Annotated in this window: 52 protein-coding genes (2 of these 52 cut by a window edge); 17 read left to right on the forward strand and 35 right to left on the reverse strand. The window is 70.2% G+C overall.

Going from position 1 to position 56,080, the window contains the following annotated elements; genetic code table 11:
• A protein-coding gene (locus tag AC1MLT_RS08095; RefSeq protein ID WP_481034844.1) for a K+/H+ antiporter subunit F crosses the window boundary here: on the forward strand, positions 1–190 show its 3' portion. The gene continues 89 nt to the left of window position 1, outside the view; 190 of the gene's 279 nt are visible here — the last part of the coding sequence; its start codon lies off the left edge, out of view; its stop codon occupies positions 188–190.
• A complete protein-coding gene (gene mnhG, locus AC1MLT_RS08100; protein WP_481034845.1) occupies positions 190–618 on the forward strand; it encodes a monovalent cation/H(+) antiporter subunit G in 429 nt (142 codons plus the stop codon). Before AC1MLT_RS08095 ends, mnhG begins: the two co-directional genes overlap by 1 nt.
• Before the next feature lie 52 nt (positions 619–670).
• Here the strand turns inward: mnhG and AC1MLT_RS08105 are convergent, their stop codons facing one another.
• A complete protein-coding gene (locus AC1MLT_RS08105; RefSeq protein WP_481034846.1) occupies positions 671–1,690 on the reverse strand; it encodes an XdhC family protein in 1,020 nt (339 codons plus the stop codon).
• Between the two features lie 60 nt (positions 1,691–1,750).
• Positions 1,751–2,617, reverse strand: a complete 867-nt coding sequence (locus AC1MLT_RS08110; RefSeq protein WP_481034847.1) for a TOBE domain-containing protein — start codon at positions 2,615–2,617, stop codon at positions 1,751–1,753.
• A gap of 136 nt (positions 2,618–2,753) precedes the next feature.
• On the opposite strand from AC1MLT_RS08110, the gene modA reads away from it, so the two are divergent.
• Genes modA through AC1MLT_RS08125 form a run of 3 tightly spaced genes read left to right on the forward strand, consistent with a single transcriptional unit; the run spans position 2,754 to position 4,947 of the window.
• A complete protein-coding gene (modA, locus tag AC1MLT_RS08115) occupies positions 2,754–3,518 on the forward strand; it encodes a molybdate ABC transporter substrate-binding protein (protein WP_481034848.1) in 765 nt (254 codons plus the stop codon).
• An 8-nt stretch (positions 3,519–3,526) separates the two neighbouring features.
• The gene (gene modB, locus AC1MLT_RS08120; protein WP_481034850.1) at positions 3,527–4,180 is read left to right on the forward strand and encodes a molybdate ABC transporter permease subunit; all 654 of its coding nucleotides are present in this window, start codon (positions 3,527–3,529) and stop codon (positions 4,178–4,180) included.
• Between the two features lie 2 nt (positions 4,181–4,182).
• Positions 4,183–4,947, forward strand: coding sequence for an ATP-binding cassette domain-containing protein (locus AC1MLT_RS08125; protein ID WP_481034851.1), 765 nt, complete (start codon positions 4,183–4,185; stop codon positions 4,945–4,947).
• Here the strand turns inward: AC1MLT_RS08125 and AC1MLT_RS08130 are convergent.
• The 4 genes from AC1MLT_RS08130 to AC1MLT_RS08145 form a co-directional block, all read right to left on the reverse strand.
• Positions 4,916–5,872: an alpha-E domain-containing protein gene (locus tag AC1MLT_RS08130; RefSeq protein ID WP_481034853.1), complete on the reverse strand. Its 957-nt coding sequence runs from the start codon at positions 5,870–5,872 to the stop codon at positions 4,916–4,918. The two genes, AC1MLT_RS08125 and AC1MLT_RS08130, sit on opposite strands and share 32 nt — an antisense overlap.
• Positions 5,873–5,893: 21 nt before the next feature.
• The gene (locus tag AC1MLT_RS08135; RefSeq protein WP_481034854.1) at positions 5,894–7,414 is read right to left on the reverse strand and encodes a circularly permuted type 2 ATP-grasp protein; all 1,521 of its coding nucleotides are present in this window, start codon (positions 7,412–7,414) and stop codon (positions 5,894–5,896) included.
• 141 nt (positions 7,415–7,555) lie between these two features.
• Positions 7,556–10,135 (reverse strand): DNA internalization-related competence protein ComEC/Rec2, encoded by a 2,580-nt coding sequence (locus tag AC1MLT_RS08140; RefSeq protein WP_481034855.1) that lies wholly within the window; start codon positions 10,133–10,135, stop codon positions 7,556–7,558.
• An 8-nt stretch (positions 10,136–10,143) separates the two neighbouring features.
• Positions 10,144–10,692, reverse strand: a complete 549-nt coding sequence (locus AC1MLT_RS08145) for a hypothetical protein (protein ID WP_481034856.1) — start codon at positions 10,690–10,692, stop codon at positions 10,144–10,146.
• A 376-nt stretch (positions 10,693–11,068) separates the two neighbouring features.
• Between AC1MLT_RS08145 and AC1MLT_RS08150 the strand changes: the two genes are divergently transcribed.
• The 4 genes from AC1MLT_RS08150 to AC1MLT_RS08165 all read left to right on the forward strand — a co-directional run bounded on the left by AC1MLT_RS08150 (position 11,069) and on the right by AC1MLT_RS08165 (position 18,886).
• Complete coding sequence (locus AC1MLT_RS08150) at positions 11,069–14,620, forward strand: transglutaminase family protein (protein WP_481034857.1); 3,552 nt, start codon at positions 11,069–11,071, stop codon at positions 14,618–14,620.
• Between the two features lie 62 nt (positions 14,621–14,682).
• On the forward strand, positions 14,683–17,418 hold the full coding sequence (locus tag AC1MLT_RS08155) for a circularly permuted type 2 ATP-grasp protein (RefSeq protein WP_481034858.1): 2,736 nt from the start codon (positions 14,683–14,685) through the stop codon (positions 17,416–17,418).
• A gap of 4 nt (positions 17,419–17,422) precedes the next feature.
• The gene (locus tag AC1MLT_RS08160) at positions 17,423–18,394 is read left to right on the forward strand and encodes a transglutaminase family protein (RefSeq protein ID WP_481034859.1); all 972 of its coding nucleotides are present in this window, start codon (positions 17,423–17,425) and stop codon (positions 18,392–18,394) included.
• A gap of 33 nt (positions 18,395–18,427) precedes the next feature.
• Positions 18,428–18,886, forward strand: a complete 459-nt coding sequence (locus tag AC1MLT_RS08165) for a RidA family protein (protein WP_481034860.1) — start codon at positions 18,428–18,430, stop codon at positions 18,884–18,886.
• Between the two features lie 82 nt (positions 18,887–18,968).
• Here AC1MLT_RS08165 and AC1MLT_RS08170 read toward each other — a convergent pair whose 3' ends face one another.
• Both AC1MLT_RS08170 and AC1MLT_RS08175 read right to left on the reverse strand, forming a co-directional pair.
• Entirely contained in the window at positions 18,969–19,961 is a 993-nt protein-coding gene (locus AC1MLT_RS08170; RefSeq protein WP_481034861.1) for a 2-hydroxyacid dehydrogenase, read from the reverse strand.
• A complete protein-coding gene (locus AC1MLT_RS08175; RefSeq protein WP_481034862.1) occupies positions 19,958–20,929 on the reverse strand; it encodes a sugar kinase in 972 nt (323 codons plus the stop codon). The genes AC1MLT_RS08170 and AC1MLT_RS08175 overlap by 4 nt, the downstream gene beginning before the upstream one ends.
• A gap of 304 nt (positions 20,930–21,233) precedes the next feature.
• Between AC1MLT_RS08175 and AC1MLT_RS08180 the strand changes: the two genes are divergently transcribed.
• Positions 21,234–22,370, forward strand: coding sequence for an MBL fold metallo-hydrolase (locus AC1MLT_RS08180; RefSeq protein WP_481034864.1), 1,137 nt, complete (start codon positions 21,234–21,236; stop codon positions 22,368–22,370).
• Positions 22,371–22,467: 97 nt separating this feature from the next.
• Here the strand turns inward: AC1MLT_RS08180 and AC1MLT_RS08185 are convergent, their stop codons facing one another.
• The 5 genes from AC1MLT_RS08185 to AC1MLT_RS08205 all read right to left on the reverse strand — a co-directional run bounded on the left by AC1MLT_RS08185 (position 22,468) and on the right by AC1MLT_RS08205 (position 29,061).
• Positions 22,468–23,469 (reverse strand): phosphotransferase enzyme family protein, encoded by a 1,002-nt coding sequence (locus AC1MLT_RS08185; RefSeq protein WP_481034865.1) that lies wholly within the window; start codon positions 23,467–23,469, stop codon positions 22,468–22,470.
• 85 nt (positions 23,470–23,554) lie between these two features.
• Entirely contained in the window at positions 23,555–23,752 is a 198-nt protein-coding gene (locus AC1MLT_RS08190) for a hypothetical protein (RefSeq protein ID WP_481034866.1), read from the reverse strand.
• A gap of 2 nt (positions 23,753–23,754) precedes the next feature.
• The gene (gene parC, locus AC1MLT_RS08195; protein ID WP_481034868.1) at positions 23,755–26,148 is read right to left on the reverse strand and encodes a DNA topoisomerase IV subunit A; all 2,394 of its coding nucleotides are present in this window, start codon (positions 26,146–26,148) and stop codon (positions 23,755–23,757) included.
• 11 nt (positions 26,149–26,159) lie between these two features.
• A complete protein-coding gene (locus AC1MLT_RS08200) occupies positions 26,160–27,020 on the reverse strand; it encodes a lytic transglycosylase domain-containing protein (RefSeq protein ID WP_481034870.1) in 861 nt (286 codons plus the stop codon).
• 55 nt (positions 27,021–27,075) lie between these two features.
• Positions 27,076–29,061, reverse strand: a complete 1,986-nt coding sequence (locus AC1MLT_RS08205; RefSeq protein ID WP_481034871.1) for a DNA topoisomerase IV subunit B — start codon at positions 29,059–29,061, stop codon at positions 27,076–27,078.
• Between the two features lie 168 nt (positions 29,062–29,229).
• Between AC1MLT_RS08205 and AC1MLT_RS08210 the strand changes: the two genes are divergently transcribed.
• The 6 genes from AC1MLT_RS08210 (at position 29,230) to AC1MLT_RS08235 (ending at position 34,311) form a co-directional block, all read left to right on the forward strand.
• Positions 29,230–30,453: an MFS transporter gene (locus AC1MLT_RS08210; protein WP_481031751.1), complete on the forward strand. Its 1,224-nt coding sequence runs from the start codon at positions 29,230–29,232 to the stop codon at positions 30,451–30,453.
• A gap of 7 nt (positions 30,454–30,460) precedes the next feature.
• A complete protein-coding gene (locus tag AC1MLT_RS08215) occupies positions 30,461–30,655 on the forward strand; it encodes a hypothetical protein (RefSeq protein WP_481031753.1) in 195 nt (64 codons plus the stop codon).
• Between the two features lie 2 nt (positions 30,656–30,657).
• Entirely contained in the window at positions 30,658–31,314 is a 657-nt protein-coding gene (locus tag AC1MLT_RS08220) for a class I SAM-dependent methyltransferase (protein ID WP_481031755.1), read from the forward strand.
• Between the two features lies 1 nt (position 31,315).
• Complete coding sequence (gene dapA / locus AC1MLT_RS08225; RefSeq protein ID WP_481031757.1) at positions 31,316–32,242, forward strand: 4-hydroxy-tetrahydrodipicolinate synthase; 927 nt, start codon at positions 31,316–31,318, stop codon at positions 32,240–32,242.
• Between the two features lie 118 nt (positions 32,243–32,360).
• Positions 32,361–33,446: an outer membrane protein assembly factor BamC gene (gene bamC, locus AC1MLT_RS08230; RefSeq protein ID WP_481031759.1), complete on the forward strand. Its 1,086-nt coding sequence runs from the start codon at positions 32,361–32,363 to the stop codon at positions 33,444–33,446.
• A gap of 88 nt (positions 33,447–33,534) precedes the next feature.
• Positions 33,535–34,311, forward strand: coding sequence for an MBL fold metallo-hydrolase (locus AC1MLT_RS08235; protein ID WP_481031761.1), 777 nt, complete (start codon positions 33,535–33,537; stop codon positions 34,309–34,311).
• 22 nt (positions 34,312–34,333) lie between these two features.
• Here the strand turns inward: AC1MLT_RS08235 and rlmB are convergent, their stop codons facing one another.
• Both rlmB and AC1MLT_RS08245 read right to left on the reverse strand, forming a co-directional pair.
• Positions 34,334–35,086: a 23S rRNA (guanosine(2251)-2'-O)-methyltransferase RlmB gene (rlmB, locus tag AC1MLT_RS08240; RefSeq protein ID WP_481031763.1), complete on the reverse strand. Its 753-nt coding sequence runs from the start codon at positions 35,084–35,086 to the stop codon at positions 34,334–34,336.
• 52 nt (positions 35,087–35,138) lie between these two features.
• Entirely contained in the window at positions 35,139–35,837 is a 699-nt protein-coding gene (locus AC1MLT_RS08245) for an ABC transporter ATP-binding protein (RefSeq protein ID WP_481031765.1), read from the reverse strand.
• On the opposite strand from AC1MLT_RS08245, the gene AC1MLT_RS08250 reads away from it, so the two are divergent.
• Positions 35,836–36,498 carry an arylesterase gene (locus AC1MLT_RS08250; RefSeq protein WP_481031767.1) on the forward strand — a complete coding sequence of 221 codons (663 nt, stop codon included), beginning with the start codon at positions 35,836–35,838 and terminating at the stop codon, positions 36,496–36,498. The two genes, AC1MLT_RS08245 and AC1MLT_RS08250, sit on opposite strands and share 2 nt — an antisense overlap.
• A 116-nt stretch (positions 36,499–36,614) precedes the next feature.
• Here the strand turns inward: AC1MLT_RS08250 and AC1MLT_RS08255 are convergent, their stop codons facing one another.
• From AC1MLT_RS08255 to AC1MLT_RS08350, 20 genes are all read right to left on the reverse strand, one after another.
• Positions 36,615–36,818, reverse strand: coding sequence for a hypothetical protein (locus AC1MLT_RS08255; protein WP_481031769.1), 204 nt, complete (start codon positions 36,816–36,818; stop codon positions 36,615–36,617).
• Positions 36,819–36,890: 72 nt separating this feature from the next.
• Positions 36,891–38,111 (reverse strand): PLP-dependent transferase, encoded by a 1,221-nt coding sequence (locus AC1MLT_RS08260; protein WP_481031771.1) that lies wholly within the window; start codon positions 38,109–38,111, stop codon positions 36,891–36,893.
• A gap of 14 nt (positions 38,112–38,125) precedes the next feature.
• A complete protein-coding gene (locus tag AC1MLT_RS08265; RefSeq protein ID WP_481031773.1) occupies positions 38,126–38,650 on the reverse strand; it encodes a phosphoribosyltransferase in 525 nt (174 codons plus the stop codon).
• Between the two features lie 14 nt (positions 38,651–38,664).
• Positions 38,665–39,996 (reverse strand): adenylosuccinate synthase, encoded by a 1,332-nt coding sequence (locus tag AC1MLT_RS08270; RefSeq protein ID WP_481031775.1) that lies wholly within the window; start codon positions 39,994–39,996, stop codon positions 38,665–38,667.
• A 23-nt stretch (positions 39,997–40,019) separates the two neighbouring features.
• On the reverse strand, positions 40,020–41,189 hold the full coding sequence (locus AC1MLT_RS08275) for an ATP phosphoribosyltransferase regulatory subunit (protein WP_481031777.1): 1,170 nt from the start codon (positions 41,187–41,189) through the stop codon (positions 40,020–40,022).
• 79 nt (positions 41,190–41,268) lie between these two features.
• Positions 41,269–41,457 carry a DUF2065 domain-containing protein gene (locus AC1MLT_RS08280; protein WP_481031779.1) on the reverse strand — a complete coding sequence of 63 codons (189 nt, stop codon included), beginning with the start codon at positions 41,455–41,457 and terminating at the stop codon, positions 41,269–41,271.
• 7 nt (positions 41,458–41,464) lie between these two features.
• On the reverse strand, positions 41,465–42,355 hold the full coding sequence (gene hflC, locus AC1MLT_RS08285) for a protease modulator HflC (protein WP_481031780.1): 891 nt from the start codon (positions 42,353–42,355) through the stop codon (positions 41,465–41,467).
• A 23-nt stretch (positions 42,356–42,378) separates the two neighbouring features.
• Entirely contained in the window at positions 42,379–43,749 is a 1,371-nt protein-coding gene (hflK, locus tag AC1MLT_RS08290) for an FtsH protease activity modulator HflK (protein ID WP_481031782.1), read from the reverse strand.
• A gap of 75 nt (positions 43,750–43,824) precedes the next feature.
• Positions 43,825–44,994 (reverse strand): GTPase HflX, encoded by a 1,170-nt coding sequence (gene hflX, locus AC1MLT_RS08295; protein ID WP_481031784.1) that lies wholly within the window; start codon positions 44,992–44,994, stop codon positions 43,825–43,827.
• A 67-nt stretch (positions 44,995–45,061) separates the two neighbouring features.
• Positions 45,062–45,307 (reverse strand): RNA chaperone Hfq, encoded by a 246-nt coding sequence (hfq, locus tag AC1MLT_RS08300; RefSeq protein ID WP_481031786.1) that lies wholly within the window; start codon positions 45,305–45,307, stop codon positions 45,062–45,064.
• 216 nt (positions 45,308–45,523) lie between these two features.
• Positions 45,524–46,867 (reverse strand): ribosome biogenesis GTPase Der, encoded by a 1,344-nt coding sequence (gene der, locus AC1MLT_RS08305; protein WP_481031788.1) that lies wholly within the window; start codon positions 46,865–46,867, stop codon positions 45,524–45,526.
• Between the two features lie 21 nt (positions 46,868–46,888).
• Positions 46,889–48,037, reverse strand: coding sequence for an outer membrane protein assembly factor BamB (gene bamB, locus AC1MLT_RS08310; RefSeq protein WP_481031790.1), 1,149 nt, complete (start codon positions 48,035–48,037; stop codon positions 46,889–46,891).
• Positions 48,038–48,045: 8 nt separating this feature from the next.
• Positions 48,046–48,741, reverse strand: a complete 696-nt coding sequence (locus AC1MLT_RS08315; RefSeq protein WP_481031792.1) for a YfgM family protein — start codon at positions 48,739–48,741, stop codon at positions 48,046–48,048.
• A 6-nt stretch (positions 48,742–48,747) separates the two neighbouring features.
• Positions 48,748–50,046 (reverse strand): histidine--tRNA ligase, encoded by a 1,299-nt coding sequence (gene hisS, locus AC1MLT_RS08320; protein ID WP_481031794.1) that lies wholly within the window; start codon positions 50,044–50,046, stop codon positions 48,748–48,750.
• Between the two features lie 66 nt (positions 50,047–50,112).
• A complete protein-coding gene (ispG, locus tag AC1MLT_RS08325; RefSeq protein WP_481031796.1) occupies positions 50,113–51,405 on the reverse strand; it encodes a flavodoxin-dependent (E)-4-hydroxy-3-methylbut-2-enyl-diphosphate synthase in 1,293 nt (430 codons plus the stop codon).
• On the reverse strand, positions 51,402–52,346 hold the full coding sequence (locus AC1MLT_RS08330) for a helix-turn-helix domain-containing protein (protein ID WP_481031798.1): 945 nt from the start codon (positions 52,344–52,346) through the stop codon (positions 51,402–51,404). Before AC1MLT_RS08330 ends, ispG begins: the two co-directional genes overlap by 4 nt.
• Positions 52,339–53,187 carry a type IV pilus biogenesis/stability protein PilW gene (gene pilW, locus AC1MLT_RS08335; RefSeq protein WP_481031800.1) on the reverse strand — a complete coding sequence of 283 codons (849 nt, stop codon included), beginning with the start codon at positions 53,185–53,187 and terminating at the stop codon, positions 52,339–52,341. The genes AC1MLT_RS08330 and pilW overlap by 8 nt, the downstream gene beginning before the upstream one ends.
• Positions 53,188–53,191: 4 nt before the next feature.
• Positions 53,192–54,346: a dual-specificity RNA methyltransferase RlmN gene (gene rlmN / locus AC1MLT_RS08340; protein WP_481031802.1), complete on the reverse strand. Its 1,155-nt coding sequence runs from the start codon at positions 54,344–54,346 to the stop codon at positions 53,192–53,194.
• 23 nt (positions 54,347–54,369) lie between these two features.
• On the reverse strand, positions 54,370–54,795 hold the full coding sequence (gene ndk, locus AC1MLT_RS08345; protein ID WP_481031804.1) for a nucleoside-diphosphate kinase: 426 nt from the start codon (positions 54,793–54,795) through the stop codon (positions 54,370–54,372).
• A gap of 122 nt (positions 54,796–54,917) precedes the next feature.
• Positions 54,918–56,080, reverse strand: the 3' portion of a protein-coding gene (locus AC1MLT_RS08350) for a pseudouridine synthase (protein WP_481031806.1). Its footprint extends 550 nt past the window's final position; the window shows 1,163 of its 1,713 coding nt (coding positions 551–1,713); its start codon lies beyond the right edge, outside the window; it ends in the stop codon at positions 54,918–54,920.

A 56,080-nucleotide genomic window follows, 5' to 3' on the forward strand; every position in this document is an offset into this window, starting at 1 on the left:
TCCCTCGGCGCAGGACCGCGTGATGGCGCTCGACTGCCTCTACATCAACGGCATGCTGATGATGCTGGTGCTGGGCATCGTCTATGCCAGCAATGTCTACTTCGAGGCGGCGATGCTGGTGGCATTGTTCGGCTTCGTCAGCTCGACGGCGATCGCCAAGTTCCTGCTGCGTGGCGAGGTGATCGAGTGATGCCCGAATTCGTCGCCGTGCCGCTGCCGCTGTGGGCGGAGATCGTGACGGCGGTCTTCGCCGTGGTGGGCGCGGCCTTCGCCGCCATCGGCTCCTTCGGCCTGGTGCGCATGCCCACGTTCTTCCGCCGCATCCACACGCCCACGCTGGGCGCGACCGCCGGCGTCTGGTGCATGACCCTGGCCACCATCGTGTACTTCTCGATGCAGGGCGCCAACCTGTTCCTGCACGCCGTGCTCATCACGCTGTTCATCGCGCTGACCGCGCCCGTCACCACCATCTTCCTGATGCGCGCCGCGCTGTTCCGCGAGCGGCAGAAGGATGGCGACGTGCCGCAGGCCCACCCGGGCGACGAGCTCGGCCTGGACGGCGAGGGCCGGCCCAGGCAGCCGCCGCAGCGCGGCACCTCGGTCCCGACGCCGGACTGAGCCGCCCCCTCGGGCCCCGGCGCTCCGGCGCTCCGGCGCTCCGGACCGTGCCTCAGGCCACTTCCTGCAGGCCCTCGCGCAGTGCCTTGGCGCTCGCCACCTCGATCTCGCGCGGCAACGTGACGCCATTCTTCACGGCCAGGATCTCCGCCATCACGCTGACCGCGATCTCCGGCGGCGTCTTGCTGCCGATGTAGATGCCGATCGGCCCGCGCAGACGCTCGAGCGAGGCGGCCGTGTGTCCGAAGTGCTCGACCATGCGCTCGCGCCGCGCCTGGGCGTTGCGCCGCGAGCCGATCGCGCCGATGTAGAAGGCCTCGCTGTCGAGCGCCTCCAGCAGTGCCAGATCGTCGATCTTCGGATCGTGCGCGAGCGCCACCACGCAACTGCGGCGATCGGGCCGGAAGGCCAGCACGGCATCGTCGGGCATCTGCGTCGTCAGGGTCACGCCCGGCACCGACCAGGCGCCGCGGTATTCGGCGCGCGGATCGCACAGCGTCACCGCGAACCCGCTGAACTTGGCCATGGTGGCGAGATATTCGGCCAGCTGGCCGGCACCGACGATCAGCATGCGGAAGGCCGGCCCGAAGCCGTTGACGAACCAGCCGCCGGCCACGTGCGCCTCCTCGGGGACCGAGGCGGCATCGAGCCGCACCGTGCCGTCGTCGAGCGAGACGGAGCGCCGCATCGGCCGGCCGTCCTCCAGCGAAGCCACCAGCGTGCCGAGCGAATCGGCATCGGGATCGTGCTCCAGCAGCAGTTCGAGCGTGCCGCCGCATGGCAGGCCGAAGCGGTGCGCCTCGTCGGCCGAGACGCCATAGGTGACGACGACCGGCCGGCTCGATGCCCGCGGCAGATGCAGCCGGCCGCGATGGCGCGCGATCAGGTCGTCCTCGATGCAGCCGCCGGAGACCGATCCCATCACCGCGCCATCGTCGGCCAGCGCCATGATCGAGCCGACCGGCCGGGGCGACGAGCCCCAGGTGCGGGTCACGGTGGCCAGCAGGGCATGCCGGCCGGCGCGGCGCCAATCGAGGAGCGCGCGGATCACTGTCAGGTCGAGGTTGTCCATGACCCCAGTCTGCGGAGGATCGGTGCGCGCCACCGTCGGACGCGACCGGTTTCGCGTGCCTCAGCCCGCCAGCGCCACGACCAGCGCCGCCGCGTCGATCGACACCCGCGCCCGCTGGCGCGCGCGCAGGCCCGAACCACTGGCGGCGAAGCCGATCAGCTGCAGGCCACCAGCCAGCGCGACGGTCAGCTCGTCGCCATCGGCGCCGCGCGAGACGCGCGCCACGCTGCCGTCGAGATGGGTGACGTCGATGCCATGCGGTTGCGCGTCCGGCTCCGCGGGCGCGGGCTGCGGCATCGCGCGCCCGATCCGCACCGCCGTCGCCTTGCACAAGGCGATCACCGGCAGCCCGGGGCGCAGGCCGAGCAGTTCGGCGCTCTCGCGGGTGATGCGCGCGACGAGCCGCGGACCCCCGGCCGGCGTGCCCTCCAGGCGCATCGACACGCGCACGATGCGGCCGGTGGTCGCCAGCTGCTCGACCACCGCCGGCAGCTGGTTGCGCATGCTGGTGCGCAAGGCCAGGCGCGACAGGGTGGCGCCGGTCGCGCTCGCGTTCCGCCCGCCGCCGTCCCGCACCGGCGCGGTGGCGACGGGGCCGGCGGCGCCCTCCCCGTCGTCATGCTCCGCCAGCCAGCGCGCGTGCACCTCGCGCCGCGCGGCGTCGAAGGCCTGCGCCAGTCCCAGCAGGCGCGTGCCCTGCGCCGTCAGCACCGCGCCGCCGCCGCCCGCGCCGCCCACGGCGCGCTGCACCAGCGCGACGCCGGCGAGGTTGGTCAGCGTGTCGATCGCCTGCCACGCCGCCTTGTAGCTGACGCCGGCCTCGCGCGCGGCCTGCGAGATGCTGCCGGTCGCGGCGATGCCGCGCAGGATCTCGATGCGCTTGTCGCCGGCGCCGTGGCCCAGGGCATCGATGAAGGGCGTGGCCATGGACTCGGATGGGGAGGGGGAAGCGGAGGACCGGGTGCGCATCGGGCGATTGTCGGACGCGCGTCGGACGTGGCGTGGCTATGATCTCGCTATTCCTTTTTTGAATAGCGCTGCGCCGACCCCCCGGAAACCGCCCATGACATCCTGGACCCGCTCCCTGCGCCACGGCGCGCTCGCCATCGCCCTGTTGCTGGGCGGCACCCTCGCGCAGGCGCAGGAACTCGTCGTCTCCGCCGCGGCCAGCCTGACCAATGCCTTCCGGTCGATCGGCGCGGCCTTCGAGAAGGCGCGTCCGGGCGCCCGCGTGACCTTCAACTTCGCCGCCTCGGGTCCGCTGCTGGCGCAGATCCGCCAGGGCGCGCCGGTCGATGTCTTCGCCTCGGCCGACCAGGACACCATGGACCGCGCCGCCCGGGAGGCATTGCTGGCCGCCGGCACGCGCGCCGACTTCGCCCGCAATTCGCTGGTGCTGATCGTGCCGGCGAGCGCGACCCGCACGCCGGGCGCGCTGGCCGATCTCGCCGGCCCCGGCTACGCCAGGATCGCCACCGGCACGCCGGCCTCGGTGCCGGCCGGACGCTACGCGGCGCAGGCCGTGCAGCAGGCCGGCCTGAGCGCCGCGCTGGCATCGCGCTGGATCCAGGGCGAGAGCGTGCGCCAGGTGCTCAACTATGTCGCGCGGGGCGAGGTCGATGCCGGTTTCGTCTACCGCACCGATGCCCTGATCGAGCGCGACAAGACCCGCATCGCCCTGACCGTGCCGACCGCCACGCCGGTGAGCTATCCGATCGCCCGCGTCGCCGGTGGCCGCGACGACGCGCTGGCCGATGCCTTCATCGCCTTCGTGCGCGGCGCCGATGGCCAGCGCATCCTCGAGGGCTTCGGCTTCTCGCGACCCTGAGCGTCCTCTTGCTGACCCCGCTCTGGCTCACGCTCAAAGTCGCCATCCTCGCCACGCTGCTGGCGGGCGCGGCGGGCATCGCGCTGGGCTGGTGGATGGCGCATCGGCGCTTCGCCGGGCAGTCGCTGGTCGATGCCCTGCTGATGCTGCCGATGGTGCTGCCGCCGACGGTGCTGGGCTACTACCTGATCGTGCTGATCGGCCGCAACGGGGTGCTGGGCCGGCACCTGCAGGCGTGGTTCGGCATCAACCTGATGTTCACCTGGCAGGGTGCGGTGATCGCGGCGTCGATCGTCGCGCTGCCACTGGTCTACAAGGGCGCGCGCGCCGCCTTCGAGGAGGTCGACGGCCGCTTCGCGCAGGCCGCCCGCACCCTGGGCGCGGGCGAGTTCGAGATCTTCGTGCGCATCGCGCTGCCGCTGGCGGTGCGCGGCATCGCCTCGGGACTGATGCTGGCCTTCGCGCGCGCCATGGGCGAATTCGGCGCCACGCTGATGATCGCCGGCAACCTGCCGGGCCGCACGCAGACGCTGTCGATCGCCGTCTACGACGCCGTGCAGGCCGGTGACGATGCGCAGGCGCTGTGGCTCACGGCGGTGATCTCGGCGGTGTGCGCCACGGTGCTGGTGATCTCGGGCCGGCTGTTGCGGGCGCGGCATTGAGCATGAGCGACGTGGTCCGCGCGCCCTCCGCGATCGATCCGCCGCCGGTGCTCGACCTGCATGTCCGCGCGACCCTGGCATCGGGCGAGCGGCATTTCGCGCTCGATGCCGCCTTCGTCTCGCAAGCAGCGCGCACGGCGCTGGTGGGCGCCTCGGGCTCGGGCAAGTCGACCGTGCTGATGGCCATCGCCGGCCTGCTGCCGGGGGTGCGGGGCCACGTGCGCATCGGCGCCCGCACGCTGCTCGACAGCGCGGCGGGCCTCGACCTGCCGGCGCGCGAACGCGGCGTCGGCGTGGTGTTCCAGGACTATGCGCTGTTCCCGCACCTGACGGTGCTGCGCAACCTCGAGTTCGGCGTGCGCCGGCTCGGCCACCGCGCCGCGCCGGCCGACCTGGCGCACATCGAGGCGCTGCTCGACCGATTCGACCTGCGGGCCCTGCGCGATGCGCTGCCGCGCCACCTGTCGGGCGGCCAGCGCCAGCGCGTCGCCCTGGCCCGGGCACTGGCGCCGCGCCCGCACCTGCTGCTGCTCGACGAGCCGCTGTCGGCGCTCGACATCCCGCTGCGCGCGCGCCTGCGCATCGAGCTCGCCGAGATGCTGGAACGCGTGCGGGTGCCCACCCTGCTGATCACGCACGACCCCGCCGATGTCGAGGCCCTGGCGCAGGCGGTGGTGCGGATCGACGGCGGCCGGGTGACCGGCGCGACGCGGGACGCGGCGGTGTGCCCCGGCCTCAGCTCGCCGGCATCAGGAAGTCCTGGCTGATGCGCGCGCCGACCTCGTTGACGCGATCGAGGAACTGCGTCAGATAGGCATGCAGGCCGGTCGCCAGGATCTCGTCGACGCGGGCGTACTGCAGGTCGGCCAGCAGCTTGCCGGCGCGGCGGCGCGTCTCGCTGCCGGGATCGTTGGAGACCTGGTCGAGATTGGCCACCACCTCGTGCAGGCTGTGGTGCAGCGAGCGCGGCATGTCGGCGCGCAGGATCAGCAGCTCGGCCACGCGCTCGGGCTTGATGACGTCGCGGTAGACCTTGCGATAGATCTCGAAGGCCGAGACGCTGCGCAGGATCGCGCTCCAGTGATAGAAGTCGTACTCCTGGTCCTCCTCGGTGGCGGTGCCGAAGAACTCGCTGTTGAGGGCGTGGAACTTCACGTCCACCAGGCGCGCGGTGTTGTCGGCGCGCTCCAGGAAGGTGCCCAGGCGCGAGAAGTAGAACGCCTCGTCCTGCAGCATGGTGCCCAGCGTGACGCCGCGCGAGAGATGGGAGCGGAACTTGACCCACTCGAAGAACTGGGCCGGATCGCGCTCGAAGTCGCCGTTGCGCAGCATCCGGTTGACCTCCAGCCAGGTCGTGTTCTGCGTCTCCCAGGCCTCGGTGGTGAGCGCGCCGCGCACGGCCCGCGCGTTCTCGCGCGCGGCCTTCAGGCACGAGATGATCGAGGACGGATTGGCCTCGTCCTTGACCATGAACTCCATCACCTCGTCGGGCGTGATCTGGTCGTGCTCCTTGTTGTAGGCCGGCAGCAGCTCGCTGATCGAGAGCACGCCCTGCCAGCCGTACTTGGCGACCTGGGCGGACTGGGGCAGCAGCGAGGTCTGGTAGTTGACATCGAGCATGCGGGCGGTGTTCTCGGCCCGTTCGGTGTAGCGCGACATCCAGTAGAGATGGTCGGCGGTGCGTGACAGCATGGGGGGCGTCTCCTCTGGGCCTCAGGCCGATGTTTGTTTCTGGGCCTGCACCGCGGCGGCGGCGACGTCGACCGCCGCCTGACGCGCGCCGCGCCGGTCGCCCTCGATGATCCAGGTGTCCTTGGTGCCGCCGCCCTGCGACGAATTCACCACCAGCGAGCCTTCCTTGAGCGCCACGCGCGTGAGGCCCCCGGGCACCATCTGCACTTCCTTGGCCGACAGCACGAAGGGCCGCAGGTCGATGTGGCGCGGCGCGATGCCCGATTCGACGAAGGTCGGCGAGGTCGACAGGCTCAGGGTCGGCTGGGCGATGTAGCCGTCGGGCTTGGCCATGACGGCGCGCTTGAAGTCCTCGATCTCGGCCTTGGTCGAGGCCGGGCCGATCAGCATGCCGTAGCCGCCGGCGCCATGCACCTCCTTGACCACCAGGTCCTCCATGTGGTCGAGCGTGTAGCGCAGGTCGTCCTTGTTGCGGCACATGTAGGTCGGCACGTTCTTCAGGATCGGCTGCTCGCCGAGGTAGAACTCGATCATCTTCGGCACGTAGGGATAGATCGACTTGTCGTCGGCCACGCCGGTGCCCACGGCGTTGGAGATGGCGACGTTGCCCGCGCGATAGGCGCGCATCAGGCCGGCGCAGCCGAGGGTCGAGTCGGGCTTGAAGACCTCGGGATCGAGGAAGTCGTCGTCGACGCGGCGATAGATCACGTCCACGCGCTTCGGGCCCCGCGTGGTGCGCATGTAGACGAAGTCGTCCTTGACGAACAGGTCCTGGCCCTCGACCAGCTCGATGCCCATCTGCTGGGCCAGGAAGGCATGCTCGAAGTAGGCGCTGTTGTACATGCCCGGCGTGAGCACGACCACGGTCGGCTCGGCGGTCGCCGGCGGCGCGCTCGCGCGCAGGGTCTCCAGCAGCAGGTCGGGATAGTGCGCGACCGGCGCGATGCGGTTCTGGCTGAAGAGATCGGGGAAGAGCCGCATCATCATCTTGCGGTTCTCCAGCATGTAGCTCACGCCGCTGGGCACCCGCAGGTTGTCCTCCAGCACGTAGTACTCGCCGTTGCCCTGGGCATCGGGCGCCCGCACGATGTCGATGCCCGAGATGTTGGAGTAGACGTTGTTGGGCACCGTCACGCCCATCATCTCGGGGCGGAACTGCGCGTTGTCGCGGATCTGCTCGATCGGGATGATGCCGGCCTTGACGATCTCCTGGTCGTGGTAGACGTCGTGGATGAAGCGGTTGAGCGCGGTCACGCGCTGCACCAGGCCCCGTTCCATCTGCTCCCATTCGTGCGCCGGGATGATGCGCGGCAGCAGGTCGAAGGGAATCAGGCGCTCGGTGCCGGAACCGTCCTCGTCCTTGGCGCCATACACCGCGAAGGTGATGCCGACACGGCGGAATATGAGCTCGGCCTCCTCGCGCCGGGAGCGCATGAGCTCGCCGGGCTGACGCGCCAGCCACTGGTCGTAGCGGGCGTAATGGCTGCGGATCGCAGCGCCGGCATAGGGCAGCTGCTCGTACATCTCGTCGAATTTGTGCATGTGAACAACCATTTCTCCTGCGCAGAGCTTAGCAATTTCGAGGCCAAGCGCCAGGCGATCTTCACGCACGGAGCCCATGAAAGGCGCGAAATGCCATCCCCGGCCCGCGCCTTCGGCGGCGGCGCCGCATGTCGATCGCACTCAGGGCACGCGATGCCGCCAGTAGCGCGCCCGTGCGGCGCGCTCGCACCTCACCTGCCCCGGCGCCAGGCTCGACCAGTGCGCCGCGCCGCAGTGCGGGCTGTCGACCAGCGCGATGCCGCGCGCCGCATAGGCCTCGGCCACCAGCGGCGCCGGATGCCCGAAGCGGTTGCGGTAGCCCGCCTGGGCCAGCGCCAGACGGGGCCGGACGGCATCGAGCAGCGCCGGGCTCGACGAGGTGCGGCTGCCGTGATGCGGCACCAGCAGCACGTCGGCGCGCAGGGCGCCCGTGGCGCTGCGGGCGGCCAGCGCGGCTTCCTGGGGCTGCTCGATGTCGCCCGCCAGCAGCGCGGTGGCGCGTCCGTTGCCGATGCGCAGGACGCACGAGAGCGCGTTCGGACGCACGCCGGGCAGCTGCGGATCGGCGGCGAGCGGATGCAGGACCTCGAAGGTCACGCCGTCCCACGACCAGCGCTGGCCGGCCACGCAGCGCCGCACCGGCCGCAGCGCCTGCAGGGGATGGCCGGCCTCGATGGAGCCGAGCGCCGCGGCATCCGGCTGCGCCGCCAGCACCGCCGCCGCGCCGCCGGTGTGGTCGCTGTCGCGGTGGCTCAGCACCAGCAGGTCCAGGTGCTCGCCGAGGGCGCGCAGCAGCGGCACCAGCACGCGCTGGCCGGCATCGCTCTCCAAGCTGTAGCGCGGCCCGGCGTCGTAGAGCAGGCTGTGCCCGGCGGTGCGCACCAGCACGGCGTTGCCCTGCCCGACGTCGGCGGCCAGCAGCTCGAACTCGCCGGCGCCCGGCCGCGCCGGCTGCCACAGCAGCACCGGCAGCAGCAGCGGCAGGCCGAGCGCTCGCAGCCGCCAGGGCAGGCGCGCCATCGCCACGACGATGCCGCCGGCGATGCCGCAGGCCGCCAGCCACATCGGCGGCGCCGCCGCCGAGAGCGTGGCGAAGGGCAGCGCCGCCAGGCCCTGCAGCACCCAGGCCAGCGCCTGCGCGGCATGCGCCGCCAGGTCCCACAGGGGTGGCGCGACCACGCCCGCCATCGCCAGCGGCGTCACCACCAGCGTGACCCACGGGATCGCCAGCGCGTTGGCCGCCAGACCGACCACCGACACCTGCTGGAACAGCAGCAGCGTCAGCGGCGTGAGCGCCAGCGTGACCACGCCCTGCTCGCGCGCCAGGCGCGCCAGGTGCCCGCGCCAGCCCTCCGGACGGACGCCGGATGCCGCGCCATCGGTGGCGGACAGCGCCGCCACCGCCACGAAGCTGAGCCAGAAGCCGGCCTGCAGCAGCGCCCACGGATCGAGCAGCACCGCCGCCCAGGCCGCCAGCAGCCAGACGCAGGGCCAGGGCCAGCGGCGCCCCGAGAGCCGCAGCCAAGCCACCACCGCCAGCATGCCGACCGTGCGCTGGGACGGCACGCCCCAGCCGCTGAACAGCGCATACGCGGCCGCCAGCAGCACGCCACCGGCCACGGCCGCGCGCGGCGCCGGCCAGCGCTGCATGAGCCAGGCGCTGCGCCGCCACGCCAGGCCGACGAGCAGCGAGGCCAGGGCCGCGAACAGGGTGATGTGCAGGCCGGAGATCGACACCAGGTGCGCCACGCCGGTGGCGCGGAAGACCTCCCAGTCGGCGCGCTCGATGGCGCTCTGGTCGCCCGTCACCAGGGCCGCGACGACCCCGGCGGCGCGCCGGTCGGCGATGCGCTCGAAGACGGCATCGCGCACCGCCTCGCGCGAGCGCGCCACGGGCTCGCGCCAGGTCGTCGCCAGCCGCAGCGGTGCCGCGTCGCGCGGACCGGCGCGCACATAGCCATTCGCGCGCACGCCCTGCGTCCACAGCCACAGCTCCTGGTCGAAGCCATGCGGATTGACATCGCCGTGCGGCGCCTTCAATCGCACCACGAGGCGCCAGCGCTCGCCGGCGTGCGGCGCCCCCGGGCCGGCCAGCGTCGGGGGCGGGAGCGCGCGTGGCGCGGGGTCCCCGGGCGCGTGGGTCGGGGCCGTGGCGCCGGACTCGTCGTCGGCGCGCCCCCAGCGAGCGCCGCCCTCGGCATACCAGGCGAGCGCGAGCCGATCGGGCGGGTGTGCGATCGCCGTGTCGGCGGCGGCGGCGGCGACGGCGACGGCGGCTCCGGTGCCGTCCACGACGGCCGGCGCCACCACCCGATGCGCCGTCTCGACCGCCAGCGTGAAGCGCGTGCCGCCCTCGCCGTGCTGCGGCAGGCCGACCACCACGCCCACCACCTGCAGGTCGCGCCCTTCCAGGGCGGGGTCGAGCGCGCCCGCGGCCTGTCGCGCGGCGCGCCAGCCGGTGGTCCCGGCACCGGCCAGCGCGGCCAGGGCCAGCACCAGGCCGGCCGCCAGCCAGGCGGTGCCGATGCGGCGTGGCCGGCGCCGCGACACCGCCCAGGCCAGCAGGCCGGCCAGCCCCGCCACCGCGAGCGCGCCATAGGTCGCGCCGCGCCACAGCGCGGATTGCTGCAGTTGCAGGGCCGTGCCGACCAGCCATCCGGCCAGCGCCGCGAAGCCGTTCCAGCCGCGCGCGAGGCCGGCATCCTCCCTCTCGATCGACATGGCGTCGCCTAGGCGGCGGATCGCGTCGGCCGCCGGGGCGCCCGTTCGCCCCGATGGACGCCACCGGGATCGCCGCGAAGCGGCCGCACCGGGTCGGCATCGAATGCCGGCAGCCGCCGCAGCGCATGCACATCCAGTCCCGGGGCCACCGGCTCGATCGGGCGGGTGAATTGCGGGGCGTGGCCGGGCGGCGGCAATTCGAATTCCAGCAGCGCGCGGGATTCGGATCGACCGGCCATTTCCCGGCCGGCGATGCTGCGGCGGCAATTCCCGGTCCGCCATCCCGGGCCGGCGGGCGGCGGCGCGAGCCGCAAAGGCCGGTCGTCGGACGCTGCCACCCTCGACGAGGCCGGCGCGCCGACCCGGACCGGCGACGCCGCCGGCGGCGAAGGCACGTCGCGCATCGCGGCGCCATGGGAGCGGCGCGGGACTACGGATGCATGCGATCCGCAGGCCTTCGGTGCGTCCGGCCGGCGGGCCTGCCGGAACGCGACCAGGGAAAAAGGAGCGCCGCGCGCGGGAATGTCCGGGTCGTCATGGCCTGCCATGTTTTTCATCGCGTATTAATTTGTCGTCATCGGCAAATTAATTTTTATTGCAGGCCTCCGGAGCGATCCATGAATAACTATTGAGTTTTCTGATGAATTCTCAATTCATGGAAATAGAAATCGTCAATAGCTACTACAGGACCAGCCCCATATTTCTTTCACGAACATTGGTTTGCAGGCTCGATGTCGAAGCGGGCATCGCCGTGGCAATGCCCGGCCAGCGGCATGGATGTCATGGCCGGCCGGGAAAAGAGCGCGACGACACCGGCGCCATGGCCTGGAGAGGTCGATCCGCGATCGACATGGGGTCGTCATGGCGCACTAATTGCTTATTCGTGGGCTAGTATGCGTTCCATCCGAGACCTTTGAAGCACATCCAAATCCCATGTCCATCCACGCCGCGCTTCATCACGTCACCCACTACAAGTACGACCGCCCGGTCCAGCTGGGTCCTCAGGTCGTGCGCCTGCGTCCGGCACCGCATTGCCGCAGCAACGTCATCTCGTACTCGCTGCGCATCGAGCCCGAACAGCATTTCGTCAACTGGCAGCAGGATCCCTTCGCCAACTACCAGGCGCGCCTGGTGTTCCCGGAGAAGACCCGCGAATTCAAGGTCACGGTGGATCTCGTGGTCGAGATGGCGGTCTACAACCCGTTCGACTTCTTCCTCGAACCCGAAGCCGAGAACTTTCCCTTCAAGTACAGCGCCTCGCAGGCCGAGGAGCTCGCGCCCTACCTGGTGACCGATGCGATGACGCCGCTGGTGGCGGCCTACCTGGAGAAGGTCGACCGCAAGGAACAGCGCACCATCGACTTCCTGGTGGGCATCAACCAGCAGGTGCAGGGCGACGTCAACTACCTCATCCGGATGGAGCCCGGCGTGCAGACGCCCGAGGAGACGCTCACCAAGGGCAGCGGCTCGTGCCGCGACTCCGGCTGGCTGCTGGTGCAGCTGCTGCGCCACCTGGGCCTGGCCGCGCGCTTCGTCTCGGGCTACCTGATCCAGCTCACGCCCGACGTCAAGGCGCTCGACGGCCCGAGCGGCACCACGGTCGACTTCACCGACCTGCACGCCTGGTGCGAGGTCTACCTGCCCGGCGCCGGCTGGATCGGCCTGGACGCCACCTCCGGCCTGCTCGCCGGCGAGGGCCACATCCCGCTGGCCTGCACGCCGACGCCCTCGAGCGCCGCACCCATCGAGGGCGTGGTGGACGACGCCGAGGTCGAGTTCGGCCACGAGATGGTGGTCACCCGCATCCACGAGTCCCCGCGCGTCACCAAGCCCTACACCGAGGAGCAGTGGGCCGACATCCTGGCGCTGGGCGATGCCGTCGACGCGAAGCTGGAGGCCGGCGACGTGCGCCTGACGATGGGCGGCGAGCCGACCTATGTCTGCACCACCAATCGCGATGCGCCGGAATGGAACACCGATGCGCTCGGCCCGACCAAGCGCGGCTACGCCACCGAGCTGGTGCACAAGCTGCGGGCGCAGTATGGCGATGGCGGCTTCCTGCACTTCGGCCAGGGCAAGTGGTATCCGGGCGAGCAGCTGCCGCGCTGGGCGCTGTCGATCTTCTGGCGCGCCGACGGCCAGCCGCTGTGGCGCGATCCCGAGCGCTTCGTCGACGAGCGCCATCCGACCCACTACACGAGCGAGGACGCGCGCCGCTTCACCACCGTGCTGGCGCATCGCCTGGGCCTGACCGAGCGCTACATCCAGCCCGGCTACGAGGACACCTTCTACTACCTCTGGCGCGAGCGCCGCCTGCCGGTCAACGTCGATCCGTTCGACTCCAAGCTGGACGACGAACTCGAACGCGTGCGACTGCGCCGCGTCTTCACGCAGAAGCTCGACGCGGTGGTCGGCTACATGCTGCCGATCGAGCCCGGCAACGCGACCGCCGACGCGCCCGCGATGGAGGGTCCCGGCTGGCGCACCGGCCCCTGGTTCCTGCGCGACGACCGGCTCTATCTCATCCCCGGCGATTCGCCCATGGGCTATCGCCTGCCGCTCGACTCGCAGCCATGGGTCAGCAAGGGCGACTATCCCTACCAGATCGACCGCGACCCGACCGCCCCGCGCGACGACCTGCCCAGCGCCGCCGACTTCCGCACCCGCTATCCGAGCGCGCCGACGCCGGCCACGGGCGATCTCGGCGCGGTGCCCTATGCCTTCGGCGCGCCGCCCGCCGCCCCCGTTTCGGTGCGCATGCAGGAAGCCCGCGCCGTGGCGCATGGCGAGGGCCCGGTCGGCGCCGTGGCCGCCGTGGGCGCCGATGGCGCCGCTGCCGCCGGCCTGCCGGGCTCGGACAGCGACCCCGCCACCCCGCGCATCCCGCGCCGGGGCGAGTCGGCCCACTGGGCCACGCGCACGGCGCTGTGCGTCGAGGTGCGCGACCCGCGTCGCGCCAACGGCCCGGCGGCCGAGAAGGTCGGCAGCGCCTCGGGCGTGCTCTATGTCTTCATGCCGCCGCTGTCGCGCCTGGAGGACTACCTCGACCTCGTCGCCGCCATCGAGGCGACCTCCGAGCAGCTCGGCCTGCGCATCGTCATGGAAGGCTATCCGCCGCCGCGCGACCCGCGCCTGAAGATGCTGCAGGTCACGCCCGACCCGGGCGTGATCGAGGTCAACATCCACCCCGCTCACAACTGGCGCGAGCTGGTCGAGCACACCGAATTCCTCTACGACGCCGCCTTCGAGACCCGGCTGTCGGCGGAGAAGTTCATGACCGACGGCCGCCACACCGGCACCGGCGGGGGCAACCACTTCGTGCTGGGCGGCGCCACGCCGGCGGACAGCCCGTTCCTGCGCCGGCCCGAGCTGCTGGCCAGCCTGCTGCTCTACTGGCACAACCATCCGTCGCTGAGCTACCTGTTCTCGGGCATGTTCATCGGCCCGACCAGCCAGGCCCCGCGCGTCGACGAGGCGCGCAACGATCAGGTCTACGAGCTGGAGATCGCGCTCAAGGAGATCGCCCGCGAGCGCGAGGTCTATGGCAAGGACATGCCCGCCTGGCTGGTCGACCGCACCCTGCGCAACATCCTGGTGGACGTCACCGGCAACACGCACCGCAGCGAGTTCTGCATCGACAAGCTCTACTCGCCCGATTCGTCCACCGGACGCCTGGGCCTGCTGGAACTGCGCGCCTTCGAGATGCCACCGCACGCCCGCATGAGCGTCGCCCAGCAGCTGCTGCTGCGCGCCTTCGTCGCCCGCTTCTGGGACACGCCCTACCAGGCGCCCGCCACCCGCTGGGGCACCGAGCTGCACGACCGCTTCCTGCTGCCGACCTTCGTCAAGATGGACTTCGAGGACGTCATCGCCGAGATGCGCCAGGCCGGCTTCCCGTTCGATCCCGAATGGTTCGCGCCGCACCTCGAGTTCCGCTTCCCGCTGGTCGGCCAGGTGCGCTCGATGGGCGTCGAGCTGTCGCTGCGCAACGCGCTCGAACCCTGGCACGTGATGGGCGAGGAAGGCTCCTCCGGCGGCACCGTGCGCTATGTCGACTCGTCGCTCGAGCGCATCGAGGTGCGCGTGACCGGCCTCAACGAGAGCCGTCACGTGGTCACCGTCAATGGCAAGGTGCTGCCGCTGCAGCCCACCGGCACCACCGGCGAGTTCGTCGCCGGCGTGCGCTACAAGGCCTGGAACCCGCCGTCGTCGCTGCACCCGAGCATCGGCGCGCACGCGCCGCTGACCTTCGACCTGGTCGACACCTGGATGAAGCGTTCGCTCGGCGGCTGCCAGTACTTCGTCGCCCATCCGGGCGGGCGCAACTACGAGACCTTCCCCGTCAACGCCTACGAGGCCGAGAGCCGCCGCATGTCGCGCTTCACCCGCATGGGCCACACGCCCGGCACGATGCGCACGCCCCCGGCGACCATCGAGCTGGCGGGCAGTCGCGAGTTTCCGTTCACGCTGGACCTGCGACGCTGAAGACGGCCCGCCCGGCCGGTCGCGCGAGCGGCCGGTCGCGCAGCGTCGACAATCCCCGTATCTTGGAACCGCAGAACGAATCCCTCTTCGACGCGCACGCAACGGGGTCGCCCGCGGCGCTGGCGGCCGCGCTCGCGCCGCCGCCGCCCCCCGGCCACTTCGACGAACTGCGCGGCGGCGTCGCCGGGCCCGCCGCGGCACCCGACCCTGCGACGACGGGCGCCGCGCCGGCGTCCCCCCTGCTCTACGACGCCTCGCAGCCGCCGCCATCCGGCGGCGCGCCCGCGCCATCGGGCGAGGCATCGCCGGCCGCCCGCGCCACCGGCGCCGAGGTCCTCGCGCCGCCGTGGCGCCGCTTCTTCGAGAACCTGGGCGACGGCGGCTTCACCGACCTGCCGCGCCGCGCCGTCGGGCTGGAGCGCCAGATCCGCGACAACGGCGTCACCTACAACGTCTACGCCGATGCCGACGGGCCCCAACGGCCCTGGTCGCTCGACCTGTTCCCGCTGATCATCTCGCCCGAGAGCTGGACTCAGATCGAGGCCGGCGTGCTGCAGCGCGTGCGCGTGCTCGACCGCGTGATGGCCGATGTCTACGGCCCCCAGGTGCTGCTGGCCGAAGGCCTGCTGCCGCCGGCGCTGGTGCGCGGCCATCCGGGCTACCTGCGGCCGATGCACGGCGTCAAGCCGCCGGGCGACACCTGGCTGCACATCGCCGCCTTCGACCTCGCGCGCGGTCCGGACGGCAACTGGTGGGTGGTCTCGCAGCGCACGCAGGCCCCCTCCGGCCTGGGCTACCTGCTGGAGAACCGGGTCGCCATCTCGCGCCAGTTCCCGCAGGCCTTCGCCGCGCTGCAGGTGCAGCGGCTGGCCGCCACCTACACCGCGCTGATGGAGGGCCTGCAGGGCCTGTGTCCGGCCGGTGCGCCGCCGCACATCGCCCTGCTCACGCCCGGTCCCTACAACGAGACCTACTTCGAGCACGCCTACCTGGCGCGCTACCTGGGCGTGACCCTGGTCGAGGGCAGCGACCTCACCGTGCGCGACCAGCGCCTCTACCTGAAGACGCTGCAGGGACTGCGGCCGGTGCACGGTCTCATCAAGCGGCTCGACGACGAGTTCCTCGACCCGCTGGAGCTGCGCCCCGATTCCACGCTGGGCGTGCCCGGCCTGCTGCAGGCGATCCGCGCCGGCAACCTGCTGGTGGCCAACATGCCGGGCTCGGCGTTCCTCGAATCGCCGGCATTGCTGGGCTTCCTGCCGGCACTGGCGCGGCGGCTGATCGGCGAGAAGCTGCGCCTGCCGGCGCTGCCGACCTGGTGGTGCGGCGAGCGCGCGGCGCTCGAGGCGGCCCTGCCGCAGCTCGACCAGGCGGCGATCAAGCCGACCTATGCCGGCAGCCGCACGCGGCACGGCTTCGAAGCCGTGCTCGGCAGCCGCATGGGACGCCGGGAGCTCGACGAATGGGCCGGGCGCATCGTGCGCCAGGGCGACGAGCACACCGTGCAGACCTACCTGCCCCTTTCGCAGATGCCGACCTGGGCGCCCGACGCCTCGCTCGGCCGCATCGCGCCGCGCGCCGTGCTGCTGCGCGTGTTCGCCGTCAGCGATGGCGCGCAGTCCTGGCGCGTGCTGCCCGGCGGGCTGGCCCGACTGGCCGGCGCCGATGCGCAGATCGCCTCGATGCAGCGCGGCGGCAGCAGCGCCGACGTCTGGGTGCAGACGCACGGACCGGTCGATCTCAGCACCCGGCTGCAGCCGCACGCCACGCCGGCCTCGCTGGCGCGCCATCGCGCGCCGGTCACCAGCCGCGCGGCGGAGAACATGTTCTGGCTCGGGCGCTACACCGAGCGCGCCGAGAACGCCGTGCGGCTCGCGCGGCTGGCGCTCGACCTGCTCGGCGGCGAGGACCAGGCGTCGCCGCCGATCCTCGAATGGCTGCACCGGCTCGCCCTGCGCAACGGCCTGGTGCCGCGCCAGGTGCCATCGGTGACGCGCTCGCGCCGCGTGTTCGAGCGCGCCGTCATCGCCGACCTGGGCAAGACCGACACCGGCAGCGTCGGCTACACCCTGCGCTGCGTGCGCCAGGCCGCCGCCGCCGTGCGCGAGCGGCTGTCGCAGGAGCACTGGAACCAGATCGTGCGCGCCGAGACCGATTTCCTGCGCCGCTGCGCCGAACTGTCCGGCGAGCCCCGCACCCGCGAGAGCAGCTTCGCCAGCGGCGCCGCGCTGCGCACGCTGGAGTCCGCCAGCACCGCGCTGTCGGCCATGACCGGGGCCCAGACCGACCGCATGACGCGCGACGATGCCTGGCGGCTGCTGTCGATCGGCCGCCACATCGAGCGGCTGGCCTTCCTGGCGAACGCGCTGGCCGCCGGCTTCGAGGACGCGGCGGTGCACGAGGTCGACGGCTTCGAGGCCGTCGTCGCGTTGTTCGACAGCACCATCACCTTCCATGCCCGCTACCAGCAGCGCCGCGACGTCGCGACCCTGGTCGACCTGCTGGTGCTCGACGGCGACAACCCGCGTTCGCTGGCCTGGGTCACGCAGACCCTGCGCGGACGCATCGCCCGCCTGGCGGGCAGCGCGCCGGGCAAGCTCACCGCGCTGTCCTACGAGCTGCCCGATCCCGCCACCTGGACGCTCGAGACGCTGTGCGACCCCGGCCCGGACGGCCGGTACGACACCCTCGTCAAGCTGTTCCGCACCTGCGAGACGGCCGCCTATCACGTGTCCGACGCCATCGGCACGCGCTACTTCACGCTGACGTCCGAGTCGGTGCGCTCGGTGGGGGTCTAGATCCATGCTGCTCCACGTCACCCACGAGACGCGCTACGACTACACGCCGCCGGTCGAGACGGCGCAGCACCTGGCGCACCTGAAGCCCTGCGCCACGCCCTGGCAGCGGCTGCTCAGCCACACGCTCACGATCACGCCGACGCCGGCGCAGTGCCGCGAGGTGCCCGACCTGTATGGCAACACGCGCGCCTTCTTCGCCCTCGAGTCGACGCACGACGAGCTGGTGGTGACGGCCGAGAGCCTGGTCGAGACCACCGAGCCGATGCTGTCGGCGCGCATCGCCCGCGACCTGCCCTGGGAGCGGGTGCGCGAGCGCTTCCGCTATGGCAAGAACGCGCGCTTCGATGCCGCCTCGGAATTCGTCTTCCCCTCGCCCTACGTGCCGCGCCACGACGACTTCGCGGCCTATGCGCGCGCCAGCTTCACCGCCGAGCGGGCCACCTTCGATGCCGCCATGGACCTGACGCGGCGCATCTACCGGGAGTTCAAGTACGACGCCAGCAGCACCGAGATCAACACGCCCGCCGTGGAGGCGCTGGCGCAGCGCAAGGGCGTGTGCCAGGACTTCGCGCACATCATGATCGGCTGCTTCCGCACCCTGGGCCTGCCGGCGCGCTATGTCAGCGGCTACCTGCTGACGCAGCCGCCACCGGGCAAGGCGCGCCTGATCGGCGCCGACGCGTCGCACGCCTGGGTGTCGGTGTACCTGCCGGGCGAGGACCACCTGACGGGCGACTGGGTCGACTTCGACCCGACCAACGGCCGCCAGCCGGGCGAGGACTACGTGACGCTGGCGATCGGCCGCGACTACTCCGATGTCTCGCCCATGCGCGGCGTGCTGCATGGCGGCGCGCGCCACACGCTCGACGTCGGCGTGACGGTGCGGCCACTGGAGGAACTGCAGTCGCAGCCGGCGCGGTCGCAGGCGCCATCGGCGCCGCCGCCGCCACCACGCGCCGACGACGCCATCCGTTAACCTCGCCGGTTTTCCAACCGAGGGAGTCCTTCCATGAGCGTCTACGACAAGCTGTCGCAACTCGGCATCTCGCTGCCACCCGTCTCGGTCCCCGCCGCGGCCTACGTGCCCTTCGTGCAGACCGGCAATCTGGTGTTCCTCTCGGGCCACCTGGCCAAGCGCGACGGCAAGCCCTGGGTCGGCCAGCTGGGCGCCGCCATCGGCACCGACGAGGGGAAGCAGGCGGCGCGCGCCGTCGCCATCGACCTGCTGGGCACCCTGCATGCCGCGACCGGCGACCTGAACCGGATCAAGCGCATCGTCAAGGTCATGAGCCTGGTCAACTCGACATCCAGCTTCACCGAGCAGCACCTGGTCACCAACGGCGCGAGCGAACTGCTCGCCGAGGTCTTCGGCGCCGACAAGGGCGCGCATGCGCGCAGCGCGTTCGGCGTGGCGCAGATCCCGATGGGCGCTTGCGTCGAGATCGAACTCGTCGCCGAACTGGGCTGAGTCCCGGCCCTCGCGCATCGCGCATCGCGACGCCTTCCCCGTTGTCGTCGGGCGGCACCGGCATGGCGCGGCCCGCCCGCCGTCACCCCGCGCTCGTGTCGTAGACGGCGTCGGGCCGCTCGCCGGCGAGTGCGCGCAGCAGGTTGGTCACGGCCAGCGCCGCCATGCCGTGGCGTGTCTCGTGCGTGGCCGAGCCGATGTGCGGCAACGGCGTCACGCGCGGATGCGTGCGCAGGGGCGAATCCGCCGGCAATGGCTCCTTGGCGAAGACATCGAGCCCGGCCGCGCGCAGGGTGCCGTGGTCGAGCGCGGCCAGCAGCGCCGCCTCGTCGACCGTGGCGCCGCGCCCGCCGTTGATGAAGATGGCGCCGGGCTTCATGGCGGCGAACACGCCGGCATCGACCAGGCCGCGCGTGCTGGCCGACAGCGGCAGCATCGCGACCACGAAATCCGAGTTCGCGAGCACTTCGGCGAGCGGGGCGTGACGGGCCTTGCCGTGCAGCTCGGGCGCCTGCGCGGCGAGGTCGACCGGCCGCCGCGCGTGGTAGAGCACCGGCATGCCGAATCCCAGCGCCGCGCGCCGGGCGATGGCCTGGCCGATGCGGCCGAAGCCCAGCAGTCCGAGCGTCTTGCCATGGACATCGGTGCCGAAGAGGTCCTCCTCGATGTTGCGCGTCCAGCGTCCCTCGCGCACCAGCAGGGCGACCTCGACCACGCGCCGCGCGGTCGCCATCAGCAGCGCGAAGACGGTGTCGGCCACCGTCTCGTCGAGCACGCCGGGCGTGTGGCACAGCACGATGCCGCGCTCGCGCAGGGCGTCCAGCGCGTAGTTGTCGACCCCCACCGAGACGCTGGAGACCACCTCCAGCCGGGGCGCCGCGTCGATGCGGGCGCGGTCGATGGGAAAGCTCGAACCGATCAGGCCCTGCGCCTCGGCCAGCGCGGCGTGGAAGGCATCGGCCTGCGCCGCGATGCGCGGGTCGGCGACGGTGACATCGTGCGCCGCCGTCAGGCGCGCGAGCTGGTCGGCGGGCAGTTCGCGGAACACCAGCACCTTCTTGCGCGGGGCCGTCATGACCGCAACCCCGCCGCGTCGAGTTCGCAGCGCGTCGGCAGGCCCTCGGTGTCGCCGGGCACCTGCACGGCGCGGGCGCCGATCCAGCTGCCGCGCCGCACCGCGTCGACCACGTCGAGCCCCTCCAGCAGGGCGCTCACCACACCGGCCGCGAAGCCGTCGCCGGCGCCGACGGTGTCGACCACCCGCTCGACCGGAAAGCCCGGCACGCGGCCGGTGGCGCTGCCACCGGCCACGTCGCCGTCGTAGTAGGCGCCCTCGGCGCCCAGCTTGACCACGACCAGCCTGGCGCCGCGCCGGCGGTAGAAGCGCGCGACGCCTTCGGGCGAGTCCTCGCCGGTCAGTAGCCGACCCTCCTCGATGCCCGGCAGCACCCAGTCGGCGCGCGCGGCGAGGTCGTTGACGGCCGCGCGCATCGCCTCGGTCGAGGACCACAGCGTGGGCCGCAGGTTGGGATCGAAAGAGATCGTGCGGCCGGCGGCGCGCATCACGTCCATGGCGGCGACGGCGGCCCGCAGGCTGGTCTCCGACAACGCCGCGAACACGCCCGTGGCGTGCAGGTGGCGCGCCGAGCGCAGCCAGTCCGCATCGATGTCGGCTGGCGTCATCAGGCTCGCGGCCGAGCCCTTGCGGTGGTATTCGATCGGCGGATCGCTGCCGTCGTCGACGCGGCCCTTGAACAGGAAGCCGGTGCGCTGCGCGGGGTCTCGGGTCACGTGGGCGCAGTCGATGCCCTCGCGCTGCATGGCGTCGATCAGGTAGCGGCCCATCGAGTCGGTCCCCAGCCGGCTGGCCCAGCCGACCTGCAGCCCCAGGCGCGACAGACCGACGGCGACATTGGTCTCGGCACCGGCGGTGCGCTTGTGGAAGGTCTCGGCCTGCTCGATCGGTCCCGGCCGGTCGGCCACGAACATCAGCATGGCTTCACCGAAGACGGCGACGTCGAAGGCGGCGGGAACAGGATTCATGCGCTGGAGGGGAGCTGGGGAAAGAGCTGGACGGGAGCCGGGAGGGAGAGCCGGGAGGCGCCGGGCGGATCGAGGCGATGTCGAGGCGATGTCGAGGCGATGTCGAGGCGACGCCGACGGAACGTCGCGCAGTGTATGAAACCGGTTGGGGCATCGAATCGGTGATTTCCCCCGGGCAGGAAGGGCGTTCAGCCTAGGCGGCCGGGCGCGCGTCCGACCCTAGGCTGTCTCACCGGACCCGTCATCGCCGCCCACCGTGGCGCCGCGACGGTGCACCCCACCCTCCACGCCTCCAAGGAACCACTTGCCAGTCCCTCACCGCCGACCCCGCCGCTCGACCGGCACCCCGCTGCTGCGACTGACGCTCGCGGCGCTCGTCGCCGCCGTCGCGGGCTGCGCCCTGAACAGCCCCTGCAAGCCACCGGCCGTGGCGGACGGCCGCACGAGCGTCGCCCCGTTCTCCACCGACGACTGTCGCTTCCACAACCTGCCCAACCCCGAAGCCCGCGCCTCCGAGAGCGGCTGGAAGATCTGGACCCGCTTCCTGACGGTGAAGAAGGAAGCCACCCGCCCGGCCGAGCCGCTGCCGGTGCGCCCGCTCGACCGCGCCGGGCTCGAGGCCCTCGATCCGGATGCCATCCACCTGGTCCGACTGGGCCATTCGTCGGTGCTGCTGAAGCTGCGCGGCGCCTACTGGCTGATCGATCCGATGTTCGGCGAACGCGCCTCGCCGGTGTCCTTCGCCGGCCCGAAGCGCTTCCAGCCGACGCCGATCGCATTGGCCGACCTGCCGCCGATCGAGGGCGTGATCCTCTCGCACGACCACTACGACCACCTCGACGTCGGCACCATCGAGGGGCTGCGCGACCGCGTGCGGCGCTACTTCGTGCCGCTGGGCGTCGGCGCGCGGCTGCGCGACATGGGCGTGCCGGCCGATCGCATCGAGGAGTTCGACTGGTGGCAGCAGGGCCGCCTGGGCGACGTGCGGCTGACGGCGACGCCGGCGCAGCATTTCTCCGGCCGCGGCCTGACCGACCGCGACCGCACGCTGTGGGCCTCGTGGGTGATCCAGAGCGGCGACCAGCGCCTGTTCTACAGCGGCGACTCGGGCTACTTCCCGGGCTTCGCGCAGATCGGCGAGCGCTTCGGCGGCTTCGACATCGCGCTGATCGAGAACGGGGCCTACGACGGCTACTGGCCCTCGGTGCACATGCAGCCCGAGGAGAGCGTGCGCGCCTTCCGCGACGTCCGCGCCCGGGTCCTGTACGTCATGCACAACAGCGCCTTCGACCTCGCCCTGCACACCTGGCACGACCCGCTCGAGCGCATCGCCGACATCGCCGAGCGCGAGCGCATCGAGCTGGCGACGCCGCAGCTCGGCGAGGTGCTGACCCTGGGCGCGCCGCGCCGCAACGTGCGCTGGTGGCAGGGGTTGCGCTAGGCGGCATCAGGCCGTTGCCGCAATTCACCGACTGGCTCGAGGCCTCAAGGAGGCTCCTGTCGGCCTGATCGATCGACACAGCGTCGGTCGAGTGCCTTCAGTCCGGCATTTCCAGGGCTTCCCATTTGCGCAGCATCGCCGCCTGCCGGCGCAGGTAGTCGGTCGGCATGACCTGCGAACCCCATACCGGTGTCCGGCCCGCGTACTCGCCCAGGAGCCAGAACTGCCTCACGGCCATGAAACGGGGGATGGCGGCCAGGTCTTTGTCAGTGATCCGGTGTGCTTCGCGATAGGCGGCGATGAAGCATCGCCATTGTGTTTTGGCCTTGTCGCTCCAGACGCCATCGAGCGTGCGCGGGTGCAGCTTCCATGGGTACACGGCCAATTCATAAGCCAGATAGCCGGGGCCAGATTCATCGAAGTCGAAAAAGACCGCACGTCTGCGGCCCTGCGGGGTGTTGACGACGAAATTGTTTTCGCCATGGGCATCGCCATGACACATGACCTCGCTGGGCGCCTCTATGGCCAGGATATCGTCGTGCAGACGCCGACCCAGTGTCTCGAATTGCGGACGCAACTCTGATGTCATGGTGGCCGCACGCAGCAGACCCTCCAAGGGACGCATCAACAGATCGTCGAGATCCAGGCGATAGGCGCTTGCGGGACCCGCATAGTTCTCGGCGGCCGTGTGCAGGCTCGCCAACCCGCTCGCGAACGCGGCGATGTCGTCCGATGATTCCCCCGTGACTTCGCCTTCGAGGTATTCGAACAACATCAGCGCTCGGGCCCCTTCAGGCAGAGTCAGATGAATCGCGATGTCGCCATTCGCGGCAGGCAGGCACCGAGACACGGGACATCCGTGCGCGGACCAGTGGTCCAGCATGGCGGCCTCGAACACGACATTGGGTTCACCGCGCGGACGTTCGGCGCAGAGCCGCGCCACGACACGGCGACCATCGGCAAAACGCAATCGGTAGACCTGGTTGAAGCCACGCCGCAGGAATTCGCTCTCGACCACCTTGCCCATGCCATAGAGCCTCTCCACGACCAAGGCAATGCTGGCAGCCGTCGGTGTGGATTGCGCGATCTGGATCTGCATTCGCCGCCCTTTCGAAAAGGGGCGTGATCATGCCAGCCGACCGTCACCATGGAGCGATGGGTACAGGCAAGCACCTGGAATCACCCTATTTGCGCTGGGTGCGCTCCTTGGCGCGCCGCACCTGGCGGCTCTGGGTCGCCTCTTCGGCGATGCGTTCGCGCGCGGCGCGCTTCTCCAGCCGCCTGCGGCGCAGGTGGCGCCCGAGCACGAAGCTGCCGACGCCGGTGAGGGAGGCCAACACCAGGCCGAGGGTGCTGAGGTCGAGGTTCGCCAGCAGATTCATGGTCAGAGCACCCGCACGACGTGGGTCGGCTTGAAGCCCAGGTCGGCCGCCTTGCCCTTGCGTCCGCGCGGGCCGCGCGCGTTGTTGAGGGTGCGGATCTCCAGCGTCTCGTCGCGTTCCTTGCCGCCGCGGCCGATGCCCTCGATGCGCACGCTGCGCGTGTAGGGCGTGGCGCCGGCGAGCGTGTCCTTGGGTTCGAGGTCGATCAGCATCAGGCCACGGCCGCCCTTGGGCATGGCCTTGAGCTCGGCCATCTCGAAGGTCAGGATGCGACCGCCGGCGGAGGCGCAGACCACGTGCGTCGCCATCGGCATCGGCTCGGCGCCGCTGGCGCCACCCGCCAGCGCCGGCCGGCACAGCTGCTCGCCCTCGCCCACCGCGACGAAGGTCTTGCCGGCGCGATGGCGCGACATCATGTGCTCGACCTGCGCCGTGAAGCCATAGCCACCGGTGGTGGCCAGCAGCAGCAGCGCGCCGGCCGGCGCGGCGAAGCAGTGCGCCACGTGGGTGCCGCTGTCGAGCTCGATCAGGGTCGTGACCGGCTGGCCGTCGCCGCGCCCGCCGGGCAGCGACGCCACGGGCACCGTGTAGACCCGCACGCCCTTGTCCTTGGCGGTGCCGAAGACCAGCAGCGTGTCGACGGTGCGGCATTCGAAGGCGCCATAGAGCGCATCGCCGGACTTGAAGCTGTACTCGAGCGGCGCCGCGCCCGGCTGCGCCGCGCGCTCGCTGGCCCAGCCCTTCTGCGTGCGCACCCAGCCCTTCTGCGACACGATCACCGTCACCGGCTCGTCCAGCACCCGGACCTCGGCCACGGCGCGCTTCTCGGCCTGGATCAGGGTGCGGCGCGGGTCCTCGAAGGTCCTGGCGTCGGCCTCGATCTCCTTGATCATCAGGCGGCGCAGGGCCGCCGGGCTGCCCAGGATCTCGTCGAGCCGGCGCTGCTCGTCGCGCAGGGCCTTGAGCTCCTGCTCGATCTTGATCGCCTCCAGCCGCGCCAGCTGGCGCAGGCGGATCTCCAGGATGTCCTCGGCCTGGCGCTCGCTCAGGTGGAAGCGCGCGATCAGCGCCGCCTTGGGATCGTCCGCCGAGCGGATGATGGCGATCACCTCGTCGATGTTGAGCAGCACCAGCTGCCGCCCCTCGAGGATGTGGATGCGGTCGAGCACCTTGGCCAGGCGATGGCGCGAGCGCCGCTCGATGGTCTTGGCGCGGAACTCGATCCACTCCTCCAGCATGCGGCGCAGCGACTTCTGGGTCGGCTTGCCATCGCCGCCGACCATCGTCAGGTTGATCGACGAGGAGGTCTCCAGCGAGGTCTGCGCCAGCAAGGTGGTGATGAACTCGTCCTGGCCGATGCGCGAGGTCTTGGGCTCGAAGACCAGGCGCACCGCCGCGTCCTTGCTGGACTCGTCGCGCACCACGTCGAGCTGCGCCAGCACCAGCGCCTTGAGCTGCACCTGCTCGGCGCTCAGCGCCTTCTTGCCGGCGCGGATCTTGGGGTTGGTGAGCTCCTCGATCTCCTCGAGCACCTTCTGCGTGCTCACGCCCGGCGGCAGCTCGTTGACCACCAGCTGCCACTGGCCGCGCGCGAGCTCCTCGATCTTCCAGCGCGCGCGCACCTTGAGCGAGCCGCGGCCGGTGCGATAGGCATCGGCGATGTCGCCGGCGCTGCTGATGATCTGGGCGCCGCCGGGGTAGTCGGGGCCGGGGACGATCTGCAGCAGCTCCTCCTCGGTGAGCTTGCCGTGGGTCTTGATGAGCGCGACGCAGGCATCGGCGATCTCGCGCAGGTTGTGGCTGGGGATCTCGGTGGCCAGACCGACGGCGATGCCGCTGGCGCCGTTGAGCAGCACGAAGGGCAGCCGTCCGGGCAGCAACGCCGGCTCCTCGGTCGAGCCGTCGTAGTTGGGCACGAAGTCGACCGTGCCCTCGTCGATCTCGTCGAGCAGCAAGCTGGTGATGCGCGCCAGCCGGGCCTCGGTGTAGCGCATGGCGGCGGCGCCGTCGCCGTCGCGGCTGCCGAAGTTGCCCTGGCCGTCGATCAGCGGATAGCGCTGCGAGAAGTCCTGCGCCATGCGAACCAGCGCGTCGTAGGCCGCCTGGTCGCTGTGCGGATGGAAGCGGCCGAGCACGTCGCCGACCACGCGCGCGCTCTTGACCGGCTTGGCGCCGACGGTGCCGTTGGCGCCGCCGAAGCCCAGCCCCATGCGCGACATCGAGTAGAGGATGCGGCGCTGCACCGGCTTCTGGCCGTCGCTGACGTCGGGCAGCGCGCGGCCCTTGACGACGGACAGCGCGTATTCGAGGTAGGCGGTCTGGGCATAGTCGGCCAGGGTGAGCGCGTTGGGGTCGTCCGCGGGGGCCGGGAGGTCGAGCGTGGGTTGGTCGTCCATGGGTCTTGGGGTCAATCAGTCGATCTGTCGGGGATTCGGTCGGGAGCGCTCGCGGCGGCGCCGGCGAGCTCCATGCGCACGCGCTGGGGCGCCCGGCCGCCACGGCCGGCGGCCGCGGCCGGGCCGGTCAGGGCGCTCGAGGCCGCCGAGGTGGCGCCGGGCTTCAGGTAGGCATAGAGCTGCAGCACGGTCTGCACGTAGTTCTGCGTCTCGCGGTAGTCGGGGATGCGGTTGCCGGCGCGCTGGACGGCGCCCTCGCCGGCGTTGTAGGCCGCCAGGGCCAGCTCGATGCGGCCCTGGAAGCGCGCGATCAGGTCGCGCAGGTAGCGCGAGCCGGCGGCGATGTTCACGCGCGGGTCGAACAGCTTCTGCTCCAGCGTCGCGCGGGCATCGGCGCGCACGCCGTAGCGCTCGGCCGTGCCGGGCATCAGCTGCATCAGGCCGCGCGCGCCCTTGGGCGAGACGGCCTGGGCGTCGAAGCCGGATTCGGTCGCCACCAGGGCCTGCAGCAGCTCGTAGTCGATGGCGTGCGCGCGCGCGGCCAGCTGCAGCGCCGCCTTGGCGGCGCGATGGTCCGGCGAGGCCTCGAAGATCGCGAGCAGCGTCTGCGCGGCCGGCGACACGGCGCCGCCGCCGGCCCGGGCGCCAGCGCGCGGCGTGCCGCCGGCCAGCGGGCCCAGGCCCTGCGCGGTGTCGAAGCTCTGCCCGCCCCGGAACAGCAGCCGGTAGCGGGCGTCCTGCTTCTCGGCGGCGAAGTGCGCCGTGCCCTGGGCGTCGACATAGCCGTAGATGTCGGCCGCGAGCGCGGCGTGCTGCGCCAGCGACAGCGCGGCGGCGAGGATCAGGGAACGCAACGGGGTGGGAATCTTCACGGGGAATGTGGGATGCAGGAACCGGGCCGATGGATGCCCGGCGACGGGGTCGCGGTCAGACGTCGATCTCGACGTCGTCGGCGCGCAGCTCCATCAGTTCACGCCGCGCGGCGGCTTCGCCCTTGCCCATCAGCTTGGTGATCTCGCCCTGCGTGTCGGTGAAGCCGAAACGTCCCAGGCGCACCTGCAGCAGGCGGCGGGTGTCCGGATTGAGCGTGGTTTCCCACAATTGTTCCGCGCTCATCTCGCCCAGGCCCTTGAAGCGGCTGATGCTCCAGGCGCCCTCGCGCACGCCGTCCTTGCGCAGCTTGTCGAGGATGGCGACGAGTTCGCCCTCGTCGAGCGCATAGGCCTTGGACGCGGGCTTCTTGCCGCGCGCCGGCGCGTCGACCCGGAACAGCGGCGGCTTGGCCACGTACACGTGGCCGGCCTCGATCAGCTTGGGGAAATGGCGGAAGAACAATGTCAGCAGCAGCACCTGGATGTGCGAGCCGTCGACATCGGCGTCGGAGAGGATGCAGACCTTGCCATAGCGCAGGCCGCTCATGTCGGGGGTGTCGGCGGGGCCGTGCGGATCGATGCCGATGGCCACCGAGATGTCGTGGATCTCGGTGTTGGCGAACAGCCGGTCGCGCTCGACTTCCCAGGTGTTGAGCACCTTGCCGCGCAGGGGCAGCACGGCCTGCGACTCCTTGTCGCGACCCATCTTGGCGCTGCCACCGGCGGAATCGCCCTCGACCAGGAAGACCTCGTTGTGGCCGATGTCCTTGCTCTCGCAGTCGGTCAGCTTGCCCGGCAGCACGGCGACGCCGGAGCCCTTGCGCTTCTCGACCTTCTGGCCGGCTCGCTGGCGCGTCTGCGCCGCCTTGATGGCGAGTTCGGCCAGCTTCCTGCCGTAGTCGACGTGCTGGTTGAGCCACAGCTCGAGCGCCGGGCGCACGAAGCTCGACACCAGCCGCACGGCATCGCGCGAGTTCAGGCGCTCCTTGATCTGGCCCTGGAACTGCGGGTCGAGCACCTTGGCGCTCAGCACGTAGGAGGCGCGCGCGAACACGTCCTCGGGCAGCAGCTTGACGCCCTTGGGCAGCAGCGAATGGAACTCGATGAAGCTCTTGACGGCGGTGAACAGGCCGTCGCGCAGGCCGCTGTCGTGGGTGCCGCCGGCGCTGGTCGGGATCAGGTTGACATAGCTCTCGCGCACCGGCTGGCCGTCCTCGGTGAAGGCCACGCACCAGTCGGCGCCCTCGCCCTCGGCGAAGTTGTCGGCGTTGCGGTCGGCATGGCCGGCGCCCTCGAACAGCGGGATCACCGGCTCGCCATGCAGCGTCTGCATCAGGTAGTCGCGCAGGCCGCCCTTGTAGAGCCACTGCTGCTGGTCCTTGGTCTTCTCGTTGACCAGCGTCACGGTGACGCCGGGCATCAGCACCGCCTTGCTGCGCAGCAGGTGCGTGAGCTCGCCCAGCGGCAGCACGGGCGATTCGAAGTACTTGGGATCGGGCCAGGCGCGCACCGTGGTGCCGAGCTTGCGCTCGCCGGCCGCCAGCGGACGCACCGCCAGCGGCTCGACCACGTCGCCGGCCGCGAAGGCCAGCCGGGCCACCGAGCCCTCGCGGTGCGAGGTCACCTCCAGCCGCGTCGACAGGGCGTTGGTCACGCTGACGCCGACGCCGTGCAGGCCGCCGGAGAAGCTGTAGGCGCCACCCGAGCCCTTGTCGAACTTGCCGCCGGCGTGCAGCCGGGTGAACACCAGCTCCACCACCGGCGCCCGTTCCTCGGGATGCAGGCCGAAGGGGATGCCGCGACCGTCGTCCTCGACGCTGACCGAGCCATCGGCGTGCAGCACGACGCGGATCTTCTTGCCATGGCCGGCGAGCGCCTCGTCGGCGGCGTTGTCCAGCACCTCCTGGATGATGTGCAGCGGGTTGTCGGTGCGGGTGTACATGCCCGGGCGCTGCTTGACCGGTTCGAGGCCCTTGAGGACGCGGATCGAACCTTCGGAATACGCCGGGGGCGTGGAGGAGTTCTTGGGGGAAGTCGCCATGGCGTGGGATTGTAATGAGAGCGCGTTCGCAGAACTGGATATTCGTACAGTACCACCGGTCGATTTCGGGGTCGATGCACGTCGCGCATCGAAAGTGCGCCCGAATATCATCGTCGCGCCTGTCGCCCGAAAGCTGCGGCGATGGCCTCGAATGACTACATTCGGAGGATGTCCCCCCGCTCCACCCCCCCTCACCTGTCGATGCAGCAGGTGCTGCTGTGCGGCGCCCTGATCGTCACGCTCTCCATGGGCATCCGCCACGGCTTCGGCCTGTGGCTGCAGCCGATCACGCAGGAGCAGGGCTGGACGCGCCAGACCTTCTCGTTCGCCCTCGCGATCCAGAACCTGTCCTGGGGCGTGATGGGCGTCTTCGCCGGCATGCTGGCCGACCGTCTGGGCGCCTTCCGGGTGCTGCTGATCGGCGCCGCGCTCTATGCCGCGGGCCTGGCGGGCATGGCGCTGTCGTCGACGCCGCTGACGTTCGCGCTGACCACCGGCGTCCTGATCGGCGCCGCGCAGGCCGGCACCACCTATGCCGTGATCTATGGCGTGATCGGGCGGCAGATCCCGGCCGAGCGGCGCTCCTGGGCCATGGGCGTGGCGGCGGCGGCGGGCTCGTTCGGGCAGTTCCTGATGGTGCCGGTGGAGGGCCAGCTGATCGCGCGGCTGGGCTGGCACAACGCGCTGCTGGTGCTGGCGGCGGCCGTGCTGCTGATCGTTCCGTTCGCCTTCGGCCTGCGCGAGCCGCGCCGCGCCGCCCCCGCCGGCGGGGCGCAGCAGAGCATCCTGCAGGCGGTGGGCGAGGCCTTCCGCTATCCCAGCTTCGGCCTGCTCATGGCGGGCTATTTCGTCTGCGGCTTCCAGGTCGTCTTCATCGGCGTGCACATGCCCAGCTACCTGAAGGACAAGGGCCTGTCGCCCGAGGTCGCGAGCTACGCGCTGGCGCTGATCGGGCTGTTCAACATCTTCGGCACCTATGTCGCCGGCACGCTCGGCCAGCGGCTGGCCAAGCGCAAGATCCTGGCGGCGATCTACTTCGGGCGCGCCATCGCCATCAGCGTGTTCCTGCTGGCGCCGCTGACGCCGATGAGCGTCTACGTGTTCGCCAGCGTGATGGGCTTCCTGTGGCTGTCGACGGTGCCGGCGACCAATGCGCTGGTGGCGCAGATCTTCGGCGTGGCGCACCTGTCGATGCTCAGCGGCTTCGTGTTCCTGAGCCACCAGGTGGGCTCGTTCCTGGGCGTGTGGCTGGGCGGCTTCCTGTACGACCGCACGGGCAGCTACGACATCGTCTGGTACATCGCCATCGCCCTGGGCGTGCTCGCCGGCCTGGTCAACCTGCCGATCCGGGAGACCGCGATCGTGCGCGCGCCGGTGCCGCGTCCGGCCTGAGGTGGCGATGCGCAGGCCCGCTCCCGCTCCGTCCGCGCGCTCCGTCGGGCCGCGCGACCACCGCTTTCGGCCCCTGGCGCAGCGCCTGCGCGGCGCGCTCGCGGGGGTGCTCGGGGCGGCCGTGCTCGCGGGCGTCTTCCTGCTCTACACGCGGGCGGACTTCGTGGTGACGATGATCGACCAGGTGTGGGCCTGCTTCTGACCATGGCTCCCGACAGCATCGCGCCGGTCACATCGTCGCCCTCGCCGCCCTCGCCGCCCTCGCCGTGGGTGCTGCGCTGGAGCGGCCTGGCCGCGCCCGGCGGCACGCTGCTCGATGTCGCCTGCGGCGTCGGCCGGCACCTGCGCTGGTTCCATGCGCGCGGCCATCGCGTGACCGGCGTCGACCGCTCGGCCGAGGCGCTGGGCACCCTGGCCGCGCTGGCACGCGACGGCGCCGAACTCGTCGAGGCCGACATCGAGGCCGGGCCCTGGCCCTTCGCCGGCCGGACCTTCGACATCGTCGTCGTCACCCACTACCTCTGGCGACCGCGGCTGAGCGACATCGTGGCCGCCGTGGCCCCTGGCGGCGTGCTCGTCTACGAGACCTTCGCGGCCGGCAACGAGGCCTTCGGACGACCGACGCGCCCGGACTTCCTGCTGCGCCCGGGCGAGCTGCTCGAGGCCTGCCGTGACCTGCACGTGGTGGCCTACGAGCATGGCTTCCTGGAGGCGCCGGCGCGCGTCGTGCAGCGCATCGCGGCGATCCGCCCGCGTGCCGGCGACGCCTCCGGGCACGTCCCGCGCGAGACGCCGGCCCTGTTGCAAACCCTTTCCAGCGAAGCAGTCTCACCCCGGATGCCATCCGGGGGCGCTCGGTAGAATGCCGGCTTTTCGTCCACCCGACAGAGAGATCCCCTTGGAGCAACTGACAGGCAGCATCGTCGCGCTCGCCACGCCGATGAATGACGACGGCAGCGTCGACTATTCCGCCCTGCGAAGGCTGATCGACTGGCACATCGACGAAGGCACCGACTGCCTCGGCGTGGTCGGCACCACCGGCGAGTCGCCCACGGTCGACGTCGAGGAGCACTGCGAGATCATCCGCGTGTCCGTCGAGCAGGCCAGGGGCCGCGTTCCGATCATGGCCGGCTGCGGTGCCAACTCCACCCGCGAGGCCATCGAGCTGGCGCGCTTCGCCAAGGGCGTGGGCGCCGACTCCCAGCTGCAGGTGGTGCCCTACTACAACCGCCCGACGCAGGAAGGCCAGTACCGGCACTTCAAGGCCATCGCCGAGGCCGTGGGCGACCTGCCGATGGTCCTGTACAACGTGCCCGGCCGCACCGTGGCCGACATGGCGCACGACACCGTGCTGCGCCTGGCCGAGGTGCCCGGCATCATCGGCATCAAGGAAGCCACGGGCAACATCGAGCGCGCCCAGTGGCTGATCCGCGACCTGCCCTCGCGCTTCGCCGTCTACTCGGGCGACGATCCGACCGCGGTCGCGCTGATGCTGTGCGGTGGCAAGGGCAACATCAGCGTGACGGCCAACGTGGCGCCGCGCCGCATGCACGAGCTGTGCGTGGCGGCGCTCGCCGGCGATGTCGCCACCGCGATGCGCATCCAGTTCGAGCTGATGCCGCTGCACCGCCACCTGTTCGTCGAACCCAATCCCGTTCCCGTCAAGTGGGCCATGGCACGCCTGGGCCTGTGCGGCCCCGCGCTGCGCCTGCCCTTGGTCGAGCTCGGCGAGAGCCATCGTCCGACCGTCGAAGCGGCACTGCGCGCCTGCGGCCTGCTGCGCGATTGACGTTCCTTCGCTGCCGATCGTGCGCGGCCAGGCAAAACTTTCGCCCGCGCATCGACTCCCATCGCAGGACCGTCCCGGGCACCGCCCGACCGAACCCGTTTCCTCAAGGAATACAACGTTGAACCACTCTTCGCGCTTTGCGCTGCTCGCCCTCGTGGCCAGCCTCTCCGCCTGTTCCGTGATGGAAGGCGACAAGATCGATTACAAGAGCGCCGGCAAGGCCCCCACGCTCGAAGTCCCGCCCGACCTGACCCAGCTGTCGCGCGACAACCGCTATGCCGTGCCCGGCGGCGCCGTGACGGCCAGCGGCTTCCGCACCAGCACGGCCAGCGCCCCGGGCCAGCCGGCGGCGGTGTCCTCGGTGGGCGACGTGCGCATCGAGCGCGCGGGCAACCAGCGCTGGCTGGTGGTGGGCCGCTCCCCCGACCAGCTCTGGGAGCCGGTGCGCGACTTCTGGCAGGAGAGCGGCTTCCTGCTGACCACCGACCAGCGCAATCTCGGCATCATGGAGACCGACTGGGCCGAGAACCGCGCCAAGCTGCCGCAGGACATCATCCGCGGCGCGCTGGGCAAGCTGGTCGATTCGGTCTACTCCACCGGAGAACTCGATCGCTTCCGCACCCGCTTCGAGCGCACCCCCAACGGCACCGAGATCTACATCAGCCATCGCGGCATGGTGGAGGTCTACACCTCGGTCCAGAAGGACAACACCGTCTGGCAGCCGCGCGCCAGCGACCCCGAACTCGAATCCGAATTCCTGCGCCGCCTGATGGTCAAGCTCGGCGTCTCGCAGGAGCAGTCGAAGGCGCTGATCGCCACCGCCTCGCCGGTGCAGACGCCCCGCGCCGCGACCGTCGACGGCCGCCCGGTGGTGCAGATCGCCGAGCCCTTCGACCGCGCCTGGCGCCGCGTCGGCCTGGCGCTCGACCGCACCGGCTTCACCGTGGAGGACCGCGACCGCAGCGCCGGCACCTACTTCGTGCGCTACGTGACGCCCACCACCGACCGCAAGGAGCCCAGCATCCTGAGCAAGATCCTCAGCTTCGGCCGCTCCAAGCCCAACGAGTCGCCGCTGAAGTTCCGCATCCTGATCAAGAGCCAGGGCGACAGCAGCACGGTCTCGGTGCTGAACGAGGCCGGCGTGCCCGACACCTCGGCCGATGCGCAGCGCATCGTCCAGGTCATCGCCGACGACCTGAAGTAAGAACGGGAGACGAGGCCGCCATGCGGTTCCACGGGATCGGGCCACGACGCGCGCCGGCGGGCATCCGACGCGGTCGGAGCAGCGCCTGATGCTGCGTTTTCGCAGCCTCGGCAGCGGCAGCACGGGCAACGCGACGCTGGTCGAGGCCACCAGCGACGGCAGGCGCTCGCTGCTGCTGATCGATTGCGGCTTCGGCATCCGGCAGCTCGACAAGCGCCTGGCCGGCGCCGGCGTCGCCGCCAGCGACATCGACGCCATCTTCATCACCCACGAGCACGGCGACCACATCGGCTGCGTGCAGACCCTCTCCCGACGCGAACGCATCCCGGTGTGGATGAGCGAGGGCACCTGGCTCGCCACGGGCGGCCACGACTACGAGGGTCGGCTGAACCTGGCGCACGACGGCGCGCACATCCGGGTCGGCGACCTCGACGTGCTGCCCTTCACGGTCCCGCACGACGCGCGCGAGCCTCTGCAGCTGCGCTGCACCGATGGCGCCCGCACGCTGGGCGTGCTCACCGACCTCGGCCACGCGACGCCGCACGTGATGGCGCAGCTGGTCAAGCTCGACGCCCTGCTGCTCGAATGCAACCACGATGTCGACCTGCTGGCGGCATCGGCCTATCCACCGTTCCTGAAGCTGCGGGTGGGCGGCAACTATGGCCATCTGTCGAATGCCGCGGCGGCCGACATCGCACGCGCCGTGCATCACCCGGGCCTGCGCCACGTGGTCGGCGCGCACCTGAGCGAGCAGAACAATCGGCCCGACCTGGTGCGCCTGGCGCTGGCCGAGGCCCTGGGCGCCAGCGAGGGCGACATGGTCGCCGCCACCGCCACGGGCGGCTCGCCCTGGCTGGACGTCTAGGTCCGCGCGCCCGGACCGGCGGCTAGGCGGCGCCCCGCTGACGCATGGCCTCGTAGAGGCACACGCCGCTGGCCACCGACACGTTGAGGCTCTCCACCGCGCCCCGCATCGGGATGCCGACCAGCTCGTCGCAGCTCTTGCGGGTCAGCTGGCGCATGCCCGCGCCCTCGGCGCCCAGCACCAGGGCCAGCGGGCGGTTCAGGTCGCTCTGGTAGAGCGTGCCGGGCGCGTCGTCGCTGGTGCCGACGCACCAGATGTCGCGCTCCTTGAGTTCGCCGAGCGTGCGCGCCAGGTTGGTCACCATGAAGTACGGCACCGTCTCGGCGGCACCGCTGGCCACCTTGGCGACCGTGGCGTTGATGCCGGCGGCATGGTCCTTGGGCGCGATCACGGCATGCGCGCCGGCGCCATCGGCCACGCGCAGGCAGGCACCCAGGTTGTGCGGGTCGGTCACGCCGTCGAGCACCAGCAGCAGCGGCACCGTGCGCGCCGCCTCCAGGCCTTCGAGCAGTTCGTCGAGCGAATGGGTCTGGAGGATGGGTTCGACGCGCGCGGCGACGCCCTGGTGGCCGTGGCTGCCGCTCAGCTTGGACAGGCGCAGGCCATCGGCCTCGACCAGGCGCACACCGGCTTCCTGGGCGCGCGCGATGAACTGTTTCATGCGCGCATCGCGGCGGCTGGCATCGAAGAGCACCTCCAGCACCGAGGCGGGCGCGGTCTTGAGGCGCACGCCCACGGCGTGGAAGCCGAAAATCACTTTGGGGGGAGAGGACATCCGCTGGATTATCCCCGCCGGATCGGGCGATCCTCCGGACGCGCGGCCAGTCTCAGGCGCTGCGATCGTCCGCCGCGACGCGGCCGGCGTCGATGGTGATGCGCCGGTCGCAGCGCTGTGCGATGGCGCGGTCGTGCGTGACCAGCACCAGCGTCGTGCCGAGCTCGCGGTTGAGATCGAACATCAGCTCCATGACCTGCTCGCCGGTGGCGAAGTCGAGGCTGCCCGTGGGCTCGTCGGCCAGCAGCAGCTGCGGCTGCACGACGAACGCGCGGGCCAGCGCCACGCGCTGCTGCTCGCCACCGGAGAGCACCTTCGGATAGTGGCCCAGGCGCTGGCCGAGGCCGACGCGGCCGAGCATCTCGGTGGCGGTCCGGCGGGCATCGCGACGGTCGGCGAGCTCGAGCGGCAGCATCACGTTCTCCAGCGCGCTCAGGTTGCCCAGCAGCTGGAAGCTCTGGAACACGAAGCCGACCTTCTGCGCCCGCAACGCGGCGCGCTCGTCCTCGTCGATGGCGAACAGGTCCTGGCCACCCAGATGCACGGTGCCGCGCGTGGGCGTGTCGAGTCCGGCGATGATCGACAGCAACGTGCTCTTGCCCGAGCCCGAGGCACCGACGATGGCGGCGGTCTCGCGCGCGCCGAGCGAGAAGTCGACATCGCGCAGGATGTCCAGCGTGCCGGTGGAATCGGTGACGGACTTGAAAACGTGCGCTACGGCAACAATTGCATCGGCTGGGGCTGGCAACATGGAAAGGTGGGATGTGGTGAATCGACGCGACTTTATCTTGGCCGGTGCGCTGACCGGCGCAGCGGGGTCTTGGGCCGGCGCACAGACGCGCGGCGCGACACGCCGGCCGGCGGTGATCCTGGTGGTCGGCGACTCGCTCTCGGCCGAGTACGGCCTGCAGCGCGGCCAGGGCTGGGTCGCGCTGCTGACGCAGCGCCTGGCGCAGCAGAAGGTCGATGCGCGCGTGGTCAACGCCAGCATCAGCGGCGACACCAGCTCCGGCGGCCGCACGCGCCTGCCGGCCCTGCTGCGGCAACACCAGCCCACGCACGTGGTGCTGGAGCTCGGCGCCAACGACGCCCTGCGCGGCCTGCCGATCGCCAACACCGCCGACAACCTGACCCAGATGGCCAAGGCCTCGCAGACCGCCGGCGCGCAGGTGCTGATCGTCGGCATCCAGGTGCCGCCCAACTATGGCGGCGACTACCTGCGGCGTTTCGAGGCCATGTTCCTCGACGTGTCCCGGTCGACGAAATCGGCGGTGGTGCCCTTCCTGCTGCGGGGCGTGGCCGATGGCCCGGACGCGGCCGACATGTTCCAGGCCGACCGCATCCATCCCGTGGCGGCGGCGCAGCCGCGCATGCTCGACAACGTCTGGCCGGAGTTGCGCAAGCTCCTCTGAGTCCTGCGAGTTCGCCGGGGCATCCGGTGCGCGCATGCGAAGAAGCCGCCATCTGCGACTCGCAGCTGGCGGCTTCGACGGGAATGGAACGGGACCGTGGGGACCGGGCGGGCGGATCAGCCGTTCTTGGTCGGGAGTTCGGGCACGGTGGGCGGATCGCGCTCCAGGGCCGCGACATCGGTTTCCGGATCGCCGGGAGCCAGGCCTTCGCTGCTGGGGCTGAGCTTGCGCTGGGCCTTGTCGCGAAGCTTCTCTTCCTTCTTCTTCTTCTTGGCCAGTTCTTTCTGGCGCTTCTCGTAGCCGTAGTTGGGTGTTGCCACTTCTTCTCCTTGAGGCAGGGCGGGTCCGGATGAACGCGCGTGCTTCGACTGTAAGCGATAAAGGAAGCCCGCTCAGAGCGCTGCCAGTGCCTGCTCCAGGTCGGCCCTCAGGTCCTCCACCGCTTCGAGCCCGACCGAGAATCGAACCAGCGTGCCGCGATGCGGCCAGCGTGCCACCGTGGCGTCGCGCATCAATCCGATGTCGTAGGGCACCACCAGGCTGATCGGTCCGCCCCACGAATACCCGAGGCGGAAGAGCCGCAGGCCGTCGCAGAAACGATCGACCTGATCGGAGCTGAAGCGCTCGTCGAACACCACCGAGAACAGGCCCGCGGCCAGGTCGCTGGTGCCGCACAGATGCCGCCAGTTGTCGTGGCCCGGCGAGTCGGCGAGCGCCGGATGCAGCACCCGGGCGATCTCCTCGCGCGTCTCGAACCAGCGCGCCAGTTCGCGCGCGGCGCGGTCGTGCGCGGCATAGCGCAGGGCGATGCTCGGCAGGGCGCGCAGGATGGTCTCGACATCGCCGACACCGACGCCCCAGCCCATGCGCATGTGCGTGAGCTTGAGCGCCTGGTGCAGGCGGGCGTCGCGGGTGGCGACACTGCCCATCAGCACGTCGCCACCGCCGCTGGGGTACTTGGTCAGCGCATGCACCGAGACGTCGACGCCCTGCCCGCTGCGGTCGAAGTCGAAGGGATCGAAGGCCAGGCCCGCGCCCCAGGTGTTGTCCAGCACGCTGACGGCGCCATGCGCCCGGCACAGGTCGGCGAGCGCGGGCAGGTCTGGGAACTCCATCGTGACCGAGCCGGCGGCCTCGAGCCAGACCAGCCTGGTGCGCTCGCCGAGCTTGGCGGCCAGGTCGTCCGGGTCCATGGCGTCGTAGAGCCGGTGCGTGATGCCGAAGTTCGCCAGCTCGCCGGTCGCGAGCGCCTTGTTGGGGCCATAGGCGTTGTCGGGGATCAGCACCTCGTCGCCGCTCTTGAGCAATGCGAAGGACACCAGCGCGATCGCCGCGAGCCCGCTGGGCACCAGCAGGCACTCGCTCGCGCCCTCGAGCGCGGCGATGCGCGCCTCGAGCGTGAAGGTCGTGGGCGTGCCGTGCAGGCCATAGGTGTAGCCGGCCTTGGTCTTCCAGTCGCGGGCCCGCATGGCGGCCACGTCGGCGAAGAACACCGTCGAGGCCTTGTACACGCCGGGCTGCGGCGCCTCGAAGTGCGCCGGCGGCTGGTAGGGATGATGGATCAGCTCGGTGATCGGCTGACCGGGATGCTCGGATCGGGGGGGACGAGGCATGCGTGGCGCGACGGTCAGACCGACCACTTCTTCAGCAGCTTCTCGGCGCCCATGCTGTCGTAGCTCTCGAACGGCTGGTGGATCCAGGGATTGGTGGCCAGGAACTCGACCGAGTAGTCGGGCGTGAAGGTCGACAGCGCCTTGGTCCACAGCACCGCGCTGCGCAGCTCGGTGATCGGCTTGTAGTTGGTGCGCAGCAGGTCCACCACGGCGTGCAGGGTGTGGCCCGAGTCGGCCAGGTCGTCCACCAGCAGCACCTTGCCCGCCAGCTCGCCCTTGGGCGTGGTGATGAAGCGCGCGATGTCGAGATGGCCCTGCACCGTGCCGGCATCGGCGCGGTAGGAGCTGGTCGACATGATCGCCAGCGGCTTCTCGAAGATGCGCGAGAGCACGTCGCCGGGCCGCAGCCCGCCGCGCGCCAGGCACAGGATGGTGTCGAACTCCCAACCGGACTGGTGGAGCTTGATCGCCAGTTTCTCGATCAGGTTGTGGTACTCGTCATAACTGACGTAGAGGTGCTTGCCGTCTTCGGTCAACATGGGGATGGTCCTGCTCAGTCGGCCAGATAGGGGTGGCGCATCATGATGGTGTGGTCGCGGTCGGGGCTGGTGGAGACCATGTGGATGGGCACGCCCGTGACCTGCTCGATGCGCTGCAGATAGAGCCGCGCGTTGACCGGCAACCGGTCGTACTGGGTCACGCCGACGGTGCTCTCGGTCCAGCCCTCGAGGGTCTCGTAGATGGGCGTGCAGCGCTCGATCTCGTCGGCGCCCATCGGCAGGATGTCGGTGGTCTCGCCATCGAGCTCGTAGCCGGTGCAGAGCTCGAGCTTCTCGATGCCGTCGAGCACGTCGAGCTTGGTGATGCACAGGCCGGAGAGTCCGTTGACCTGCGCCGAGCGCTTGAGCAGCGCGGCATCGAACCAGCCGCAGCGGCGGCTGCGGCCCGTGGTGACGCCCTTCTCCGCGCCCACGGTGCTCATGTGGTAGCCCGGCGTGCCCGGCGTCTCCCAGTCCAGCTCGGTCGGGAACGGACCGCCACCGACCCGCGTGCAGTAGGCCTTGGTGATGCCCAGCACGTAGTGCAGCATGCCCGGCCCGACACCCGAACCGGCGGCGGCGTTGCCGGCCACGCAGTTGCTGGAGGTGACATACGGATAGGTGCCGTGGTCGACGTCGAGCAAGGTGCCCTGGGCGCCCTCGAACAGCAGGTTGGCGCCGTTGCGATGGGCGTCGTTGAGCTCGCGCGAGACATCGGCCATCATCGGCCGCAGCAGTTCGGCGTGCCGCATCGCCTCGTCGAACACGGTGTCGAAATCGATCGCCGGCGCGCTCAGCACCTGCGTCAGCACGTGGTTGTGCAGGTCGAGCAGCACGCGCAGCTTGGCCGCGAAGCGATCGGGGTGCTTCAGGTCCTGCACGCGCAGGGCGCGGCGCGCGATCTTGTCCTCGTAGGCCGGGCCGATGCCGCGGCCGGTGGTGCCGATCTTCTCGATGCCGCCCTTCTCGCGATAGGCCTCGCGCGCGATGTCCAGCGCGGCGTGGAACGGCAGGATCAGCGGGCAGGCCTCGCTGATGCGCAGGCGCGAACGCACCTCCACGCCGGCCTTCTCCAGCCCCTCGATCTCCTCGAACAGCTTGGCCGCCGACAGCACCACGCCGTTGCCGATGTAGCACTTGACGCCCGGACGCATGATGCCGCTGGGGATCAGGTGCAGCGCGGTCTTCACGCCGTTGATGACCAGCGTGTGGCCCGCGTTGTGGCCGCCCTGGAAGCGGACCACGCCCTGGGCGCTCTCGGTCAGCCAGTCGACCAGTTTGCCCTTGCCCTCGTCGCCCCACTGGGTGCCGACGACGACCACGTTTCTACCGGTGGTAACGCTCATGATGTGTGTGTGCTCTCGAAGATTCAGATGGCTTGGACATGCCACTGGCCGGCTTGCTCGACGAGCTCGCGGTCGCAATGGAATTCGTCGATTTCGCTGTCGTGGCCCGGCAGCGCGCAGACCACGGTCTCGCCGCCGTCGCGCAGTGCCGAGATGGCGGAGCGCAGTCCGGGCGCCTCGCTCCAGGGTGCCCGGATGGCGGCTCGCAGCGGCCGCGCCGGCAGCACGCCGACCAGCTCGCGCAGGTCGACGCTGAAGCCCACGGCCGGCCGGTTGCGGCCGAACACGGCGCCGACCTCGTCGTAGCGGCCGCCGCGCACCAGGGCATCGGCGGCGCCTTCGACATAGATGCCGAAGCGCATGCCGCTGTAGTAGGCATAGCCGCGCAGGTCGGAGAGGTCGAAGCTCACGCGGACGTCCGGGGCGTCGTCGCGCAGGCGCGCGGCCAGTCGCCGGAGGTCGGCGAGCGCCTCGCGCACGAGGGGCGTGTCGGGCAGGACGCGGGCGGCCTCGTCGAGCACGTCGGCATCGCCATAGAGGTTCACCAGCGCCCGCAGCGCATCGCGCGAGGCGGCGGGGAAGTCGCGCGTCAGGACGCTCAGTTCGCTGTCGTCCTTGGCGGCCAGCGCGGCATGCACGCGCGCCAGCGTCGCCGCGTCGATGCTCGCATCGGCGAGGAGCGAACGCACGATGCGCGCATCGGCCAGGTCGACGAGCGGCGTCTGCGCGCGCGCGACACCGGCCGACCGCAGGCAGTCCAGGGCGAGGAACAGGATCTCGGTGTCGGCCTCGAGTCCGGCATGGCCGTAGATCTCGGCACCGAACTGCAGGGGCTCGCGCGTGGCGTGCGGACCATCGGGCCGGGTGTGCACCACCGGGCCGCAGTAGCACAGGCGCGCCACGCCCTGGCGGTTGAGCAGGTGGGCATCGATGCGCGCGACCTGCGGCGTGGTGTCGGCGCGCAGGCCGAGCGTGCGGCCCGAGAGCTGGTCGACGAGCTTGAAGGTCTGCAGGTCGAGCGCCTCGCCGGTGCCCGACAGCAGCGACTCGATGTGCTCGATCAGCGGCGGCATCACCAGCTCGTAACCATAGCCACGGGCGGTGTCGAGCAGTTCGCGTCGAAGTTCTTCGATGTGGCGGGCCTCGGAAGGCAGCACATCGGCAATGTGATCCGGAAGGACCCAGGCGGACATGGCAAGCGGGACGTGGTTAAACCGGAATTCTACCGGGCGCGACTTCCGCCGTTCCCGGCATCGCCGTCGAAAGCGGGACTCAGGCCACCAGCCAGAGGACGAAAAGACCCGCGACGATCGCGCCGAGTCCGACGAAACGAAGCTGGCCATCGCGCAGCTCCATGAGCTGCCCGATGCCGCGCCGCCATCGCGCGGGCGACAGGAACGGCAGCAGTCCCTCGATCACCAGCACGAAGCCGAGCGCGCTCCAGAATGCGGCGGCGCTCACGACCGCATCAGCGCCGTGGTGCCCCGGGGTTGCGGAAGGCCTGGAAGAACTCCGACGATGCCGGATCCACCACCAGGACATCGCTCTTCTTGTTGAAGCTCTGGCGATAGGCATCCAGGCTGCGATAGAACTGGGCGAACTGCGGATCGCGGCCGAAGGCCTCGCTGTATGCCGCGGCGGCCTGGGCATCGCCCTCGCCCTTGATCTTCTGCGCTTCGCGGTAGGCATTGGCCACGATCACCTCGCGCTGCCGATCGGCATCGGCGCGGATCTTCTCGCCTTCGGCGAAACCGGTCGAGCGCAGCTCGTTGGCGACCCGCTTGCGCTCGGCCTCCATGCGGCGATAGACCGATTCGGTGATGGCCTCGACATAGTCGACGCGCGTGATGCGCACGTCGATGATGTCGACGCCCCACGGCTTCGCGCCCTTCACCACCGCCAGCACCTCGCGCTGGACGTCGGCCATCAGGGCCTCGCGCCGCACGGAGATCAGGTCGCGCACGGTGCGCTTGTTGACGTTCTCCTGGAAGGCGTTGCGCACCACGCGGTTGAGTTGCACGGCACCGGCGTTCTCGTCGAGGCCGACATTGCGGATGTATTCCGACGGATTGGTCACGCGCCAGCGCACATACCAATCGATCACCACGCGTTGCTTCTCGGCCGTGAGCATCGGCTCGGCCTCGAGGCTGGAGAGCGTCAGCAAGCGCTTATCGATGTACGACACGTTCTGGATCGGCGGCGGCAGCTTGAAGTTGAGCCCGGGCTCGGTGATCACGTTCTTGATCTGGCCGAGCTGGTAGACGACGCCGAACTGGCGCTGGTCGACCACGAAGAGCATCGAACTCAGCAGCACGAGCGCTACCAGGATGGACGATGCGATGAAACCGATTCTGTTCATTTGTTTGTGCGTCCCAGGGCGATCTAGCGGCCGTCGCGGTCGCGCGTGCGGCCGTCGCCGCGCAGGCGCGTGTCATTGTTGGTCGGCGAGGTCGGGATGACCGACGAGGGAGACGTCGTGGCGGGCGAGGTCGCGGCTCCGGCCACGCCGGGCAGCGCCGCCTCGGTGGAGGCGCCGGCATTCTGGGCGCCGGTCGTCTGCATCAGCTTGTCGAGCGGCAGATACAGCAGGTTGGAGCCCTGCTTGGAGTCCACCAGCACCTTGGTGGTGTTGGCGTAGATCTGCTGCATGGCATCGGTGTACATGCGGTCGCGCGTGACCTGCGGTGCCTTCTGGTATTCGACCAGCACGGAGGCAAAGCGGCCGGCATCGCCCTGGGCCTGGGCCACGACGCGCGCCTTGTAGGCCTCGGACTCCTCCTTGAGGCGCGATGCGGTACCCGTGGCGCGCGGCACCACGTCATTGGCATAGGCCTGGGCCTCGTTCTTGGCGCGCTCGCGTTCCTGGCCGGCCTTCAGGACGTCGTCGAACGCCGCCTGCACCTGCTCGGGAGGACGCACGCCGCCCTGCTGCAGGTTGATGTTCACGACCTCCACGCCGACCTTGTAGCGGTCGAGGATGGTCTGCATGAGCGCGCGCACGCGGGGCGCGATCTGGTCGCGCTCCTCGGCCAGGGCCGCATCCATGCGCATCTTGCCCACCACCTCGCGCACCGCGGTCTCCGCGACCTGCACCACGGTATCGGCCGGTGCCTTGCTCTCGTAGAGGTAGGCGCGTGCATCGCTCAGGCGGTATTGCACGGCGAACTTGATCTCGACGATGTTCTCGTCCTCGGTGAGCATGGCCGACTCGCGCAGGCCGGTCGAGCGCACGATGCTGTCGCGGCCGACGTCGGTCGAGCGGATCTGCGTCACCACCACCAGTTCATGGCGCTGGATCGGATAGGGAAGCCGCCAGTTGAAGCCGGCGCCCACGGTCGTCTTGTAGCGCCCGAACTGGGTGATGACGGCCTGCTGGCCTTCGTTGACGATGAAGAAGCCGGTGCCCAGCCAGATCAGCACGGCGACCAGCGCCACGACACCGATGCCGTAGCCGGCGTTCTTCATGTCGGGCCGGAAACCGCCACCACCCCCGCCACCGGGACGAGGATCGTTGTTGTTGCCGCCATTGCGGCCACCGCCGAACAGTCCACCGAGCTTGCGGTTGAAGTCGCGCCAGAGTTCGTCGAGATCGGGCGGACCCTGGTTCGGGCCCTGTCCGCGGGGACGGTTGTTGTGCTGGTTGTTCTGGCTCGAAGGCGGCAGATCGTTGTCGGACGAGCCGGCATTCGGGCGTTCATTGCCGGACGAAGGCTCGTCGCTTCTCCCCCAGCGTCCATCGTTCAGGTTGAACATGCCTTGCAGACGGCTCCATACTGGCTTTGCATTCATTCGATTCGCTTCTCTCGTCGGTGAGGAGATTGTGCCCAATCAACCGGGCGCGTCATGCAATGGGGCGCCCGGGTCTAAGGACATCTCCTCGGCGACCGAGCCGGACAGGCGGGCGAGCTCGGCACGCAGGGCCGGCATGCCCTCGCCGGAACGCGCGCTGACGAACAGGCGCGGCGTGCGCACGCCATCGATCTCCATCTCGTCGACCATGGCCAGGGGCCGCTGGCCGGCGTCGAGGGCATCGAGCTTGTTGAACACCAGCAGCTGGGGCACGGCGTCGGCACCGATCTCGCCCAGGACGCGCTGCACCTCGGCCAGTTGCTCGGGATGATGCGGATTCGATGCATCCACCACGTGCAGCAGCAGGTCGGCGTCGACCGCCTCCTGCAGTGTCGCCTTGAAGGCATCGACCAGACCGTGAGGCAGGTCGCGGATGAAACCCACCGTGTCCGAGATCGAGACCTGGCGACGCGCATCGCCCAGGTAGAGATGACGCGTGGTGGTGTCGAGCGTCGCGAAGAGCTGGTCGGCGGCATACGCCCTCGCCTTCACCATCGCGTTGAAGATCGACGACTTGCCGGCATTGGTGTAGCCGACCAGCGAGATGTTGAAGGTCTCGCGCCGCTCCCGCTGACGTCGTTGCGTGCCGCGCTGCTTCTGCACCTTGGCCAGGCGTTCGCGGGTGCGCTTGATCGACTCGGAGATCATCCGGCGGTCGAGCTCGATCTGCTTCTCGCCCGGACCGCCGCGCACGCCCGCGCCGCCGGTCTGGCGTTCGAGGTGCGACCAGCGCCGCACCAGGCGCGTGCTCAGATACTGCAGCCGCGCCAGCTCGACCTGCAGCTTGCCCTCGTGCGAGCGCGCGCGCTGCGCGAAGATCTCGAGGATGAGGAAGGTGCGATCGTAGACGGCGACGTTGAGGGTGCGCTCGAGATTGCGCTGCTGCGCCGGACTGAGCGACTGGTCGAAGATGACCTCGCTGGCGCGATGCATCTCGGCGAGCTCGCGGATCTCGTCGGCCTTGCCGCTGCCCACGAAGAGCGCCGCGTCGGGTGCCTTGCGCCGACAGACGATGCGATCGACCGGGATCAGTCCCGCTGTCTGGGCCAGCAGGCCGAGCTCTTCAAGTTCGTTGTCGAAATGAGGCAGTCCGAAATCGACGCCGACGAGGATGACGGCGCCATCTTGGCGAGTTATGACTTCAGACAAGCGGGTTCAGGCATTGCGGGGAAATGAGTCAGCGCGGCGGATCGTGATCCGCTGCGCCGGGGGACGCTCAGGCGGCGGTGTCTTCGCTCTCGGCAGCCGAGAAATTCACCGCGCGGCCGGGAACGATGGTGGAAATGGCGTGCTTGTAGACCATCTGCGTCACGGTGTTGCGCAATAGCACGACATATTGATCGAAGGACTCGATCTGACCCTGCAGCTTGATGCCGTTCACCAGATAAATGGAGACCGGCACGTGCTCCCGACGCAATGTGTTCAGGAACGGGTCTTGCAAAAGTTGCCCTTTGTTGCTCACGATATTCTCCGTGTTCCAGGAAGAGTTGTTGGAAGAGGAACCTTAACACAGCGATTCCGCGCTGCAGCATTGGAGGCTCAAAGCCTTTTCAAAATAAAGGCACTCACCGGACGGGGCCCCGGGTCGCGCTCCGAGACCACGATGCCCGGGGTCTCGAATTCGGAATAGGCCGCGACCAATTGAATAGCGGCGGGTCGCTATTGGACGTGACGGCCGTTAATCCTTTTCCTTGTCAGCATAAGGATTGTGCGATGTCTTGAATTCGATTCGCATCGGCGTGCCCACCAGGTCGAATTCCTTTCGGAACCGGCCTTCCAGGAAACGCTTGTAGGCATCCGTGACGTGCTCGAGCGAATTGCCATGGATGACGATCACCGGCGGGTTCATTCCCCCCTGGTGCGCATAGCGCAGCTTGGGCCGGAACATGCCCGAGCGCTGCGGCGACTGGAATTGCACCGCTTCCAGCAGCAGTCGGGTCAGCACCGGCGTCGACATCTTGCGCGTGGCCGACTTGTGCGCCTGCGCGATCGCCTGCCAGACCGGACCGAGGCCCTGGCGCTTGATGGCCGAGATGAAATGCAGCGCCGCGAACTTCAGGAACGGCAGCCGCGTCTCGATCTGGCGGTGCAGCTGCTCGCGCTGGTAGCTGTCGACCGCATCCCACTTGTTGATGGCGATGACCACGGCGCGACCGGACTCCAGGATGTAGCCGGCGATGTGCGCGTCCTGGTCGGTCACGCCCTGCGTCGCGTCCAGCAGCAGCAGCACGACGTTGGCCGACTCGATCGCCTGCAGGGTCTTGACCACCGAGAACTTCTCGATCGCCTCGAAGACCTTGCCCTTGCGACGCAGGCCGGCGGTGTCGATGAGCTCGAAGCGCTGACCGTTGCGTTCGAAGGGCACCGTGATGGCGTCGCGCGTGGTGCCGGGCATGTCGAACGCGACCAGGCGTTCCTCTCCGAGCCAGGTGTTGATCAGGGTCGACTTGCCGACGTTGGGCCGTCCGGCCACGGCCAGCTTGATGGGCCGCAGTTCGCCGTCGTCCTCGTCGTCCTCCGGCTCCGGCAGGTTGAGCGGTTCGAGCGCCAGATCGACCAGATCGCGGATGCCCTGGCCATGCGCGGCCGAGACGCCATGCACATCGCCCAGGCCGAGCTCGTAGAAATCGACCAGACGGGTGCCGTCCTGCATGCCCTCGGCCTTGTTGGCCACCAGGATGCAGGGCTTGCCCAGGCGCCGCAGTTCGTTGGCGATGTCGTGGTCCTGTGCCGAGATGCCTTCGCGGGCATCGACCACGAACACCACGACGTCGGCTTCGGCGACGGCCTGGCGCGTCTGCTTGGCCATCTCCTTGAAGATGCCGCTGCCCGCGTCGGGCTCGAAACCGCCGGTGTCGATGACGATGAACTCGCGCCGGCCCTGGCGGCCATTGCCATAGTGGCGGTCGCGGGTGAGTCCCGCGAAATCCGCGACGATGGCGTCGCGGCTCTGCGTGAGGCGGTTGAACAGCGTCGACTTGCCGACATTGGGGCGCCCGACCAGGGCGATGACGGGCTTCATGGCCGGACTTTCACGAGATGTTCATTCTGGGCGATAGCCGAAGACGCCACCATTGCGGGTGACGACCACGACCGTGTTGCCGGCGAGCACCGGCGTCGCCACGATCGGCGAGCCGTCCGGCGTCAGCCGGTTGAGCGTGGAGCCATCCTCGCGCGAGACGAGGTGCACGAGCCCCTTGTCGTCGCCGATGACCAGCGAGCGACCGACCGCGAGCGGCGCCGTCAGTTCGCGGTACTTGAGGCGTTCGGAGGTCCAGGCGCGTTCACCGTCGGAACGGCGCCAGGCCACGACATCGCCATTGGACTCGGTGCCATAGACGAAATTCTCGTCGCCGCTGAGGCCCTCGGCGCCCGTGGCGGGCTTGCTCCAGAGCAGCACGCCGCGCGCCGTGTCGACGCAGCCGACATTGGCGTAATAGGCCCGCGCGCAGACGGTGTCGCCCGTGCGGCTCACCGAGCCGGTCAGGTCGACCAGGCGTTCGACGTCGTTCGTGCCGCGCGGCGCCGCGATCGGGGACTCCCAGCGCGATACGCCATTGGCCGGACTCAGGCCGACCAGCCGTCCGCCGATGCCGGCCACCAGCGTGTCGCCCACGGCCAGGAAGACGCCGGGCTTGCGCAGCACCAGGTTCTCGGCCGTGCGCTGTTGGCCCCACAGGCGGCGGCCGCTCTCGCCGTCCCAGGCGCTGATGGTGCGATCGGCGGTCTGCACGAAGACGCGCCGGCCCGCCACCAGGGGAGCGGTATAGCCGCGCGCGGTGAGCTTCTGCTTCCAGAGCACCTTGCCATCGCGCAGGGCGACCAGCTCGTTGGCGTTGGTGATGACGGCGGCCATCGTGCCGTCGCTGCCGACGCCGGCACTCAGGGGAGCGCCGGCATTCGCGCGCCAGCTCTCCTGGCCGGAGCGCGCGTCGATCGCCACCACCACGCCATTGGCGCCGGCAACCGTCACGGTGTCGCCGCTGACGTCGGTCTGCAGCGGGAAGGTGACGGCGGGGATGCGCAGGCTCCAGGCCTGGCGCACGCCGAACAGCGCCGGGTTGGCCGGCAGTTCGGCCGGCTTGGGCTTGCTCGTGCCGGAACAGGCGGCCAGCATGGCCAGCACGACCGCCGAGGCGGCCAGGCGGAGCGCCGGCGCCGCGGACGATGCGAAACGGGGGATCTTCAGCATGATTCGATTCACTGGGTGGAGGCGCCACTCTTGCCCGGAGTCGCCGCCGCGGACGCCAGGGTCTTCGTGTCGACGCCGACCGCGTTGAGCTTGATCTCGACCAAGCGACGGTATTCGACGCGCTTGTCGAAACCGGACCAGGCGCTCTGATACTGCGCCCGCGCTTCGTCGCGCTTGCCCTGCGCCATGTAGATGTCGCCCTTGCGGTCGGCCACCAGCGCCTCGAATTCCTTGGGCACCGGCACGGCGAGCTGCTTGAGGGCATCGTCGTAGGCCTTGGCTTCCATCAGTTCGGCGGCCAGGCGGAGCCGGGCGATGGCCTGGTAGCCCGGATCGATGGCGTTCTGGGCCACCCATTCGAGCGCGGTGCGCGATGCCTCGGGCTTGCCCTTCTCGCGCAGGGTCTTGGCCGCCAGCAGGCCGGCCTGCTGCGCATAGGAGGTGCGGGCGAACTTCTCCTTCATGTCGGCGAGCACGCGCTCGACGCGTTCGGCATCGCCGGCCTGGGTGCCACGCTCGACTTCGTCGTAGAGCGCGGACGCCTGGGCCGCCTTGCTGCGCTGGTAGTACTGCCAGCCGTTCCAGGCGATGAAGGCACCAGCCAGAAGCAGCACGAGCCAGGTGATCAGCGTGCCGTAGGTATTCCAGAAATGCTTGAGCTGGTCGAGCTGTTCCTGTTCTTCGAGGTCGAGATGGGTGGCCATGCGCTGTCAGGAGTTGAGAGCCGGGGATTGTAGGGTGGCGGCCCAGGCGGGGACATCGGCCAGCGGCCGGGCGATCTGGGCACCACCGCCGTCGCGCAGTGCCTTGACGATGACTTCGCCACGCGCGAGCTCGTCGGCGCCGAAGACCAGCGCATGCAGGGCACCGCTGGCATCGGCCTTCTTGAACTGCGACTTGAAGCTGCCCAGGCCATCGGCCGTGGCGGCATGCATCTGCACGCGCACGCCGGCATCGCGCAGCTGCTGCAGCACGCGCAGCACGACCGGCATGGAGGCGGCATCGGGCACCACGGCATAGACGTCCGGCACCACCGGCGGCACCGCCCCGCCCTGCTCCTTCACGAGCTCGAGCACACGCTCGACGCCCATCGCCCAGCCGACCGCCGGCGCGCGCTTGCCGCCGATCTGCGCGATCAGGTCGTCGTAGCGGCCGCCAGCGCAGACCGTGCCCTGGGCGCCCAGGCGGTCGGTGACGAACTCGAACACCGTCAGGTTGTAGTAGTCGAGACCGCGCACCAGCCGGGGATTGATCGTGTAGGCGATGCCGTTGGCATCCAGGATGGCGCGCAGGCCGTCGAAGTGCGCGAGCGACCCGGCACCCAGGAAGTCGATCAGCCTCGGCGCCGCTTCGACGACTTCCTGCATGGCCGGGTTCTTGGTGTCGAGGATGCGCAGCGGGTTGCTGTGCAGGCGGCGGCGGGCGTCGTCGTCGAGCCGGTCGGCATGCTTTTCCAGGTAGGCGATGAGCTCGGCCCGGTGCGCGGCGCGCTCGGCCGGCTGGCCCAGGCTGTTGAGTTCGAGCCGCACGTCGGTCAGGCCGATGGCCTTCCAGAGCGCGGCGGCGAGCAGGATCAGCTCGGCATCGACATCCGGGCCGGCGAAGCCCAGCGCCTCGGCGCCGATCTGGTGGAACTGGCGATAGCGCCCACGTTGCGGCCGCTCGTGGCGGAACATCGGACCGGTGTACCAGAGCCGCTTGCCGCCGTCGTAGAGCATCGAGTGCTCGGTCACGGCGCGGACCACGCCGGCGGTGTTCTCCGGGCGCAGGGTGAGCCGTTCGCCATTGAGGCGGTCCTCGAAGGAGTACATCTCCTTCTCGACGATGTCGGTGACCTCGCCGATGCCGCGCACGAACAGCGCCGTCTGCTCGACGATCGGCGTGCGGATGTTGCGATAGGCATAGCGACCCATGAGATCGCGCACGATCGCCTCGAGCCATTCCCAACGCGCCGAGTCGGGCGGCAGGATGTCGTTCATGCCTTTGACGGCGGAGAGCTTGTCGGTCATTCGGAAAGGAAAGGGAACTGGCTGGAAAGCGGCGAGCGGGCCGGTGAAGGGGCGCCGCGCGGCGGGTCAGGCGCCGAAGCGCTTCTCGATGTAGGTCTCGACGAGTTGATGGAACTCGCGGGCGATGTCGTCGCCGCGCAGCGTCAGGGCCTTCTCGCCATCGATGAAGACGGGAGCCGCCGGTGCCTCGCCGGTCCCGGGCAGGCTGATGCCGATGTCGGCGTGCTTGCTCTCGCCCGGGCCGTTGACGATGCATCCCATCACCGCCACCTTCAGGTTCTCGACCCCCGGATAGCGCTTGCGCCACACCGGCATCTGCTGGCGCAGATAGTCGTCGATCTGCTTGGCCAGCTCCTGGAAGGTGGTGCTGGTGGTCCGCCCACAGCCCGGACAGGCCGTGACGCTGGGCACGAAGACGCGCAGGCCGAGCGCCTGCAGGATCTCGTTGGCGATCAGCACCTCCTGCGTGCGGGCTTCGCCGGGCTGCGGCGTGAGCGAGACGCGGATGGTGTCGCCGATGCCTTCCTGCAGCAGGATCGACAGCGCGGTGGCCGAGGCCACGGTGCCCTTGGTCGCCATGCCGGCCTCGGTCAGTCCCAGGTGCAGCGCATAGTCACAGCGCCGGGCGAGTTCGCGATAGACCGAGATCAGGTCCTGGACGCCGCTCACCTTGCAGCTCAGGATGATCTGATCGCCATCCATGCCCATCGATTCGGCCAGGCGGGCGGAATCGATGGCCGAATTGACCAGCGCCTGGTACATCACCGACTTCGCGTCCCAGGGCGTCGCGCGACGGCTGTTGACATCCATCAGGTGGGCCAGCAGCTCCTGGTCGAGGCTGCCCCAGTTGACGCCGATGCGCACGACCTTGTTCCAGCGCATCGCGGCTTCGATCATCTGGCCGAACTGCTTGTCCTTCTTGTCGCCCTTGCCGACGTTGCCGGGGTTGATGCGGTACTTGCTCAGGGCCTGGGCACAGTCCGGATAGTCGGTCAGCAGGCGGTGGCCGTTGTAGTGGAAGTCGCCGATCAGCGGCACGTCGACGCCCATGCGGTCGAGCTGCTCGCGGATGTAGGGGACCTGCTGCGCCGCCTCGGGCGTGTTGACGGTGATGCGCACCATCTCCGAGCCGGCCAGGGCCAGTTCCTTGACCTGGATCGCGGTGCCGATGGCATCGACCGTGTCGGTGTTGGTCATCGACTGCACCCGGACCGGCGCGTCGCCGCCGACCGTCACGACGCGCGGCCCCCAGACCACCCTGGCCTGCCGCGAGCGGCGCGCCTGCGGGGCCGCGGGCTCGATCGGGAACTCGTCGAAGTTCACGGGATTCGCGTTGCGGGGACGGAGGGAGTCGGTCATGGCTTGATCTCGAAACGGGCGACGCCACCGGAACCGGTGGACGGGCCGAGGTCGAAGGGCTGGCCGCGCACCGAGACATCGACACTGGCGGCACGGCCGATGACGACCGACATCGGCAGGCGGCCCGACAGTCCCACGGTCTCGCCGGCCTGCAGGCTGCGGCGCAGCAGCTGGCGGCCACCGGCTTCGGTCACGGTGATCCAGGACGGCGCCCGGGCCACGATGACCAGCACGTCGCTGGAGACCGCGGAGGAGACTGGCGCGCTGGCGGCCGGCGTCGGCACGGCGGCCGACGTGGAGGCCGCCGGCGCGGGCGATGTCGGTGTCGACAGCGGCACCGCGCTGCTCGCCACCGGTTCGGTGACCATGCCCGGCTGGGTCGACGGGCTCGTGGTCGAGGAGTCGGCTTCCGCGCCCTGCGCGCCACCGGCGCCGGCCGTGGGGGTGCCACCGGGCAGCGCGGCACTCAGGCGCCCGAAGGCACCCGGCGGCAGCAGCCACAGCAGCAGCGCGCCGGCGAGCAGCAGGCCCACCACGACCAGCAGCGCCCGCGATGGCAGTCCTCCCGGGCCGACCCCGCGCGAACGCGGCGCGCCGGAGCGGAAGCTGGTGCTGATGGTCTGGTCGGCATCGGCCAGGCCGGGCTTGAGCGCGCCCGGCAGCTTGGCGAGCACCGGCGTGGGATCGACCCGCAGCGCCCGGCAGACGCTCGCGGCCAGCGCGCGCGCGAACACCGGGTCGGGCAGCGCGCCGATGTCGTCGTTCTCCAGGGCCTGCAGCTTCTGCGTCGGTACCTTGAGGGCGGCCGCCACGACATCGATGTGCAGGTTGTGTGCTTCGCGAGCCTCGCGCAGCAGGGTGCCGGCGCTCCGATCGCCACCGCCGACCGGCATGGTCGGCGCGGCCGGTGCCTGGCCGGTTTCGCTCGCCCGTTCAATCATCGAAACTCCCGCGTTCTAGGGCCAGGGCTTCCCGCGACTCGGGAAAACGCCGGCGCAATTGCATTCCGAGCTGCGCCAGGGCTTCGCGGTTCTGGAGCGCGCGCTCGACCTTGATGCCCAGCCACAGCGTCTCGGCATTGGCCGATGGGCCATTGTTGACGCGCCGGACGTAGAACTGGGCGCGCTGGAGCTCGCCCCGCTCCCGCATCAGCAGGGCCAGGTTGAAGCCGACCACCGGGTTGGCGGGGTCGAGATCGTAGGCCTGCAGCAGGCTGCGTTCGGCACTCGTACGGTCGCCGGCCTTGACCTGGCACAGGCCCTGGGTCATGAGGGTCTTGGCGCGGTCCGGATAACCCGGCACCGCCAGCGCCAGCGCGAACTGCCGGCCCGCATCGCCATAGCGTTCCTGCTGGCACAGCAGCCAGCCGTAGTTGTGCAGCGTGTTGGGCTCGCGCGGATTCAGGGCGATGGCGCGGCGGAAGCTGTCCTCGGCCAGGCCGGCATCGTCGAGCCGCATGTAGATCAGGCCGCGCAGGTTGTAGGCATCGGCGAAGTTCGGGTCGATGGCGATCGACTGCTTGACCTCGTCGAGCGCCACGGTGGTCTGTCCGGCCTGGAAGTAGCCCACCGCCAGCTCCAGCCGCAGGCGCGCGCGGCGGCGCTCGTTGGGCTCGTCGGAGGACGTGACGATGTCGGCGCCGCTGCTGGCGCTGTTGGGCAGCACCCGGGACGACCGGGTGGAGGTGCAGCCCGCCAACACCACCACGATGGCGAGGCCCGCCATCAGCCAGGCCAGGCGGCTCGGCCCGGACGACGGCTTCGTGAGGACGAAGAGGCTCATCGATTCAGCGTTCCGTCGGCGCGGCGATGGCGCCGGCCGTCTCGGCGCGCACCGGCTGCAGCACGATGGTGCGCCGTCCGGCCATGCGTTCGGCGGCACGGGTGCGATCCTTGACGTCGCCGGCGAGCTGGCCGCAGGCCGCGTCGATGTCGTCGCCGCGCGTCTTGCGCACGGTGGTCACCAGGCCGGCCTCGCTCAGGATCCTCGCGAAGGCCACGACCCGCGCCTGCGGCGAGCGCAGCAGGCCGGATGCCGGGAAGGGATTGAAGGGGATCAGGTTGAACTTGCACGACACGCCCTGCGCGCGCACCAGTGCGACCAGTTGCGCCGCATGCTCGGGCGTGTCGTTGACGCCATCGAGCATGCAGTACTCGAAAGTGATGAAGTCGCGCGGGGCGTGCGCGAGGTAGCGCTTGCAGGCCTCGAGCAGTTCGGCGATCGGATATTTGCGGTTGAGCGGCACCAGGTCGTCGCGCAGGGCGTCGTTGGGCGCGTGCAGCGAGACGGCCAGCGCCACCGGGCAGTCGCCGCCCAGGCGGTCGATCATCGGCACCACGCCCGACGTCGAGACCGTCACGCGCCGGCGCGACAGGCCATAGCCGTTGTCGTCGAGCATGGTCCGCAGGGCGGGCACCAGCGCCGCATAGTTCTGCAGCGGCTCGCCCATGCCCATCATCACGACGTTGGAGATGACGCGTTCGTCGCGCCCCAGGTGGCGCCGCAGGAAATGCTCGGCGAACCAGAGCTGGGCGGTGATCTCGCCGGTGGTCAGGTTGCGGCTGAAGCCCTGGTGGCCGGTGGAGCAGAAACGGCAGCCCACCGCGCAACCGGCCTGCGACGAGACGCACAGCGTGCCGCGGTCGTCCTCGGGGATGAACACGGCTTCGACCGCGTTGCCGCCGCCGACGTCGAACAGCCACTTGATGGTGCCGTCCTTGGATTCGTGCTGAGCGGAGACCGGCAGCGCCTCGATGCGCGCGGTCGTCGCCAGTTTCTCGCGCAGCGACTTGGCCAGATCGGTCATCTGGGCGAAGTCGCTCGCGCCGCGCTGATGGATCCAGCGGAAGAGCTGGGTGGCGCGGAACCGCTTCTCGCCCAGACGTTCGCAGAACGCGGCCAACCCCTCCAGATCGAACTCGAGCAGATTGGTGGTCGTCATGACGTCGGGCGGAGCGGCCGGGCTCAGCGTGCGTAGACGCTCAGGCCGGCGAAGAAGAAGGCGATCTCGTTGGCGGCCGTCTCGGCGGCGTCGGAGCCGTGCACGGCGTTGGCATCGATGCTGTCGGCGAAGTCGGCGCGGATGGTGCCGGCGTCGGCCTTCTTGGGATCGGTGGCGCCCATCAGTTCGCGGTTCTTGGCGATGGCGTTCTCGCCTTCGAGGACCTGCACGAACACCGGGCCGGAGATCATGAACTCGACCAGGTCCTTGAAGAAGGGACGGGCCTTGTGGACGCCATAGAACTGCTCGGCTTCGGCGCGCGAGAGCTGGACCAGCTTGGCGGCGGCGATCTTGAGGCCGGCGGCTTCGAAACGGGCGACGATCTGGCCGATGGCGTTCTTGGCGACGGCGTCGGGCTTGATGATGGAGAGGGTGCGTTCGATGGCCATTGAAATGCTTTCTGGGCAGTTGATTTTTCGAGGATTCCGTCGCACCGCCCGCAGGGAGCGGACGTTGCGACAAAGCCCGTGATTTTAAACCGGCACGGCCATTCCGGCCCGTGTCAGGGGGTCTAGCGGCCGCGCCGCTTGCCGCCGCCGGGGCCGCCGAAGCCACCGCCTCCAGGCCCGTTGCCGCGACGTGGCGGCCCCTGACGCTGTTCCTTGCGCTGGCGCGAGAAGCTGTCGGCGCCGATGTAGCCGAGCGAGGTCTTCATGGGATCGGGCTGGTTGGCACCGCCCGGCGCCGCCGGACCCTCGCCGCGCCGGCCACCACGCGCACCGGCGCCGGCATTGCCCGGCCCGCCGGCACCGGGGCCGCCCTTGCCGTAGCCCTGGAAACCACCCGCGCCACCCGCGCCGCGCCGGCCCTGGGGCGGACCGCCCGCATTGCCGCCGGCCTTGCGGTTGCCGTTGTCGTTGCCCCGACGCGGCCCGCGTCCGTTGCGGCCGCCGCCACCGGCATCGGCATTCGGACCGCGCGGTCCGGCGCCGGGCCGGGGCGCCCCGCGCTCGCCACGCTCGCCGCCCACGGCCTGGAACAGCGACCGGATGTCGCGATCGTCGAGTTCCATCCAGGCGCCGCGCTTGAGACCGCGCGGCAGCAGCATGGCGCCATAGCGGATGCGGATCAGGCGGCTGACGGCATGGCCGACCGATTCGAACAGGCGGCGCACCTCGCGGTTGCGGCCCTCCGAGATCGTCACGCGATACCAGTGGTTGGAGCCTTCGCCGCCGCCCTCCTCGATGGTGCCGAACTGGGCCATGCCATCGTCGAGACGCACGCCTTCGAGCAGCTTCTTCTTCTCCTCGGCATTGATGGCGCCGAGCACGCGCACGGCATATTCGCGCTCCAGTCCGAAGCGCGGATGCATCAGCTGGTTGGCCAGGTCGCCGGAACTGGTGAACAGCAGCAGTCCCTCGGTGTTGAGGTCGAGCCGGCCGACCGACTGCCACTTGCCCTGGTGCAGGCGCGGCAGCTTGCGGAACACGGTCGGACGATTCTGCGGATCGTCGTGCGAGACCACCTCGCCGACCGGCTTGTGATAGGCGATGACGCGGGCCGGCGGCGGCTCGATCCGATAGCGGATCGGCTTGCCGTTGACCTTGATCTGGTCGCCGAACTGGATGCGCTGGCCGACGTGCGCCGGCTCGCCATTGACCGAGATGCGGCCCTGCACGATGAGCGCTTCCATCTCCAGGCGCGAACCCAGCCCGGCCTGCGCGAGCACCTTGT

The sequence above is a fragment of the Variovorax sp. PEI5 genome, from assembly GCF_056679935.1.

Bases quoted from the DNA above. Each gene is read 5' to 3' on its own strand.
- AC1MLT_RS08210 (WP_481031751.1), top strand. From the start codon at position 29,230: ATGTCCCCCCGCTCCACCCCCCCTCACCTGTCGATGCAGCAGGTGCTG.
- bamB (WP_481031790.1), bottom strand. From the start codon at position 48,037: ATGCTGAAGATCCCCCGTTTCGCATCGTCCGCGGCGCCGGCGCTCCGC.
- AC1MLT_RS08105 (WP_481034846.1), bottom strand. From the start codon at position 1,690: ATGGACAACCTCGACCTGACAGTGATCCGCGCGCTCCTCGATTGGCGC.
- AC1MLT_RS08125 (WP_481034851.1), top strand. From the start codon at position 4,183: ATGAGCGACGTGGTCCGCGCGCCCTCCGCGATCGATCCGCCGCCGGTG.
- AC1MLT_RS08220 (WP_481031755.1), top strand. From the start codon at position 30,658: ATGGCTCCCGACAGCATCGCGCCGGTCACATCGTCGCCCTCGCCGCCC.
- AC1MLT_RS08275 (WP_481031777.1), bottom strand. From the start codon at position 41,189: ATGTCCGCCTGGGTCCTTCCGGATCACATTGCCGATGTGCTGCCTTCC.
- rlmN (WP_481031802.1), bottom strand. From the start codon at position 54,346: ATGACGACCACCAATCTGCTCGAGTTCGATCTGGAGGGGTTGGCCGCG.
- modA (WP_481034848.1), top strand. From the start codon at position 2,754: ATGACATCCTGGACCCGCTCCCTGCGCCACGGCGCGCTCGCCATCGCC.
- AC1MLT_RS08150 (WP_481034857.1), top strand. From the start codon at position 11,069: ATGTCCATCCACGCCGCGCTTCATCACGTCACCCACTACAAGTACGAC.
- AC1MLT_RS08265 (WP_481031773.1), bottom strand. From the start codon at position 38,650: ATGTTGACCGAAGACGGCAAGCACCTCTACGTCAGTTATGACGAGTAC.
- AC1MLT_RS08215 (WP_481031753.1), top strand. From the start codon at position 30,461: ATGCGCAGGCCCGCTCCCGCTCCGTCCGCGCGCTCCGTCGGGCCGCGC.
- rlmB (WP_481031763.1), bottom strand. From the start codon at position 35,086: ATGTCCTCTCCCCCCAAAGTGATTTTCGGCTTCCACGCCGTGGGCGTG.
- AC1MLT_RS08140 (WP_481034855.1), bottom strand. From the start codon at position 10,135: ATGTCGATCGAGAGGGAGGATGCCGGCCTCGCGCGCGGCTGGAACGGC.
- AC1MLT_RS08270 (WP_481031775.1), bottom strand. From the start codon at position 39,996: ATGAGCGTTACCACCGGTAGAAACGTGGTCGTCGTCGGCACCCAGTGG.
- AC1MLT_RS08185 (WP_481034865.1), bottom strand. From the start codon at position 23,469: ATGCAGATCCAGATCGCGCAATCCACACCGACGGCTGCCAGCATTGCC.
- AC1MLT_RS08135 (WP_481034854.1), bottom strand. From the start codon at position 7,414: ATGCACAAATTCGACGAGATGTACGAGCAGCTGCCCTATGCCGGCGCT.
- AC1MLT_RS08260 (WP_481031771.1), bottom strand. From the start codon at position 38,111: ATGCCTCGTCCCCCCCGATCCGAGCATCCCGGTCAGCCGATCACCGAG.
- AC1MLT_RS08170 (WP_481034861.1), bottom strand. From the start codon at position 19,961: ATGACGGCCCCGCGCAAGAAGGTGCTGGTGTTCCGCGAACTGCCCGCC.
- ispG (WP_481031796.1), bottom strand. From the start codon at position 51,405: ATGACCGACTCCCTCCGTCCCCGCAACGCGAATCCCGTGAACTTCGAC.
- AC1MLT_RS08145 (WP_481034856.1), bottom strand. From the start codon at position 10,692: ATGAAAAACATGGCAGGCCATGACGACCCGGACATTCCCGCGCGCGGC.
- ndk (WP_481031804.1), bottom strand. From the start codon at position 54,795: ATGGCCATCGAACGCACCCTCTCCATCATCAAGCCCGACGCCGTCGCC.
- AC1MLT_RS08110 (WP_481034847.1), bottom strand. From the start codon at position 2,617: ATGGCCACGCCCTTCATCGATGCCCTGGGCCACGGCGCCGGCGACAAG.
- pilW (WP_481031800.1), bottom strand. From the start codon at position 53,187: ATGAGCCTCTTCGTCCTCACGAAGCCGTCGTCCGGGCCGAGCCGCCTG.
- AC1MLT_RS08235 (WP_481031761.1), top strand. From the start codon at position 33,535: ATGCTGCGTTTTCGCAGCCTCGGCAGCGGCAGCACGGGCAACGCGACG.
- AC1MLT_RS08315 (WP_481031792.1), bottom strand. From the start codon at position 48,741: ATGGCCACCCATCTCGACCTCGAAGAACAGGAACAGCTCGACCAGCTC.
- AC1MLT_RS08165 (WP_481034860.1), top strand. From the start codon at position 18,428: ATGAGCGTCTACGACAAGCTGTCGCAACTCGGCATCTCGCTGCCACCC.
- hflK (WP_481031782.1), bottom strand. From the start codon at position 43,749: ATGTTCAACCTGAACGATGGACGCTGGGGGAGAAGCGACGAGCCTTCG.
- AC1MLT_RS08130 (WP_481034853.1), bottom strand. From the start codon at position 5,872: ATGCTGTCACGCACCGCCGACCATCTCTACTGGATGTCGCGCTACACC.
- AC1MLT_RS08250 (WP_481031767.1), top strand. From the start codon at position 35,836: ATGGAAAGGTGGGATGTGGTGAATCGACGCGACTTTATCTTGGCCGGT.
- hflC (WP_481031780.1), bottom strand. From the start codon at position 42,355: ATGAACAGAATCGGTTTCATCGCATCGTCCATCCTGGTAGCGCTCGTG.
- AC1MLT_RS08330 (WP_481031798.1), bottom strand. From the start codon at position 52,346: ATGATTGAACGGGCGAGCGAAACCGGCCAGGCACCGGCCGCGCCGACC.
- mnhG (WP_481034845.1), top strand. From the start codon at position 190: ATGCCCGAATTCGTCGCCGTGCCGCTGCCGCTGTGGGCGGAGATCGTG.
- AC1MLT_RS08245 (WP_481031765.1), bottom strand. From the start codon at position 35,837: ATGTTGCCAGCCCCAGCCGATGCAATTGTTGCCGTAGCGCACGTTTTC.
- AC1MLT_RS08205 (WP_481034871.1), bottom strand. From the start codon at position 29,061: ATGGCGACTTCCCCCAAGAACTCCTCCACGCCCCCGGCGTATTCCGAA.
- AC1MLT_RS08175 (WP_481034862.1), bottom strand. From the start codon at position 20,929: ATGAATCCTGTTCCCGCCGCCTTCGACGTCGCCGTCTTCGGTGAAGCC.
- AC1MLT_RS08190 (WP_481034866.1), bottom strand. From the start codon at position 23,752: ATGAATCTGCTGGCGAACCTCGACCTCAGCACCCTCGGCCTGGTGTTG.
- parC (WP_481034868.1), bottom strand. From the start codon at position 26,148: ATGGACGACCAACCCACGCTCGACCTCCCGGCCCCCGCGGACGACCCC.
- hisS (WP_481031794.1), bottom strand. From the start codon at position 50,046: ATGACCGACAAGCTCTCCGCCGTCAAAGGCATGAACGACATCCTGCCG.
- dapA (WP_481031757.1), top strand. From the start codon at position 31,316: ATGCCGGCTTTTCGTCCACCCGACAGAGAGATCCCCTTGGAGCAACTG.
- AC1MLT_RS08160 (WP_481034859.1), top strand. From the start codon at position 17,423: ATGCTGCTCCACGTCACCCACGAGACGCGCTACGACTACACGCCGCCG.
- der (WP_481031788.1), bottom strand. From the start codon at position 46,867: ATGAAGCCCGTCATCGCCCTGGTCGGGCGCCCCAATGTCGGCAAGTCG.